A 56,721-nucleotide genomic window follows, 5' to 3' on the forward strand; every position below is an offset into this window, starting at 1 on the left:
ATGCATTGGCACTTCAAGAAGATGGGGTCATCATTGATCTTTTCGATGGTCTGGCAGATATCGACAATCAGATTTTACGAGCAGTGGGTCACCCGCAGGAACGTTTCCATGAGGATGCCCTACGAATGATGCGGGGGCTGCGTTTTGTCAGTCAATTGGGCTTTGTTTTAGAAACAGAAACATTGGCTGCTATCCATGCGAATCATGCCTTGTTGGGGAAAATCTCTGTTGAACGGATCATGATTGAATTCGTGAAATTGCTGTTAGGCAATCATCGGAACCAAGCACTACGAGCACTAGTAGAAACCGAATGCTATATCTATTGCCCAGGCTTACGGGAATACGGTGAGGCGTTACTGCGGATGGCAGACCTGCCAGCGATCCCATTAGAAAACGAAACGACGGCTTGGGTATTGCTCATTGACCAAATCGGTTTAGCTCCTGAGGCAGTCCGCAGCTTTTTAAAAGCTTGGAAATGTTCGAATGACTGCATCCGCCAAGTACAAACGGTCTATCAAGCACTGCTAATGCGTCGAAACGGCGAATGGAACGATCTGCTGTTGTATCAGTTCGGTTTAGAAGCAACCTGTTTAGCTGAAGGATTATTGCGTTATGACAAGCTGCCCAATGATCCTGCAAAAATCAGTCAGCGCTATCAGCAGCTACCGATCCATTCACTGAAGGAGCTGGCGATCAATGGACGTGATTTACTGCAGACAGTTGATCGTTCTTCTGGTCCGTGGCTCAAAGAAGTCTTGGCCGCTGCCGAAGCTGCAGTCATCACACGAAAAATCCCTAATGAAAAAGAAGCACTATTGGCGTTTGCCCAAGCATATTTAGCGAAGGAGGGATAACTGAAGAATGGAAAGCAAAAAAGACTTTCTCGTTGACCTTCAAGACACTGCGGCTGTTTTGGGTTCTGGCGGTTTAGCGGTTTTAGCAACCCCTCGACTAGTCGCAATGGTGGAAAACACCTGTTGGGAAGCACTTGAGCCTACTTTAGATAAAGGGTTTACCACCGTCGGTACAAAGTTTTCGATCGATCATTTGAAACCTTCACCAGTCGGAGCGACAATCACAGTTCTTATACAATGGGAAAAAGAACAAGGATTCCAGTTTGATTATCAGGTGACCGATGGGGCGCAACAACTCATTGCTAAAGGGACTCATCAACGAGCGGCGGTGGAAATCTCTCGGTTTATGAAAAAAGTCAACGAAAACCAAAGTTAATTTGTGTCCCAGTAGCGACTATGTGTTAGAATTAAAATGTATTATTAATAAAAAGGAGCGTTTTGTCATGGCTAGAGAAATGAAAGCTTTAAAATTTTATTTCCGTAATGGAGAAACATGGACGATCGAGCGCCGTTACATCGGTGACTTATGGATCAAACAAATCACGACCAGTTTTGGCCGTATCCACGGAAGCGAATTCGTTGAGATTCATCCATGTGCTGGGTTCAAAATTGAAATCTTTCAAGAAGGCGATCATGTGGCAACACATGACATCAACTTAGGCGGACTTGAATTAGGGATGTTTGCTCGTGCGTTGAAATATGAAGATATTGAACGGATGGAAATTCTTTACCGTAACGGTACACCGGATCTTGTTTATTTCCCATACAAGGACAAAGATACGGAAGGATTGGATAATGTATACCAATCAACAAAAATCAGTGAAAAAACGAAGAGTCTGTATATCGTGATCGACCCAAATCAAACGGTTGATGATGTTTATCAAGAACATTTCGAAGAATAAGAAAAACGCAGAACCAGTTGGTTCTGCGTTTTTTTTTAGAATGTTTCTTGGAACATATCCGTATACTTTTTTAATAAAAGATAATCTTCGGCATATTCATCCTTTAAAACGATTGTATCGCCAAAGAAACTCTTACGAGCATGTTGAATGATCCGATGCTGAATATCTTTTTCCAGAAGGTAATCGATCTCAGACTGTTTCAGGTTTTGTGCAGCAGTCGCCCGATTCTTTTCTAAATATTGCAGCAAATCGTACTCAAGGTGTCCCGCACCATTGATGACTCGTTTGTATTCGATTTTGTCAATTTTCATCTGCTCACACTCCTTGCTATTAAAGTACCTTAGAAAGAAGTAAAGGGGGAGATGGGGGCCTCGAAATTACATAAATCTTTAAAAAATGGATCGTTTGTTAATGTTATCTTAAGATTTGTCATCGAAAAGGAAAGAAAAACGAGTCAAGTGCCAGTATTTTTTGAACCATCAGCAAACGGTTCTTTTTCTTTTTGCTGATGGACAGGTCCTATGTTGGCGATCCCATCTAGACCACCAGCGTGACCACCGACTAATTTGCTGCGTGCAATGGCACGAGCGCCTTCCATTCGGCTTGTGGCATGAACGATCGAAGTGAAGCCGTATTTCTCACGAATCTTATCGATGATCAAATCTAATTTACGCTGGCGTAATTGCGTTTCTGCTTGCTCAAAAAGATCCAGCTGGACATTTTCTGTATAAACCAATTTTGAATAGGTGATACCGATGTGGCGAACGACTTGCCCGGTATAAAATTTTCGAAAGAGAAATAGGCAATGAGCAACAAGCTTACGTGTATTGTCAGTTGGCGGGATTTTCATTTGTCGGGAAAAGCCAGAGGCAGTTTCACCAAAGGCTACGCCGATGTAAACATTGATACAAGCGGTCTGACAATGATGGCGGCGAATTCGAGCGGCAACTTGCTCTGCCATTTCCTTGATGACGATCTCGATTTCTTCTTGTAAATAATAATTGCGATGTAGGACCTGACTATTGCCGTAGCTTTTTTCCATGACCTGCGGTGTCGGTTCGGCTAAAATGGTGCGGTCAATGCCGTGAGCGTGATGGTAGAGCTGCTCACCAATGATTCCCATGCGACTGCGCAAAAGATCAGGACTGGCATGAGCCAATTGTTCAATAGATTCAATCCCCATCAAGTGAAGTCGTTTTTCTGTGCGTCGACCGATTCCCCAAAACTCAGTCATGGGGCTGATTTGCCAAACTTTTGTCGGGACATCTTCGTAGGTCCATTCGGCAATCAAGGAACGGTTGTGTTTGGATTCGTTATCTAAAGCTAGTTTTGCTAACAAAGGATTGTCACCAATACCGATGGTGACATACAATTTCGTTGTTTCGTAAATGTCTTTTTGAATTTGCTGGGCAATCAGCCAACGTTTTTCTTCGCGAGAAATCGTGTTATCAGGAATGAAAAGATCCAGTGTACGGGTCAGATCCATCATCGTTTCGTCGATTGAATAGAGCAGCAAATCATCTTGTCCAACATATTTGCGAAAGACATCATTGACTTTGGTGTTTTCTTTGATATAAAAACTCATACGTGGCGATGCTTTGTACAAATCGGGATGCGTCGGCAGATTGTCATTGCGGGTCACATTTGAAATTCCTAAAGCCGATTTTGCCTTTGGGGAAGCCGCTAAGATTAAGCCGTTTCCAGTATTGTCAGAATGAGACATGACGACCAGCATCGCTTGGATAGGGTCTAAACCGCGCGAGATGCATTCGACAGAAGCATAAAAACTTTTGACATCGATAAATAAGATATCGCGTTTTGGCTCGAGCGCATAATTAAAACCACCCATTTTTATCACTCCTTACCGAGATTATACGAACGTTTGTTCTTTTTTGTCAAGCGAACAGGAGCGGATGGGTGGATTTGTTTTTTTATAGAGAGATTATTTTTGGCTTATAATGATGGGAAACGTTGTTTTATAAGGGATACATTCATTTCAGGTTATCAGAATCCGATTGGACATAAAAACGTGATTTTGTCTTTTTACCCGAAGGTGTGATTAAAAAAACAGCCGATCCATTGGACCGACTGTCGTAGCTTAAATCAATTTTCGGCAGGTAGCATTGCAAACAAACTTAAGAGATTGCCGTCTATATCTTTGACGATGGCATAGCGTTGCCCCCAAAAGGCACACCAAGGTTCTTTGAAAGACTGATACCCGGCAGCTACGACTTTTGCATGAAGGGCATCAACCTCTTCAGGGGAATCACATAAAAAGGCTAATTCAATTGTGTCACCAACAGTCATTGGTGCATGTCCGTAGATCCCGGCAACCATCTGGCGGCTATTCAAAGAGATGCGAACCCCGTCGTTTGCTAATTCCATATAATCTTCTGAGTGCTGACCTAATGGCGTGAAGCCAAGTACTTGATAAAAAGCCAGTGCCTGTTCCATGTTTTTTGTGATAATACCAACCATATCTAGTTTCATTGTTTTCTTCCTTTCTTGTGGGAATTCTTTCCATAACAGTCAATGCAGTTGCTAGCAATGAAGATTACCTCGTTTCTGTCAGACGGTAATGGTGCAACCGTTCAGCCAACGTACCAGTATGTAGTTCAAACAAATGGTTGTCATCGTCGTAAAAGTAAATGGAAGCACCTTCGCCTTTGATACGAGAACGATCTTTTTCGATCTTCAATCCTAGTCCTTGGATGCGCGTAATCAAGGAATCGATTTGAGTTTGATCGATTTTAAAGGCAATATGGTTATACGTTTTCGGCAGCTTCTGGGAGGCATCCTCCATAACAGCAAGCCATAAGCCATCGATCAAAAAGAATTTTTCTGGGAAGTAAGAATGGGGCTGGTCTCGGCTATCATAAATTTCCTCTGCTTCAAACAATGTTTCCAGCATCGTTGTCGTCTTTGCTAAATTCTGTACGATCAACGTGATATGGGAAATCTCCATCGCATCAACACTCCTTCGTTATGACGAAATAGGGGGAAGAGAAAAAATTAGTATCAAAATAAGCATTATGTTAGTGATTGTAAAATACCAATAGGAAGAGCAGAACATAAAACAGTGCATCAGTTGTGCAAGGAATAACTTTCTTCTTGTATTTTGTCCAAAAGAAGACATTTATTAAGAAGAGGATAATCACTGTCGGTAAGCTAAAGGTCCAAGCAGGGTGTTTAATGAAAATGAAAAGCATATTTCCAATAAGAGCAAAAAGAAAAGCGCCATAAAACAGACGATAGTTACTAGGTAGATACGTAAAATTGCCAAGCATGGGTTCACCTCCTATAGGCAGTATAGCATGAAAGGATCGACTGGCACTCAAAGTATATTGAAAGGACAGCTAGAAGAAAAAGCTAGTTCATGTTCTATGTGCCGCCTTTGTTGAACATTAGTTTCTTTTTTACATTATACATTAAAATTTATTTATACGTCGCTTCAAAGAAAAAGTTGGCTCAAAAGTTCAAAGCAAATAAGTGAAAATAGGGGAGTGGTTGTGTAAATAGGGAAATAAAAATGCAGCAGCTATCATTGCAAAATGTCTGAAAAAAAAGAAGTTCGCAAACGCCTTGGTTATCAGCGTTTGCGAACTTCTTAAATAGTATTATTTTGTTTCGCGGTGTAAAGTAACTTTTCTTTCACGTGGGCAATATTTTTTCTTTTCCAAACGATCAGGATTGTTACGTTTGTTTTTGTTTGATAAGTAGTTGCGTTCTTTACAAGAAGTGCACTCTAATGTGATGTTTACGCGCATGATTTTCCCCCCTAACGATACAAGAATCCTCTAAGAAATCTCTCAGACTAAAATATAATAGCATGTTTTGTGCGGGAATGCTAGCTTTTTCCTGAAATTTGTTAAGTAGTTTTACTTGACGAATTACTTGAAACGCATTAGTCCAATTTGCTCTGGATATCTTCGATCATTTTGGTATAGGCGATAGGACCGTTGTAGAGCCAGCTTGATTCAGGACCGAATTCCCATAAATGATTGTTTTTGACTGCATCAAGATTTTGCCAGACTTGTTCGCTGAAAAAATCAGCGCCTTTATCACTATTCACTAAAATCAAGTAATCGGCATCCAATTCTGCCAATTTTTCCAGAGAAACGGCAGACCAGTCAGCAGTGGCACTTTCACTGATTTCTGAAACAAGCGAGGGAACTTCAAAACCGAGTTCGTGATACAGCAGTTGACCACTTGATTTTGTTTCTGAAACCATGAAGACAGAATTATTGACCACCCATAAAACAGCAATTGACTTGCCTTGGATTTGATCAGCGTACGTTTCCTTGGTAGTAGCGACTAAGTCATCATAATCAGCTTCTACTTGGGCAGCTTCCTCTTCTTTGTGTAAGACCTTTGCGATATCTGTCAGACGTTCACGCCAGGTTACTTCCTCGCCATTTGTGACCACATAGGTCGGCGCGATCTTACTGTACTGATCATATTTGTCGCCTTCCACCATGGAATTGCTATCCATCAGCAGCAGGTCTGGCTCAAAGCTCAAGACATCTTCATAGGGCAGATCATAGTTGATTCTTGGCACATCTGCTAGTTTGTCTTGCAAGTATGCTTGATCACTGTCATTGCCGACTGTCCATTGAGCAACCGGGGTTACCCCTAAAGCGACCAAATAATCTTCCAAGTAACTACCGATCACCCGTTGTGGGTTTTCGGGAACAGTGACTTCATTTCCCATCGCATCGGTAAAGGTTGTTGCTATTTCTGAAGAAGTAGTGGCTGATCCACTGCTATCCGTTGAGTCATTATTCGTACCGCAAGCACCCAGTAGAGTAAGGGAGCAGGCTGCTAGCAGGGTAAGCCAAGTACTTCTTTTTGACCATTGTTTCATAGAAAAACTTCCTCCTTTGTTAAAAGATGAGCACTTATCATTTTAATTGAGAATAATTCTCATTTGCTGATTGCTATTATTACGGAGAAACGCTGATTTGTCAATCTTATTTTTTTATTTCCTTTTTTTAGAACTATTGACGAATAGTAGGATTACATTCATAATTGATAAGCATTATCAATCAATTATTTTGGGGACGAATATGGCGAAATTACGAACAGTTGACTTGAGTGTCGGCTATCAAAAACAAAAAATTGTGCAAAATCTAACAATTGAGATTCCAGAAGGGAAAATCATCGGCTTGATTGGTCCGAACGGCAGTGGAAAATCGACATTTTTAAAGGCACTCGCCCGAATTTTACAGCCTTTGTCTGGTGAGGTCCTATTAGATACACAAAACCTCCAGAACATCAAAACCAAAGAAGTGGCTAAAAAGATTGCGCTGCTTTCACAAGTTAGCGACTCATCGATTGGCTTGACGATTCGCGAAATTGTTTCTTACGGTCGTTTTCCCTATCAAAAAGGACTGAATAGTCTATCGGAACAAGATCTTGCAGCGATCGACTGGTCTTTGCAGGCAACTGGTTTGACGGCACTGGCAGAAGAAGTGATCAGTACGCTGTCAGGGGGACAAAAGCAGCGCGTTTGGATCGCCATGGCACTGGCGCAAGATACGGATATCGTGATTTTAGATGAACCAACAACCTTTTTAGATCCTGCGCATCAATTAGAAATTTTGCTCTTATTACAGCAAATCAATAAAACCTATGGGAAAACGATCATTATGTCGATTCATGACCTGAATCATGCGTCACGTTTTTCTGATTATATTTACGCATTAAAAGGTGGAGAGCTTTTGGTTTCCGGTACACCGGAAACGGTGCTGACCAAAGAATGGCTGCAGCGTTTGTTTGAGATCGATGCCGTGTTAGGTACCTTTCCTAATAGTACAAAGCCGCTGGTCTTGACCTATGAGTTAGGAGCGCAGATATGAAAAAGTTTCCTTGGCTGCTGCTGCTTTTTAGTGGCTGCTTTATTATCTGTTTCTTTTTAGCGATCACTCAAGGAGCAGCGGACCTTTCTTTTGAAACGATCTGGGATGCCGTCTTTGCTTTTGATTATGAGAATCAGCTGCATCAAGTCTTGCGCAATATTCGGTTGCCACGTGTTTTGGCTGCTTTTCTAGTAGGAAGTTGTTTTGCTGTTACAGGAGCCATCATGCAGGGGATTACGAGAAATCCCTTGGCAGATGGTGGTCTTTTAGGTGTCAATAGTGGGGCTGCCTTGGGACTAGCGATCGCATTTATCCTCTTTCCTAGTGTGCAACCGAGTCAAGCGGCGCTGTTTTCCTTTTTTGGTGCGTTTGCGGCAACTGGGCTGCTTTTTTTACTGACCAGATACGCCAAACTAGGCATGTCGCCCACGGGACTGATTTTGGCTGGTGTGGCATTAAGTTCTTTTTTCTCAGCCATTAGTCAAACTCTGTCATTGCAATTTGATTTAAACCAAGAGATAGCCTTTTGGTTTATCGGTGGTGCGGCGAATGTGACTTGGCAGCAACTGCGTTTTGTGGGCCCCATCTATCTGATCGCCATCGTTTTTGTGCTACGGCTAGGAAAAGCCCTCAATCTGTTAGCACTAGGAGATGACACCGTCATTTCATTAGGCAAGCACCCGCATCTGATTCGGGCATCTGCCTTACTGTTAGTCGTAGTTTTGGCGGGAATGGCGGTTTCGCTTGTAGGACCGGTCAGCTTTGTCGGCTTAATGGTTCCTCATGTCGTGCGGGGGATGGTGGGCAAAAACTATCAACTGATTTTGCCTTTGACGATCCTTGGAGGGGGAACACTGGTGATGGCCGCTGATCTGGCAGGTCGCTTGATCAATCCCCCTTTTGAGACACCCTTTGGGATACTGATGGCATTGATCGGTGTGCCTTTTCTATTGGTCAAGATACGGAGGGAAGACTGATGAAAAAAACACTCTTTGTTTTTTTTCTACTGGTGATGGCCGCTTTTTTAGGAAGTGTCATGGTGGGAAAAACAATCTTAACCTTTCAGACATTAGGGGCAATCTTTCAAGGTACGGCTTCTTCGAGTCAGGTACTGACGTTTACTGAGTTTCGACTACCACGGGCTTGTCTGGCGCTGATCGCCGGCGGTGCCTTTGGTTTTTCTGGTTTTGTCTTGCAGGGGGTGACGAGAAACGAGCTGGCTGATGCAAGTATCGTAGGAATCAACAATGGCGCGGGTCTCTTTGTAATGATCTACTTAGGGGTTTATACCCAAGGATCGCAGCTTTTACCTGTCGTTGGGATCTTCGGTGGCTTGTTGGCTGCTGTACTGGTCTATTTGATTGCCTATAAACACCGCCAATTGTTGTCGATGGAGCGAGTGCTGCTTGCGGGAATCGCCGTCAATGCAGGGTTGGCCGCGGCTACTTTACTTTTTACGGTGGAATTATCAAAAGACCGCTATCGCTTTGTAACAGCATGGCTTTCTGGATCTATCTGGGGAACCTCGTGGCAGCAAATTACCAGTCTGCTTCCTTGGGTCATCGTATTGTCTGTCGCAGCTTTCTGGACCGTACCTAAACTTAATCTGCTTGGTTTTGGTGAGGAACAGGCAATTAGCTTAGGGGTTTCTTTGACACGGTTGCGGACGTGGTTTTTAGTGATTGCGGTTGGTTTGGCTGCCAGTACGGTTGGCTATACCGGTAATTTAGCCTTTGTGGGCTTATTGGCGCCTCATATCGCCAAGGGACTCATCGGCAGAGAATCTCGCAGTGCCTTTTTCTTAGCGGGAATGATCGGCAGTCTGCTGGTCTTAGTAAGTGATACGATCGGTCGTTTACTATTGACAAGCGGTGAGATCCCAGCTGGTATCATCAGTTCTATCGTGGGGGCACCGTACTTTGTCTTTTTACTGATCCGGCGTAAAGAAGGATGAGCAGATAGTCATGATCTTGCCAAGAAATCTGCGATTCTAGTTTGCTATTTGGACACAGTTTTTGGTACTATTTCTGAGAGGAGTGATCCAATGGAAAAACCAGTCATTAGAGAGCACATGATCCAAACATTAAAAAAAATGCCGAGCAAACAAAAGCAGCAGAAAGAAACGGTGATTTTGCAGTTGCTGTTTTCTTCTCAGATTTGGCAAACGGCTAAGTCAGTAGGAGTGATCCGTTCGTTGCCATTTGAATTTGATACAGCGGCTATTTTTGCTAAAGGATTTGAACAAAACAAACGAATCGCAGTGCCGAAAGCACAACAAAAAAAATTGCAGTTTTATCATGTGGAGCCGGCAACGCGTTATGAAACGTCGGCATTTGGGGTTGAAGAGCCGATCAGTGAGCAAGAAGCCCATCACTTGGATTTACTCATTGTTCCCGGCTTGGCTTTTTCGAAAAAAGGCTATCGCATCGGCTTTGGCGGCGGCTATTATGATCGTTTCTTGTCAGCTTTTGATGGCAAGACCGTTTCTTTGGTCTTCGGAGAACAATTCAACGATCAATGGACACCAGATGTATTCGACATTCCAATCGATAAAATCTATACGGATTCGCTTATTCGCACGTAAAGGAGCACGTCAATGAATTCTCAAATGAAAAGATGGCTGAATCAGTCTATCTTCACGTATCTATTTTTAGCTATCCAAACTATTGTGTTTATCTTGGGTTATTTTAGTCCCTCTATTCAATCAGGCGGGGTGATGTTTGGTCCGTTTGTCGTCTATTTAAATGAATATTGGCGTTTCGTTACCCCAATCTTTCTGCATTTCGGGTTGGCACATTTTGCAATCAACTCTGTGATTCTCTATTATATGGGGCAACAAGTAGAAGCCATCTATGGTCATAGCCGTTTTTTTGCCTTGTATTTACTAAGCGGCATCATGGGCAATACCATGAGTTTTGCTTTCAACCAAATAGGGGTTCAATCAGCAGGCGCTAGTACTTCATTATTCGGGCTTTTCGGGGCATTTTTGATTTTAGGTTGGCATTTTAGAAATGATTACCGCATCCAAGCAATGGTACGGCAATTTGCCCTATTCGTTGGATTGAACCTGGTTTTTGGGGTGTTTGATCAAACGATTGATATGTGGGGACACATTGGCGGGATCCTCGGTGGGTTATTGTTAGGGAATCTTTTGGCATTGCCAAAGAACTATGGAAAATATTCGATCCACACCAGAATCCTCTCTGGCGGACTCTTTGTTTTCTTATTGGCTATTTTTGTGATATATGGTTTTAAAAAATATTAATTACTTGTATAATAAGCAGGAAGTGGTTAAATGGAAACGTTATATGACGTACAACAATTACTGAAACAATTTGGTGTTTACGTATATGTCGGCAAGCGGATCTACGATATAGAACTGATGCAAATCGAGTTGAAAAACTTTTATGACAGTCGCTTGATAGATCGGGATGTATATCTGACTGCCCGGCGAATTCTTACGCGGGAGCATCGAATTGAAGAAAGCCGGGAGGAAAACAAGTGATGGACAAAAAAATCATCGGAATTGATTTAGGCGGAACAACGGTGAAATTCGCTATTTTAACGAGCGAAGGCGAGATTCAGCAAAAATGGAGTATTGACACCAATATTCTTGATGAAGGCTCACATATCGTGCCAGAAATCGTGGCATCGATCAATCATCGCCTAGAATTATATGGCTTACAGCCGGAAGCATTTATCGGTATTGGTATGGGGACACCAGGAAGTGTCGACCGTGACAAAGGAACCGTCATAGGTGCCTACAATCTGAACTGGAAAACACTTCAGCCAGTCAAAGAACTGATTGAAAAAGGCACAAAAATCCCATTTGCCATCGATAACGATGCCAATGTAGCAGCTTTAGGTGAGCGTTGGAAAGGGGCAGGGGATAACAATCCTGATGTCATCTTTATCACACTAGGTACAGGTGTTGGCGGCGGTATCATCATGGAAGGGCAATTGCTTCATGGGGTTGCTGGTTGTGCCGGAGAAATCGGTCATATCACTGTTGATCCTGAAGGGTTCGAATGTACTTGCGGCAAACGTGGTTGTTTAGAAACGGTTTCTAGTGCGACGGGTGTTGTGCGAGTTGCTCGACAGTTGGCAGAAGAATATGCTGGCGACTCGGCATTGAAACAACAGCTGGACAATGGGGAAGATGTTTCAAGTAAAGATATTTTTGAAGCGGCTCAAGCAAACGATTCATTTGGCTTGATGGTCGTTGATAAAGTGTGCTTCTACCTTGGGTTGGCATGCGGAAACCTAGGAAACACATTAAATCCATCAAGTATCGTTTTAGGTGGAGGCGTATCGGCAGCCGGTGAATTTTTACGTGAACGGGTTGCTGCCTACTTTGCTCAATTTACCTTCCCACAGGTAACGGAAAGTACTGAAATCAAATTGGCCGAACTTGGGAATGATGCCGGTGTGATTGGGGCAGCATCATTAGCTTTGCAGTTTGCAGCAAAAGCATAGATGACAAGCTGCTAGGCAAGGATAGATTAAAGCAGCATAAATCAAAAAAGAATGTTTGTTACAATAGAGAGGAATAGAAGAAATGACACCAATTATGTGGCTAAACTTGGTTTTGGCATTAATAATCTTAGCAATCGCTTTGAACTGGGCGTATTTTCAAATTATGGGACGCCGTTCAGCAACGATCATCTCAGAAGATGAATTTAAAGCAGGAATGAAGAAAGCCCAAGTGATCGACGTTCGGGAAAAAAATGAATTTGACAGTGGGCATATTTTAGGGGCGCGTAATATTCCCTTTACTGTTTTAACCAATTCCTTCAGCGCATTTCGTAAAGATCAACCGATCTACTTATATGACACGCGTAAATCGTTGAGTATTCGCGCAGCAAATAAATTACGAAAAGAAGGCTTTACCAATGTCTATATCCTAAAAGAAGGTTATGAAGGCTGGAGTGGCAAGACGAAAAAGAAAAATAGTTTATAAAAGAGAGAACTTAAGGCAAAAGAACACAAGCAAATTTGAATGAGCGACGAAACACCAAACGGAGTGTTTCAAGTAAGTCATTGTTCAATTTACATTGTGGACTTTTGCCTTTATTTATAGAACTTAGGTCTATCGATAAGGAGAGTGTGCGTTGATCAAGCGAAAAAGAATTTATGAAGTGGCGGAAACGACAGATGGCTATCGGGTATTGGTGGATCGCATCTGGCCTAGAGGAATGAAAAAGGAGGCAGCCCAGATCGATCTATGGCTCAAAGCAGTCGCACCAAGTACTGAATTGCGCAAATGGTTTGGGCATGATCCTGAACGTTTTGATGCGTTTAAAGGCCGCTATCTACAAGAATTAGAGAAAGCGCCAGCTAAAGATGCCTTGGCACGGTTAAAAGCGTTGGTTGCTGAACAACAGACCGTGACCTTACTTTACGGAGCGAAAAATGAAGAACAAAATCAAGCCGTGATTTTGCAGGACTTACTGGAGAAGGCAGAATGATTACCTAAAAGAGCCGCCAGCCTATTGAAGGCTGACGGCTCTTTTGTAGCAAATGATTAGCGGGCAACGCTTTTACGCATCGCGCGTTTCCGTTTTTCATCATGATCTGCTTGTTGTTCGTCAATTGGATCAATCACTTGTTTCTTGACCGTCATAACAACACTTGCAGCTGCAGCAACCGTTGCGACTGTTCCTACTAAAAATCCTGAAAGAAATCGTTTCATCATTAAACACCTCGCCTTTAGTTATAGGTTCATTATGAATGAAAACGGAAAAAATATCAAAAAAAATCACTTTTGGGATTGAAAACGCTTGAAATAATTTAGTAAATAATTTACAATAAGTTTACTAAAAAGAAAGTGGGAGTGAGAAAAATGGAGCAATTGCAACAGATATTTATTGATAAATTTGGAACAGCAGGCACAGGCATGTATTTTGCGCCAGGGAGAATCAACTTGATCGGTGAACACACAGATTACAATGGCGGTTATGTTTTCCCGGCGGCAATCACATTAGGCACGTATGCAGTAGCACGAAAACGTGAAGACCAGTTGATCCAACTCTATTCAGAGAATTTTCCAGAAAAAGGCGTGATCTCCTTTCAGTTAGATGAACTAGATTACCGAAAAGAAGATGATTGGACAAACTATCCGAAAGGGGTCGTTCGTTTCCTAAAAGAAGCGGGGCAAGGGATCGATCGTGGCTTTGACATCGCTTTTTATGGCAACATTCCGAATGGCGCAGGTCTTTCTTCTTCTGCATCGATTGAATTGCTGACGGGGGTTTGTCTAAAAGATCTCTTTGATTTAACTTTGAAGACCTTGGACTTAGTTAAAATCGGCAAAAAAGTCGAAAATGAGTTTATTGGCGTTAACTCAGGGATCATGGATCAATTTGCGATCGGAATGGGTCAAAAAGACCATGCATTGCTTTTAGATACGAACACTTTAAATTATGAAGTCGTACCAGCGGCATTTGGTGATTATGTCGTAGCGATCATGAATACCAATAAGCGCCGCGAATTGGCTGATTCTAAATACAATGAACGACGTGCAGAATGTGAAGAAGCATTAGCTCGTTTGCAAAAATCATTAGCCGTTGATTCATTGGGTGCATTAGACGAAGCAACCTTTTTTGCAAATACAGCATTGATCGATGATCCACGCTTGATCAAACGGGCGAAACATGCAGTGACGGAAAACCAACGGACATTAAAAGCAAAAGCCGCTTTGACTGCTGGTGATCTTGAAGAATTCGGCCAGTTGTTAAATGCTTCGCATGCTTCATTGCGGGATGATTATGAAGTGACAGGGCGTGAACTAGATACATTAGTCGCAGCTGCTCAAGCGCATCCTGCTGTTTTAGGTGCGCGGATGACTGGTGCGGGCTTTGGCGGCTGCGGGATCGCATTGGTCAAAGCAAGTGAATGGGCTGATTTTGAAGCGTCCGTCAAAGCAACCTATTTAGCAGAAATCGGCTACGCAACCGACATTTATCAAGCAAGTATTGATGATGGTGCACGAAAACTGTAGAATAAGAAATGATGAAGGAATTTAGAAAGAAGGCTGAAAATATGGCGATTTTAGTATTAGGAGGAGCCGGCTATATCGGTTCTCATGCAGTCGATCAATTGATCGGACAAGGAAAACAAGTCGTTGTCGTTGACAATTTGCTGACAGGACATCGCCAAGCGATCCATCCAGCAGCAACCTTTTATGAAGGGGATATTCGCGACAAAGCATTTTTACAATCGGTTTTTGAAAAAGAAACGATCGATGGCGTGATTCACTTTGCTGCTAGCTCTTTGGTGGGTGAATCCGTAGAAAAACCATTGAAATATTTCAACAATAATGTGTATGGGATGCAGGTCCTCTTAGAAGTGATGAAGGAACATCAAGTGAAACATATTGTCTTTTCTTCTACAGCAGCAACCTATGGGGAACCTGATCATAGTCCAATCACGGAAGAAACCCCAACAAATCCTAAAAATCCTTATGGCGAAAGCAAGTTGATCATGGAAAAAATGATGCGTTGGTGCGATGAAGCCTATGGTATGAAGTATGTCGCATTGCGTTATTTCAATGTGGCTGGCGCGAAGTCGGATGCTTCGATCGGTGAAGACCATGATCCAGAAACACACTTAGTACCGATCATCTTACAAGCTGCTTTAGGACAACGAAAAGAAGTCGCGATTTTTGGGGAGGATTACGATACTCCAGATGGGACTTGTGTTCGTGATTATGTCCATGTCGAAGATCTGATCGCTGCTCACCTGTTGGCATTAGAATATTTACAAAAAGGCAATGAGAGCAATGTCTTCAATTTAGGCAGCAATCATGGGTACTCTGTGAAAGAAATGGTGGAAGCGGCCCGCAATGTAACGAAAAAAGAGATCCCAGCCAGAGTGGCGCCTCGCCGTGCCGGTGATCCAAGTACCTTAGTGGCATCGAGTGAAAAAGCACGAAAGGTTTTAGGCTGGAAACCAGTCTATACCGACGTCGAAGCAATCATCGAGACTGCTTGGAATTGGCATGTCAGCCATCCAAATGGGTATCAAGGGCAGGAGGAATAACCAATGACGATCAGCCAAACAATCAGCGATTTCGTCACTTTAGCAATCAAGGCTGGCGGCTGGATGGAAATGGATCGTATTTATTTGCAAAACCGAGTACTAGCTATGATCGGGGAAGCTGTTTTTGAGCCCAGCGAAATTCGTTCTGTTGCTCGTTCCTCGATTGAAATGATGGACGAACTGGTGGCATGTGCATTGAGCAATCAGCAAATTGGCGATTCTCACGCAGAAAGAGAAATCTTTGAAGCCCAGTTGATGGACTTTTTGACGCCACCACCTTCAGTAGTCAATGCTTTTTTTGCGCAACATTATGCCAATGATCCTAAAGAAGCGACGGATTATTTCTTTGAGCTGTGCCGTCAAAATGATTACATCAAGACTCGGGCCATCGCTAAAAATATCGTCTTTCCTGTTGATACGGAGTATGGGGAGATCGAGATCACGATCAATTTATCAAAACCTGAAAAAGATCCGAAGCAAATTGCCCAAGAAGGTACCGCTGCTTCTGTAGATTATCCGAAATGTATGTTGTGTTTGGAAAATGAAGGCTACCAAGGAAGGGTCAATTACCCAGCGCGGACCAATCATCGGATCATTCGTATGAATTTGGATAATGAAGCGTGGGGCTTCCAATATTCTCCTTACGCCTATTACAATGAGCATTCGATTTTTCTTTCTTTAGACCATCGGCCTATGAAAATCAATTTGCAAACCTTCGCTCGCTTGTTGCAGATCATTGAAGTGATGCCGCATTATTTTGTCGGGTCCAATGCCGATCTGCCGATCGTTGGGGGTTCGATCTTGTCCCATGACCATTACCAAGGAGGGCGGCATACGTTTGCCATGGCAAAAGCGCCAATCGAACAACACTTTTCTTTGACTGGGTTTCCTGATGTAGCTGCGGGGATCGTGAAGTGGCCAATGTCGGTGATACGATTACAAGCGAAAAACAAACAAAAATTAGCCGCCGCTTGCCAATATGTGTTAGCCCAATGGCAACAGTACTCAGATCCAAGTGTTTCGATCCTTGCTTTTTCAGAAGATGGGACGGCTCATCATACAGTGACACCGATCGCCCGCAAGCAAGGAGAGCTGTTTGAAATGGACTTAGTCTTGCGGGATAATAATGTTTCCAAAGAACATCCTGACGGCATTTTTCATCCACATCAAGAAGTGCAGCATATCAAAAAAGAAAATATCGGATTGATTGAAGTCATGGGTTTGGCAGTTCTCCCACCGCGTTTAGCTCCGGAACTAGAAGAAGTGACTGCTTATCTATTGGATCAGCCCAATCAGATCGCGGCTTACCATATACCGTGGGCAGATGCGATCAAAGCCCAGCACCCAGAATGCAATGCCGAAAACGTGTCGCAGATTTTGCGCAATGCATTAGGAGAAGTCTTTACACAAGTATTGACGCATGCAGGCGTCTTTAAACGAGACCAGACAGGGCAAGCGGCCTTTGCTCGCTTTATAGCTACTTTATAAAAAAGTTCCCCGCAAAAAAAGGAGGCTGGAAGATGGCAACGATTAAAGATATTGCACAACAGGCTGGCGTCTCGCCAGCCACTGTATCACGGGTGCTGAATTACGATTCAGAATTATCGGTCAGTTCTGAAACCAAAGAGAAAATTTTTAAAGCCGCAGAAGCACTCAATTACACAAAACATAAAAAAAAGAGTCAGCCAGAAACCAGTAGTATGCGCTTGATCCAATGGTTTGATACCGAGGAAGAATTAGCGGATCTTTACTATTTAGCGATCCGTATCGGGATTGAAAACAAAACCGAAGAATTAGGGATCCGTTTGCTGAAAGAACCCTATGAAGGATTGTCTGATACCGCCGTCGATGGAACGATCGCGCTAGGGAAATTCGATGATCACCAGATTCGTCAATTGAAAAAAAGCCAATCCAATTTGTTGATGGTCGATTTTGACGCATTGGCCCAGGGCGTCAATTCTCTGGTGGTGGACTTTCAACAAGCGGTCGATTTAGTGATCGATGACTTTATTGCAAAAGGCCACCAAAGGATCGGCTTGTTATCAGGCGTTGAGTTTACCAAGGACCATCACCAAGAAATCGATGACCCTCGGCGCCGGATTTTTGAGGAACGGCTTCGTCGGTTGAAGTTGCACCACCCGCAATATCATCTCAGCGCACCGTTTACAGTAGAGGGCGGTTATGAGGCGATGAAAGAGTATTTGCAGCAAAACAAAGAGTTGCCAAGTGCCTTATTTGCTTCCAGTGATGCCTTAGCGATTGGCGCTATGCGTGCTTTGCAAGAAAAAAACATCAAGATTCCAGATAAGATCGTAATTATCGGCTTCAATGATGTCAGTGTCGCAAAGTACGTCTTTCCGACTCTGTCAACCATCAAAGTTCATACGGAATGGCTGGGGGAGCTGGCAGTGACGACCTTGCTGGATATCATTACGAATGCAGCACCCGTTCCTCGAAAAGTTACGATCGCAACGGAGCTGATTACGCGCCAATCTTCTTAGCAACCAGTTGAATCATCGGAGGATACCGTTACACACGTCAACTGAGTTTTAATGAAATAACAAAAAAATGAATATCGCCTTACCCGAACCTTTAAACAGCCCCGCTGGTTTGCAACTGCAGCCGTGCTTGCTTTTTTCAAAGGTTCGGGTATTGTTGTCCTATTGCTTTTTTTCTAAACGCAGGCATCTTTTTGGAGACTTGGTTGGGCATTTGATTAGAATATGGTAGAATATGAGAGAGTTTTTTGAATGGGGAGAAGATAGATGAAAACATTAGCGATTGATACCTCAAACCAGACACTGGCGGTTGCGGTGGTCGATGGTCAAGAAGTGTTGGGACAAAGCCAGACGATGGCGATCAAAAACCACAGCACAGCATTGATGCCTGCCATTGATGGATTGATGCAGGCGGTGGGGATGGCCCCTAAAGAGCTGGAGCAAATCGTTGTTGCGAAAGGTCCTGGCTCGTATACGGGTTTGCGCATCGGTGTCACAACAGCAAAAACGCTGGCACAAACATTGAACATCCCGCTGATTGGTGTTTCTAGTTTGAAAGCAGTCGCTGCCAATTGCGTGGGCGTATCGCAAGTGATCGTCCCGTTGTTTGACGCTCGCCGTCAAAATGTCTACGCAGGTGCCTACCAATGGCATAATGGTACCTTAGAAACAAGGATCAAAGACCAGCATATCTCACTGTCTGAGTTATTGACCCAGCTAAAAGCAGTTGATGGTCAAGAAGTGCTATTTGTCGGCGCCGATACCGTCAAATTTAAAGACATGATCGAGGCGGAACTGCCGACAGCCCATATCAATCAAGTGTCGTTTTGGAATTACCCGAATGGCGTTGTTTTAGCTGCTATTGCGAAAGAAGAAGCGCCGGTGGCTTCGATCCATGATTTTGTACCGGACTATTTAAAATTAGTTGAAGCCGAAGAAAAATGGTTAGCCTCGCATGAACCGGGAGTGGATGCCTATGTTGAAAAAATTTAAAACGATGACGGGAAAGTTGGCTCTTTTCCGTCAGATTCAATATCCAGAGCGTAAAAAAGAGATACGAGGGGAAACGTATGTTGTTCGTGAATTAGTCGGTGATGACATTAAAGAGCTGCTGCAGGTGGAGCGTCTCGTGTATGCTGGGGAACTGCCTTGGACCAAGAGCGCCTTTTTGTCAGAACTTTATTCACGGGTCAAACATCTTTATTTGGGCATCTTGCATAATGAACGGATGATTGGGTTTATCGGGGTGCGGATTTTAGGCGCTGATGCCCATATCACTAATATCGCGATCATTCCTGATTATCAAGGAAAAGGGATCGGTTCTTTCTTGATAGGAGAGATGGAACGTTATGCAAGGAAAAACAAATGCGACCGTTTGACATTAGAAGTTCGCCTGGGCAATCGTGATGCGCAACGTTTGTATCGGACCCTCGGGTTTGTTTCACAGGCGATCAAAACGGCGTATTACACTGAAGGCAATGAAGACGCATTGGATATGGTGAAATTTTTAAATGACTAACGAACAAGCAGAACAAACGATCCCGACACCGCAAATGCTCTGGTCATTGGCGGATCAGAGCTATCCCTTTGGCTCGCCTTGGAATCTGCAGCAATTTCAGCAAGATTTGCAAAACAGCAACAGTCGCTATTTGTTTCGTTATGGAAAAACCAACCAAGAGCTGATTGGGTTTCTCTGTTTTCAGCAAGTGCTGGATGAAGCAGAGCTGTTTAATGTAGCGGTTTTACCAGCATATCAAGGGCATGGTTTGGCGAAAGAATTGTTGAAACAAATGGAATCGCTCGTGGAACAAACCGATGGTCGGCGGATCTATCTTGAAGTACGTGTGTCGAATTTACAAGCACAGGCCCTTTATTTGCGCATGGGCTATACGGTCATCGGTCGTAGAAAAAAATATTACAGTCATCCTGAAGAGGATGCGTTGATTATGGAAAAGAAAGTAGGCGGAAAAAAATCAAATGAATGAATTGATTTTAGCCATTGAAAGCAGTTGTGATGAAACCAGTGTGGCAGTGATTAAAAACGGCGACACCATTTTAAGTAACATTGTTGCTTCGCAGATCAAGAGCCACCAGCGCTTCGGCGGTGTCGTACCAGAAGTCGCTAGTCGTCACCATGTCGAACAGATTACTTTGTGCATCGACGAAGCATTGACCCAAGCCAACACACAACCAGAAGAATTATCAGCCGTGGCCGTCACCTATGGTCCAGGGTTGGTTGGGGCACTGTTGATTGGGCTTTCTGCAGCGAAAGCCTTTGCGTGGGCCCACAGCTTACCGCTGATTCCGGTCAATCACATGGCAGGACATATTTATGCAGCTCGCCTAGTGAAGCCATTGGTTTTTCCTTTAATGGCATTATTGGTCAGCGGCGGTCACACCGAATTGGTGTATATGGCAGAAGATGGCTCTTTTGAGATCATCGGAGAAACGAGAGATGATGCCGCTGGTGAAGCCTATGACAAAGTTGGTCGAGTTCTCGGTTTGCCTTATCCTAGTGGGAAAGAAATTGATCGCCTTGCACATCTAGGTAGTGATACGTATCACTTTCCTCGAGCAATGATGCAAGAAGATAATTTTGATTTTAGTTTCAGTGGCTTGAAGAGTTCCTTTATCAACTTTGTGCATAATGCACAGCAAAGAGAGGAAGCATTGTCAGTAGAAAATCTAGCAGCCAGTTTTCAAGCCAGCGTAGTCGAAGTATTGGTTCACAAAACAGTGCGGGCATGCCAAGCCTATCCGGTAAAACAACTGATCGTCGCTGGCGGGGTCGCCGCGAATCAAGGCTTGCGTGACGCTTTACAAAAAGCAATGCAGGAATTGCCGGAGGTAGAACTGTTGATTCCACCGTTGCGCCTTTGCGGAGATAATGCGGCCATGATTGGTGCCTATGCCCATGTTGCGTTGAAAAAGCAGCACCTAGCAGACCTTTCATTGAATGCTGATCCAAGTGTCAGCTTTGCCCATAGGATTTCTTAAGATGATTGCACCTAAGATCCGTTCTTAGGTGTTTTTTTTGTTTCATTTATGAGCAAACAGAAGATATAGTTGTATTATATTTCATTATTTGATATTCTGATGTATATTTATTAATTATTTGAGAGGCGGGTATGCAATGACATCAGTTTTTAAAGGACGCAGTTTTTTAGCAGAGAAAGATTTCACAAAAGAAGAACTGCAATATTTAATTGATTTTTCCCAGCACTTAAAAGGGATGAAAGCCAACAATCAACCACATCGCTACTTAGAAGGAAAAAATATTGCACTTTTGTTTGAAAAGAATTCGACACGGACGCGAGCAGCCTTTACGGTTGCAGCGGTGGATTTGGGGGCGCATCCGGAATTTTTAGGGGCCAATGATATTCAGTTGGGGTCTAAAGAATCCGTTGAAGATACCGCCAAAGTATTCGGCCGCATGTTTGACGGGATCGAGTTTCGCGGCTTTAGCCAACAGGTCGTCGAAGATCTGGGCAACTATTCAGGCGTGCCTGTTTGGAATGGCTTAACGGATGACTGGCATCCAACACAAATGATCGCTGACTTTTTAACCATTCAAGAAAACTTCGGTGAACTGACTGGCTTGACCATCGCATACTGTGGGGATGGGCGCAACAATGTCGCCAATTCTTTGTTAGTGACGAGTGCGATTTTAGGGGTCAATATTCATGTCGTCACCCCGAAGGCCTTGCAGCCAGAAGCAAACATTATCGAACAAGCAAAAGCCTATGCTCAGCACTCTGGCGCAAAGATCCTGGTGACGGATGACGTGGATCAAGGTGTTTTAGGCGCTGATGTCGTGTATACCGATGTTTGGGTTTCAATGGGCGAAGAAGAAAAATTTCAAGAGCGGATCGAACAGCTGCTGCCTTATCAAGTAAACCAATCGTTGATGGAAAAAACGCAAAATGACCAAGTGATTTTTATGCACTGTTTACCGGCTTTTCATGATGAACAAACTATTTATGGCAAAAAAGCAGCGCAGGCGTATGGGATTTCTGAGATGGAAGTCACTGACGAGGTCTTTCGTAGCAAGTATGCTCGTCAATTTGATCAAGCCGAAAATCGTTTGCACTCAATCAAAGCGATCATGGCAGTGACTGCCGGGGATCTATTTATTCCTAAAGTATAAAAATAAAATTTTTGAAAAATGCCAGAATCTCGCTAGCCAAACAAACATTTCTTTGCTATACTTTCTGGGAAGTAAATAGCCTTGATTTGATGAAACAAGAGAAGTAGCGATTCGAGTATCAGTTAGCGAGTTCGGGGTGGTGGAAGCCGAATTGATCAGATTGTGAAACGCACTTGTGAGAATTTGCTAAGCAAACGGAATTCTGCCGTTATCAGAAAAAAGTGGGTCCGAATAGGACAATCAGAGTGGTACCGCGGGAAATCTCGTCTCTAGTGCAAGTTATGCGCTAGAGGCTTTTTTGTTTTTATCAATCATTTCTTGCATGAAAAACATACAACTGTTTGCTTGCTTCAAACAACGTTTCATAAAAAAATGGGTTCAGTCATTATAGGAGGGATACTATGAATAACAAAGAAATCGTCGCACAAGCGATCCATCAAGTAGTAAAAGAAGATCTATCGATCGAACAAGTTCAGCAATTACTGGAAAATCCAAAGTCAGCCGACCATGGGGATGTGGCATTCCCAGCCTTCTCGCTAGCAAAAGTCTATCGGAAAGCGCCGCAGCAAATTGCCGCAGACTTAGCAGAAAAAATCGATCAAGCGTCTTTTGAAAAAATTGAAGTGGTCGGTCCGTATTTAAACTTCTTTATGGATAAAAAAGCAATCTCTGCCCATGTCTTAGAGCTGGTTCTCAAAGAAAAAAATCATTTTGGCGATCAAACCATCGGCAATCAGCAAGCAGTACCGATCGATATGTCTTCACCAAATATTGCCAAACCCATCTCAATGGGGCATTTGCGTTCCACTGTGATTGGTAACTCGATCGGCTTTATTTTAGAAAAAATCGGTTATCAGCCAATTCGCATCAACCATTTAGGCGACTGGGGCACACAATTTGGGAAATTGATCGTTGCCTATAAGAAGTGGGGGTCAGAAGAAGCGGTCAAAGCGGAACCAATCAACGAACTATTACGTTTGTATGTTGATTTTCATGAAGCAGCCGAGACAGATAAGCAATTAGAAGATGATGCGAGAGCTTGGTTCAAGAAACTAGAAGATGGTGACCAAGAAGCAATGGATTTGTGGCAATGGTTCCGTGATGAATCATTAAAAGAATTCAATAAAATCTATGATATGTTGGAAGTTTCCTTTGATTCATTGAATGGCGAAGCTTTCTATAATGATAAAATGACAGAAGTCGTGGCATTATTAGAAGAAAAACACTTGCTAAAAGAAGACCAAGGGGCAGAAATCGTTGATTTGGCTGCCTATGACTTAAATCCGGCGTTGATCCGTAAGTCCGATGGTGCGACCCTTTACATCACACGGGATATGGCTGCAGCGCTTTACCGCAAACGGACCTACAATTTTGCAAAATCATTGTACGTGGTAGGGAATGAACAAAGTTATCACTTCAAACAATTAAAAGCTGTTTTGAAGGAAATGGGCTTTGAGTGGGCAGATGATATGACCCACGTACCATTTGGGTTGATCACCAAAGATGGGAAAAAACTGTCTACAAGAAAAGGCAAGATTGTTCTTTTGGAAGAAGTATTGAATGAAGCGATCGATTCAGCGAAAGAACAAATCACTGAAAAGAACCCAACCCTTGAAAACAAAGAAGAAGTAGCAAAACAAGTCGGTGTCGGGGCAGTCGTTTTCCACGATTTGAAAAATGACCGTTTGAATAATTTCGACTTTACGCTAGAAGAAGTCGTCCGTTTTGAAGGAGAGACCGGACCATACGTGCAATACTCTCATGCCCGTGCCATGAGCATTCTTGAAAAAGCCAACTTTGATCCCGCTGCTGTCAGCAGTCTGGCGTTGGCAGACGCTGAGAGCTGGGAAGTTATCAAATTGATTCAGCGCTACCCAGAAACGGTCATGCAAGCGGCGGAAAAATATGAACCATCCGTCATTGCCAAACATGCCATCAAGTTGGCACAAGCCTTTAACAAGTATTATGCCAATGTCAAAATCTTAGCCGAAGATACGGAAAAAGACGCACGTCTAGCTCTTGTTTATGCAGTAACTACTCTATTGAAAGAAGATTTACGGTTGCTTGGTTTACACGCACCCGACAAAATGTAACAAAAAAAGCTGTGTCACTTGTTTCGACAAGGGCACAGCTTTTTTTGTAGTGAAGAATGCAGCTAGATCCTATAGCTGTTTTTGCGCTATAAGACCGCATGGTTTCTGATAAATTGATAAAAAGTTTCAGCGTCTTCGTCGCTGCGGGAAATCACCGCTACTGTATCAAAGCCCGCCAACGAGCAAACTTTTTCTGGCATGGTCACTTCATCGATCGCTGCCGAAAGCAAAGGCGCATTGTCCGCAACGGTATGGATCAAGGTCATGAATTGCACACGATCTACTTTAGTGACAACGTCTTCGATCATCTGTATCAAACGCTGCTCTTCTTCTTTTTCATCCTCAGAAGCTTGCATTCCTTGAAAAATGACAAACTTTGTCTGACCTGACTCATCGGGCACTTTCACGATTTTCAAATCACGAATATCGCGAGAAATAGTCGCTTGCGTGGCGGAGACGCCTTGGGCTTCCAATTGATGCAATAATTCTTCTTGCGTGCGTACAGTATGTTCAGTAATGATTTGTCTAATAAGTAAATGGCGATCAGCTTTTCGCATAGGTAAACTCCTTTAAGCATGATTGATTAAGTCAGCCTTATCATAGCAGATAACGCCGAAAAAACCTAGATATTATAAGAAAAGATTTAGAGTGTTAAAAAAAGCTGGATCGCGAATCGTAGTTTTTCATTTGAATCAGTTGCATTTCTTTTTTAGCTACTGTATACTGTTTAAGGCGTGAGTTTTTCACGTCAATCCCACATCTTGTTCCATCTGCGAAGCGGTGCTGATCGATTCAGTTCTTCAAGGAGTAAAAGAGCAAGAGAGGAAAACAAAAAACCAAATTGGAGGAAACACAACATGGCAGTAATCTCAATGAAACAATTACTAGAAGCCGGCGTACACTTTGGTCACCAAACTCGTCGCTGGAACCCAAAAATGAAGAAATATATCTTCACAGAAAGAAACGGCATCTACATCATTGATTTGCAAAAAACAGTGAAATTAGTAGACGCAGCTTACGACTACATGAAAAATGTTGCTGAAGAAGGCGGCGTTGCCTTGTTCGTAGGTACTAAAAAACAAGCACAAGAAGCAATCAAAGAAGAAGCAATCCGTTCAGGTCAATACTATGTTAACCATCGTTGGTTAGGTGGAACATTGACAAACTGGGAAACAATCCAAAAACGTGTTGCTCGTTTGAAACAAATCAACAAAATGGAAGAAGATGGTACATTTGCTGTTCTTCCTAAAAAAGAAGTCGTTGGCTTGAACAAAGAGCGCGAACGTCTTGAAAAATTCTTAGGCGGTATTGCTGATATGCCTAGAATTCCAGATGTAATGTACGTTGTTGACCCACGTAAAGAACGTATCGCGATCCAAGAAGCACGCAAATTAAATATCCCGATCGTAGCGATGGTCGATACAAACTGTGATCCAGACGAAATCGATGTTGTTATCCCATCAAATGATGACGCTATTCGTGCCGTTAAATTGATCACTGCGAAAATGGCAGATGCTTTCATCGAAGGTAACCAAGGCGAAGACCAAGTAGCAGAAGAAGATTTTGCTGCTGAATCAACAGAAAACGCAACTTCAATCGAAGAAATCGTTGATGTTGTCGAAGGCGACAACGCATCAGCTGAATAATAAATGATGGAGCTGTTTCAAAGGCTAGGCGCCAAGCCTCACTCTCCTTTGAAACAGCTTTTTTTAAAGACAAGCAATCTTGTTTAAAAACATTTAGGAGGAAACAAAAAATGGCAGAAGTAACAGCTAAATTAGTAAAAGAATTACGCGATATGACTGGTGTAGGAATGATGGACGCAAAACGTGCATTAGTTGAAGTAGAAGGCGACATCGAAAAAGCCGTTGACTTATTACGTGAAAAAGGTATGGCAAAAGCTGCGAAGAAAAACGACCGTATTGCTGCTGAAGGTTTAGCATCTGTAGCAATCAACGGCAACACAGCAGCAATCGTTGAAGTGAACTCAGAAACTGACTTCGTTTCTAAAAACGAAATGTTCCAAGACTTAGTAAAAGAAATCGCTGAAGTAATCGCAGCGAACAAACCAGCTGATATGGATGCTGCTTTAAAATTAGAAACCTCTAAAGGCACAATGGATGCTGCGTTGATCGAAGCAACACAAGTAATCGGAGAAAAAATCAGCTTCCGTCGTTTTGAAGTTGTTGAAAAAGATGACAATGCTGCTTTCGGCGGTTACCTACACATGGGCGGACGTATTGCGGTATTGACTGTTCTTGAAGGAACAACTGACGAATCAGTTGCGAAAGATGTTGCAATGCACGTTGCAGCGATCAACCCTCGCTACGTGAACGAAGCACAAATCTCTCAAGAAGAATTGGATCATGAAAAACAAGTCTTGACAGAACAAGCATTGAACGAAGGCAAACCAGCGAACATCGTTGAAAAAATGGTTGAAGGACGCTTGAAGAAATTTAAAGCAGAAATCGCTTTGGTTGACCAACCATTCGTTAAAGACCCAGATATGACAGTTGAAAAATATGTTGCATCAAAAGGCGCAACTGTGAAATCTTTTGTCCGCTTTGAAGTCGGCGAAGGTATCGAAAAACGCGAAGACAACTTCGTTGAAGAAGTAATGAGCCAAGTGAAAAAATAATTCTGTTCCTCGAACAGATGGGAACGCATGGAAGTGCGCTCCCTTTTTTTAAGCAAAAACGGTTTTTGAAGAAATAGTGTAGATAATTTTCAACGAAAGAGCACCAATATGCTACAATAGTATTGGAGAATGTACGGAGGAATCATGATGGGCAAACCAAAATATCAACGTGTTGTATTAAAATTAAGTGGTGAAGCATTAGCGGGTGACGAAGGCTTTGGGATCAAACCACCGACCATCCAGGAGATCGTTAAAGAGATCAAGGAAGTCCACGAATTAGGTGTACAGATGGCGATCGTGGTCGGCGGCGGAAACATTTGGCGTGGACAAATCGGTGCGCAAATGGGGATGGAAAGAGCCCAAGCTGATTACATGGGCATGCTAGCGACTGTGATGAATGCTTTAGCATTACAAGATACACTAGAAAACGCTGGTGTACCAACGCGTGTCCAAACTTCAATCGAGATGCGTCAAATCGCTGAGCCTTATATTCGTCGTAGAGCAGAACGCCACTTAGAAAAAGGACGGGTCGTCATTTTTGCTGGCGGAACCGGGAATCCTTATTTCTCAACTGATACGACCGCAGCCTTACGGGCAGCTGAAATCAACGCCGATGTCATTTTGATGGCAAAAAACAATGTTGATGGCGTCTACTCAGCAGATCCTAAAACGGATCAAAGTGCTGTGAAATTTGAAGAATTGACTCATTTAGAAGTCATTTCCAAAGGATTGCAAGTAATGGATTCAACCGCAAGTTCATTAAGTATGGACAACGATATTCCATTAGTCGTATTCAACTTGAATGAGCATGGAAACATTCGCCGCGCCATTTTAGGTGAACATATTGGAACGACAGTAAGGGGGAAATAACATGGCTGACAAAATTTTAACAGAAGCAAAAGACAAAATGAAAAAAGCAGCAGAAAACTTGCAGCGGGAACTAGGACAAATCCGTGCTGGCCGCGCGAACGCGAGCATCTTAGACCGCGTAATGGTTACTTACTATGGTGTACCAACACCCTTGAACCAAATGGCTTCAATTACGATTCCAGAAGCAAGAATTTTGATGATCACACCTTTTGACAAAACAATGATCCAAGAAGTTGAAAAAGCCATCATGCAAAGTGATATTGGTATCACGCCTGCCAATGACGGAACAGTGATTCGTTTGGTGATTCCTCAATTAACGGAAGAACGCCGTAAAGAATTAGCAAAAGACGTGAAAAAAGAAGCTGAAAATGCGAAAATCGCCGTCCGTAACATTCGTCGGGATGCCATGGAAGCTTACAAGAAACAAGAAAAAGCTGGCGACATCACAGAAGATGATTTGCGGGAATCTGAAAAAGAAGTGCAGACTGCTACAGATAACAGCATCAAAGAAATCGATGCCATCGCAGCTGAAAAAGAACAAGAATTACTTGAAGTTTAAAAGGAATGACGAAGAGTCGCTTCAGCGGCTCTTTTTTTATGGGCGAAACTATCTCATGTACTTGAATATGACAGCTGTTTTTTTGTTTTTTCTTAATATGGAAATCTTTTCTTGGTTTTCATAGGCAAGAAATCTGATTATTGTTATAATGTAAAAGATGAATTTCAAGAATTGGAAGAGGAGCGAATACGATGCTGCGTTTTTTTCCACAAAAAGACAAATATATCAAAGAAGCGGCTGAACATGAATTTGATCGATCACTGCCGATTCCCCAACACATCGCGATCATTATGGATGGTAACGGCAGATGGGCGCAAAATCGGCGCTTGCCAAGAGTAGCTGGCCACAAAGAAGGCATGGAGACGGTAAAGAAAATCACGAAACACGCTTCACACTTAGGTGTGAAGGTATTGACGCTTTATGCATTTTCGACAGAGAATTGGAAACGGCCGAACGAGGAAGTAGACTTTTTGATGCAACTACCAGTCGACTTTTTCGACACCTTTGTTCCTGAGCTAATCAAAGAAAATGTTCAAGTCAAAGTGATGGGGTTCACGGATTCTTTACCCCTACACACGCAAGAAGCGGTCAAGCGAGCGATCGACCAAACCAAAGACAATACGGGAATGATCTTGAATTTTGCTTTGAATTATGGCAGCCGCGCAGAAATTTTGACAGCTGTCCAAGCGCTTTATGAAGAACTCTCGGCTTCCGGCGAAGTCCTACCAGAGCTCACGGAAGACATGCTGGGGACGCATTTGATGACTGGTTTTTTACCAAGCCCTTTGCGGGATCCTGAATTGGTGATTCGAACGAGTGGTGAGGAACGTGTCAGTAATTTCTTGTTATGGCAGATTGCATACAGCGAGTTATTCTTTACGAAGGCGCTCTGGCCTGATTTCGATGCTGCGTTATTAGAGGACGCAATTGGGAGCTTTCAACAACGAAACCGGCGTTTTGGCGGTTTGAAAACAGAGGAGGAAGAAGAGTGAGACAACGTGTAATCACTGCGGTCGTCGCATTAGCCTTTTTCCTGCCAATTATTTATGTTGGCGGTATTGCCGTCGAATTGCTGGCAGCAGCAATGGCAGGAATTGGTGTTTATGAATTATTTCGGATGAAAGGACTAGCTATTTTCAGTTTTGAAGGAATTCTTTCAATCCTCGGGGCGGTGATCTTAGTTTTGCCTCAAGAACGCTGGTTTTTCTTTTTGCCAGAGGGGACAGATAAAAGTGCCTTGTACTATCTGATCGTTCTTTTGTTACTAGGGATCGCGGTTATTTCGAAAAATACGTATACCATCGATGAAGCTGGGTTTCCGGTGATCGTTAGCTTATATACCGGTGTCGGGTTTGAACGTTTCTTGACGGCACGGTCAGCAACGGATGGATTAGTTGTTTTAGTTTTCGGGCTGTTTATCGTGTGGGCAACGGATATTGGGGCTTACATGGTGGGACGGCGTTACGGCCAACGAAAATTATGGCCGGAGATTTCTCCTAATAAAACCATCGAAGGGGCCCTAGGCGGGATTGCTGCTGCGGTGGTCGTAGCTGGTTTGTATCTATTAGCATTTCCTGGGAAAGATTATTTTGGACACGGTAGTGCCATCATGATTTTATTGACGGTCCTCTTTTCGATCGCTGGGCAATTTGGTGATTTAGTGGAATCCGCGATCAAACGTCACTATGGCGTGAAGGATTCAGGGAATATCCTGCCAGGTCACGGAGGAATCTTAGATCGCTTCGACAGCATGTTGTTTGTGTTTCCAATCATGTATTTATTCGGTGTCTTTTAGAAAATTTTTAAGAAGTGCAGGCTTGGCTTGCGCTTCTTTTTTTAAATTCTTGTTACAACGGGAATGTGAGTTCCTCAACGGGAACCGGTGTGATAAAATAAGGAAAGGCTGCCCTGAATGAGAGGGATGCTGTGAAAGAGAGGAACGAGCATGAAAACGATACTTGTATTTATCATTATCTTTTCCGTGGTGGTAGTGATTCACGAATTTGGACACTACTTCTTTGCAAAACGGGCAGGTATTTTAGTAAGAGAGTTTGCCATCGGTATGGGGCCTAAATTGTTCGCGCATCAAGCGAAAGATGGGACGACCTACACGATTCGGATGCTGCCATTAGGCGGGTATGTCCAAATGGCAGGCTGGGGCGAAGATGAGACCGAATTAACGCCTGGCATGCCAGTCTCCTTGGTTCAAGATGCAACTGGTAAAGTCACCAAAATCAATACAAGCAAAAAGATCCAATTGCCGCAAGCGATCCCCATGGAAGTGACCGACTTTGACTTGGAGGAGAAGTTGACGATCACTGGCTTCATCAACGGCAATGAACAAGAAGCGGTTACGTACGCTGTGGATCATGACGCAACGATCATTCATGAAGATGGCGTTGAAGTTCGGATCGCACCAAAAGACGTTCAATTCCAGTCTGCAAAGCTGTGGCAACGAATGCTGACGAATTTTGCAGGACCGATGAATAACTTTATTTTATCCTTGGTTTTATTCACTGGGTTGGTGTTTGCGCAAGGTGGTGTCGCGAATCAAGATGCAACCGTCGTGACAGGAATCGAAGCAGGAACCCCGGCTGCTGAAGCCGGGCTGCAAAATGGCGACGAAATCCTAGCAGTTGAAGGCGTCGATGTTTCCAACTGGTCAGAATTGACGACAGAGATCCAAAAGTACCCAGCTACTCAGATTACTCTAGAAGTCAAACGAGGAGCGGAAACACTTGATTTGACAGCAACTCCTGCGAGTCAAGAATCAGGGGAGACCACGATCGGTTTCTTAGGGATCACGGCTTCGTTAAAAACTGGGATCGGAGACATCTTACTGGGTGGCTTACAAACGACCATTGACAATTCGCTGGTTATTTTTAGAGCAGTCGGCAACTTGATCGCCCAACCAGATATCAATAAATTGGGCGGACCGGTAGCGATTTTCCAACTGTCTTCTCAAGCCGCATCGCAAGGTGTCACAACGGTGATCGCCATGATGGCGATGATTTCCATCAATTTGGGGATCTTTAATTTATTGCCGATTCCTGGATTAGATGGTGGGAAACTGGTTTTAAATATTTTAGAAGGTGTGCGAGGCAAGCCAATCAGTCAAGAAAAAGAAGGCATCATTACCCTGATTGGGTTTGGGTTTTTGATGCTGCTGATGGTTCTCGTTACCTGGAATGATATCCAACGTTTCTTCTTTTAAAAATAAGACGCACAAGCAAATCAATTGTTGATCGGGTGAACATGATTTTTTGTAGCAAAGGAGAAAAAAATGAAACAGTCAAAATGTTTGATTCCGACATTGAGGGAAACCCCCAGCGATGCGGAGACGTTAAGTCATCAACTGTTAGTTAGGGCAGGGTATATTCGACAAGTGGCGGCAGGCATCTATGTCTACTTGCCATTAGCTCAAAGGGTGTTAGAAAAGATCAAACGGGTCATTCGTGAGGAGCTGGCAGAAATCGATGCTGTGGAGATGGCGATGCCTTCTTTGCTTCCGTATGAACCATGGAAGGAGTCTGGACGGGCCTCATTGTATGGTGAGTCTTTGTATCGGTTGACGGATCGAAACGAACGAGAGATCGTTTTAGGGCCCACTCACGAAGAGCCGTTCACGACATTGATCAAAAACGAGATCACGTCTTATAAGCGGCTGCCTTTGAGCTTATATCAGATCCAAACGAAATATCGGGACGAACAGCGGCCGCGTTTTGGATTGATTCGCAGCCGTGAATTTATCATGCAAGATGGCTATTCTTTTCACGCCGATGAAGCCAGCTTAGATCAAACCTATAATCGCTACGAAATGGCTTACCATGCCATATTGAAACGCTGTGGGATCGAGTATCGGGCAGTGGTCGGGGATAATGGCTTGATGGGTGGCCGAGATTCAAAAGAGTTTTTGGCATTGTCTGGAATCGGCGAAGAGCTGATCTGTTATTCGACTGAAAGCGACTATGTCGCCAATTGGAAACTAGCAACTAGTCAGTATATCGCTAAAAAATCTCATGAGACCTACTTAGAGTTACAAAAAGTCGTTCATAAAGAATCATTATCGTTAGAGGAACTGGCGAAAACATACGATACGGATTTGCAAAAAATCGTTCAAGTATTTTTGCTGCTCGTTGACGAGCAAGTCATTATGGTATTGCTTCGAGGTGATCACAGTCTCAATGAAACAAAAATCAAGCATTTTTTAGCGGCTGATCAAGTGAAGGTCCTGACTGCTGAAGAAGCCGAGTCCTATCTGACCAGTGACACACAACTTCGCAGCCCCATTGAGCTTGCTGATTCGATCCAATTGTATGCGGATCAGCATGTCCAAGATATGGCGAATCTGATCGTCCCAGCGGCAGAAAAACAGAGCTATTTTCTCAATGCAAATGTAGGCCGTGATTTTCAACCACTAGCCTTTGCCGATTTTCGCTTGGTTCAAGAAGGCGATCCTTCCCCAGATGGAAAAGGAACCTTAACCTTTACGCGAGGAATCGAAGTTGGGCATATCTTCAAGTTAGGAACCAAGTACAGCGAGGCCCAAGAAGCGACGGTTGTCGATGAAAATGGCGATGAACAACCAATCATCATGGGCTGTTATGGTCTGGGCGTTTCTCGGCTGCTTTCAACAATCGTCGAACAATACGGCAATGAGTTTGGGATCGATTGGCCCCAAGAAATTGCCCCATTTGATGTGCATATCATCCAAACGTCGATTGAAGATAGCTATCAAAATGCCTTAAGTGAAGAAGTAGAAGAAATGATGAACCAAGTCGGCTATCAAGTATTGGTGGATGACCGCAATGAACGTGCAGGGGTCAAATTTGCAGATGCCGATTTGATTGGTTGTCCGATTCGCTTGACCATCGGTAAAAAAGCCGTAGAAGGCATCGTGGAGATCAAAATCAAGCATACTGGCGCAACCGTTGAAGTGAGGAAAGAAGAAGTCGCTTCGACCTTGACGATTTTATTAGCCAACCAAGAATAAATCGGAACAAATGGTAGATCGAGAGAGGAAATCCTTTCTCGATTTTTTAATGAAAGTGAAGACAAAAAGAGGTATACTAGTGAGTACTGAGAAAAGGAGGATCTTCAATTGTCAAAAGAAAGAGAGACCTTTGAGATATTATTAGACCAAATTGCAGCTGCCCCAAATCTTCGGCAGCATCCGTTGATGCAGACTGCCCAAATCAGACAAGTAACCGTGCATCGACAATCAAAAGCGTGGACGTTTTATTTCCAATTTGAACGTTTATTACCGGTGATGGTGTATCAATCCTTTAAACAACACATTGAACTAGCGTTTAAAGAGATCGCGGAAGTTCGCATTGTCATTGAAGCTCAAGATGGTTCCTTCGATGAGCAGTTCATTCAAGAATACTGGCCATTAGCGTTAGCCAATCAAAATTGTGATCGGCCGTTAGTTCATCAAGTGATTAAAAATCAAATGCCTATGATTCAAGAGAACAAAGTGATTTTACCCGTCAACAATGATGCGGTCATCACGATTTTGCAGCAACAGTACTTACCGATCATTGAGGAAAATTATGGGACTTTCGGGTTTCAAAAATTTCGGATCTTGCCGCAGCTAGACAAAGAACAGGCTGAGGCAGCCTTGAAAGAACTTGAAGCACGAAAAGAAGAACAAACGGCAGCCTTCCAATTGCAAGCCGCTGAGAACTTAATGGCCCACGAGCAACGCAAAAAAGAAGTCAAAACAGTCGAATTTGACGGACCAATTGCCTTGGGACGTAATATTCCTGCCGATGAACCTGTGACACCGATGATCAATATCATTGAGGAAGAACGCAGAGTTACGATCCAAGGGTATGTCTTTGATAAAGAAGTTCGAGAATTGCGTTCAAAACGGAAGATTTTGATTTTGAAAATCACCGACTATACGTCGTCGTTTAGTGTGAAAAAATTCTCCAATAATGAAAAAGATGAACAAGTCTTTGATGCCATTGCTAAAGGTAGTTGGGTCAAAGTGCGTGGTAGTGTTCAAGAAGATACTTTTATGCGAGATCTCGTTATGAATGCACAAGATTTGCTGGAAGTCAAACACGAGGCCCGCAAAGATTATGCACCTGAAGGCGAAAAACGGGTCGAACTTCACCTGCATTCAAATATGAGTACGATGGATGCAACCAACAATGTGGCAGACTTTGTCGCTCAAGCTGGCAAGTGGGGCCATAAGGCGATTGCGATCACCGATCATGGTGGCGCACAAGGGTTTCCTGATGCCCATCACGCCGGAGAAAAAGCCGGGGTAAAAATTCTTTACGGTGTGGAAGCCAATATCGTGGATGACGGGGTAGCGGTTGCCTATAATCCGAAGCCTGTCCCACTGACTGATGCCACTTATATCGTGTTTGACGTGGAGACCACCGGATTGTCTGCAGTGTACGACACCATCATTGAATTGGCCGCTGTGCGGATGCATAAAGGCAACGTGGAAGGCTCCTTTGATGAATTCATCGATCCTGGCCATCCTTTATCACGAACGACCGTAGAATTGACGGGGATCACCGATGAAATGGTTCGGGGGTCAAAATCGGAAGAAGAAGTCTTACGTTTGTTCCGTGAGTTTTCTGAAGGAGCCATTCTAGTTGCCCACAATGCGTCATTTGATATGGGCTTCTTAAATACAAGTTATCGAAAATACGGTATTCCAGAAGCAGAAAATCCCGTCATTGATACATTGGAACTCGCTCGTTATTTGTATCCAGAGTTTAAGCGATTCGGTTTAGGTGTCCTTTCCAAAAAATTCGGCGTTAGTTTGGAGCAACATCACCGAGCGATCTACGATGCCGAGGCAACCGGTCATTTAGCGTGGATCTTTGTCAAAGAAGCGATGGAAAAACATGACATGCTGCTGCACGAAGATTTGAACCGACACGTTGGGGGCGAGAACTCCTATAAAGCAGCTCGGCCTTTCCATGCCACGATCTTAGCCCGAACACAGGCGGGATTGAAGAATTTATTCAAGCTGATCTCGATGTCGAATGTGAAGTACTTCCATGATAAAGTCCCGCGGATCCCGCGCTCAGAATTGGTGAAATTGCGGGAAGGATTGTTAGTCGGAACCGCTTGTGATAAAGGGGAAGTCTTTGTCGCAATGATGCAAAAAGGGGTTGATGCAGCGCGGGAACTTGCTAAGTTTTATGACTATATCGAAGTCATGCCCAAAGCAGTTTATGCCCATCTCCTAGAAACGGAGCTCGTGAAAAGCGAAAAAGACCTAGAAGACATTATTCGGAATTTGATCCAAATGGGTGAAGAGTTAGGAAAAATCGTTGTTGCTACTGGGAATGCCCACTACCTGAACGAAGAAGATGCCATTTATCGTAAGGTCTTGATCAATTCGATGGGGGGCGCCAATCCCTTGAATCGACATAGTTTACCGGATGTACACTTCCGAACAACCGATGAGATGCTGACCGCTTTTCAGTTTTTAGGTCCGGAAGTAGCGAAAGAAATTGTGGTGACGAACCCAAATAAAATCGCTGATCTCTGTGAAAAAGTCATTCCGGTAAAAGATGATCTGTATACACCAAAGATTCCCGGATCTGAACAAGAGATCACCGACTTGAGTTACAACCGTGCCAAAGAGCTATACGGTGATCCATTACCAGAAATTGTGGAAAAACGTTTGAAAAAAGAGCTTGATTCGATCATTGGGAATGGGTTTTCCGTGATCTATTTGATCTCACAAAAACTGGTTCATAAAAGCAATCAAGACGGCTACTTAGTAGGGTCACGGGGATCAGTCGGTTCTAGTTTCGTAGCAACGATGACTGGGATCACTGAGGTCAATCCATTAGCCCCTCATTATTATTGTCCCGATTGCCAGTATTCTGAGTTTTACGAAGACGGCTCGTATGGTTCTGGTTATGATATGCCAGAGAAAAAATGTCCAAAATGCGGCACACGTCTGAACAAAGATGGCCATGATATTCCTTTTGAAACCTTCCTTGGTTTCCATGGCGATAAAGTCCCCGATATCGATTTGAACTTCTCTGGGGAATATCAGCCAGAGGCCCATAACTATACGAAAGTGCTCTTCGGCGAAGAATATGTCTATCGTGCCGGAACGATCGGTACAGTAGCCGATAAAACAGCCTTCGGTTTCGTAAAAGGCTTTGAGCGCGATCATAATCTCCATTATCGAGCAGCTGAAGTCGATCGATTGGCTAAGGGTGCAACTGGCGTCAAACGGACAACTGGTCAGCATCCGGGGGGAATCATCGTTATTCCAGACTATATGGATGTCTATGATTTCACGCCGATTCAATACCCAGCAGATGATCAAAATTCAGAATGGAAAACGACCCACTTTGATTTCCATTCCATTCATGACAATATTTTAAAACTGGATATCCTGGGACACGATGACCCAACGGTGATTCGGATGCTGCAGGATTTATCAGGAATCGATCCTAAAACGATCCCCACGGATGATCCGGAAGTGATGCGTATTTTTGGTGGTACGGACGTGCTAGGTGTGACTGAAGAGCAGATCTACTCAAAAACAGGTACATTAGGCATCCCAGAATTTGGGACCCGATTTGTGCGGGGGATGTTGGATCAAACCCATCCATCGACGTTTGCAGAGCTCTTGCAGATCTCTGGTCTTTCCCATGGTACCGATGTATGGTTGGGCAATGCCGAAGAACTGATTCGTCGCGGAGATGCCAGTCTAGCAGAAGTAATCGGCTGTCGGGATGATATCATGGTGTACTTGATCCATGCTGGCCTAGATGACGGGATGGCCTTTAAAATCATGGAGACGGTTCGTAAAGGGCAATGGAACAAGATCCCTGACGACTTGCGGGACACTTACTTGCAAGCGATGCGGGAGAACAATGTCCCTGAATGGTATATCGATTCTTGTTCGAAGATCAAGTACATGTTCCCGAAAGCCCATGCAGCGGCGTATGTTTTGATGGCGTTGCGGGTGGCTTACTTTAAAGTGTACTTCCCAATTCTCTATTACTGTGCTTATTTCTCTGTCCGGGCGGATGATTTTGATTTGATTGCCATGTCAAAAGGAAAAGACGCCGTAAAAGAACGGATGCAAGAAATCACTGACAAAGGATTGGATGCGTCAACGAAAGAAAAGAATCTGTTAACCGTTCTGGAGTTAGCCAATGAAATGTTAGAGCGCGGTTATGAATTTGGGATGATCGATCTGTATAAATCGGATGCGGAAAACTTCGTGATCGACGGAAAAAAATTGATCGCACCATTTCGAGCAGTGCCGAGTTTGGGACTAAACGTAGCGAAACAAATCGTGGAAGCACGGAAAAATGGTCCTTTCTTATCGAAAGAAGATCTCGCCAATCGCGGGAAAGTTTCTAAGACTTTGATTGAATACATGACGGATAACGGTGTTCTAAAAGATTTACCTGATGAAAATCAGTTGTCTTTGTTTGATATGTTGTAAACCACCGGCTGTTCACTTAAGATAAAAAATAAGCACATCATCATAATGGCTAGTATAGCTAGTTTCTGCATGATGTGCTTTTTTGTCTTGTTTGTGAAATCGATCTAAGCAGCCACAATCTGACGAAAATCAGTAAGATCGTGGTCTATTGTGGGAAATCATAGGGGCCAGCCTTGGTAGCGAATCAATCGAACCTTTACCATACAAAGAGGAGAAAAATACTCGTTACCGAAAGAAGCGAATGCCTTTGGTAACGAGTATTTTTCGACAAAGTTCGTTAAATAGCTAAAAAAAGAAAAAAAGCAAAACAGGCAAATACACCATGTACAGTAAGACGGAATAGCCTAGACATGAAGTTGCAAATTCTTCATCCCCTTGGTAGTTTCGTACAAGGATCGGGACAGAGTTTTGGACGGGCATAGAGGCTTGAATAATAAACACAGAAAGCATCAATTCAGGAACAGGGATGATTCTGCTTAACAGCCACACAACGAGGGGCGAAAGAACGAAACGACCAAACAAGACACCGACAATGTCTTTCGTCATTCGCAAATTTTTGAGTCCCCCAAAGTAGACGATGATTCCGATAATAAACATTGATAAGGGTGTCGTCAAATCTGCTAGATAGCTTCCAAGGCCATCAACAAATGAGGGCAGTGGTAAGGTGAATAGCATCCAGATCAAACCGATGATGAAACCAATCAAGGCTGGTGAAAAAATCTTTTTTAGCATGACCAATGGATGAAAGGAAATCCGGGCTTCACCAAAATCAGGATTGTCTTTTGCTAAATCAAAAATACCGATGGTCCAAAATAATGTCGTATTTACAATATAGTACAACAACACATAAGGAACGGCTTTTTCACCAAAAATAGCTAAATTGATCGGTAAGCCGATGAAGATCGTATTGGAAAAGGTAAACATGGCGGAAAATGCGCCTTGGTGTTTGGCTTCAACTTGCGCGAAACGTCGCCATAAATAACCAGCGAAGTAAGTGATCATCATGGAAAGTAATGGGATGATCATCCCCGAAACCAATGAAAGAAATTCATCTTTCGTAAAATTTTTAATAATCGTTAAAAACATATTGGCTGGTAATGAGACATTTAATACCAATTTTGAAAACGTATCGGCGGTTCGATTAGAAAACCATTGTTTGTAAGACAACCAATAACCGATAAACATGAGACTGAAAATGACAAAAATATTGATATATGCTTGAAACATGTGCTCACCTCTCATTTACTATAGCGAAAGGCAGAAGAAGAAGCAACTGATTCCCATTTGAAAACAACAAAAAACCAAACCACTCATTGAGCGATTTGGTCAAGAATTACTAACGTTGCTGCTTGCCTGCGTTACGACCTTTTCCACTAGGCTTTGTCGTGTTCAACGCTTTTTTGACAGCTTCTGTTTTTTCAGGAGTTACATCTTTGCGAGGCGTAACCACCGTTTTTGGCGGATTGGCTTTCATTTCTGCTTCGACTTGGGCACGAATTTTTGGTTTCATGATGACATTCGTGATAAATGTTTGGATACAACTGAAGACCCCACCGACTACCCAATAAAGTGTCACACCAGCTGGTGCACTCATTGACATGAAAACGATCATCAATGGAGAAACGATCAACATGGTTTTCATCGTTTTTTTCTGTTCTTCTGGAATCCCAATGGTTGAGATGTATCCTTGTGCCAGGTAGGAAATACCAGCAATCGCCACAAAGAGGATGCTTGGGTCACCTAATGATACGCCAAAGAACTCAGAGTTTTGGATTCCTTGTGTGTAACGGGCGGTGAAGTAGAGGGCAGAGAAGATCGGCATCTGAATCAGTAAAGGCAAACAACCGATACCGCCAAACATACTGACGTTGTTTTCAGAATAGATTTTTTGCATCTCCGCTTGCGCTTGCATTTGTTCTTCCCGAGTGGTTGCTTTCTTCAAATTGGCTTGCGCAATATCCACTTGAGGTTTCAGAAACTGCATTTTTTCACTTTGAATCATCGTTTTTCGAGACTGATGGATCCCTAATGGTAAGATAATGACGCGGACAACGATCGTTACGGCGATGATCGCCCAGCCGTAAGACCAGTTGAAGTTTTCAACGAGCATCGTGATCATATCACCTAAAGGTTTCACCAAAAAGCGATAAATCATTCCTGTTTCTTTCGGCGTACCATCAGCATTGGTACTGACACAGCCTGATAATGCTAATAACAGGCCAAATAATCCTGATGAAAGCAGCCATTTATTCATTTTAGACATTCTATTCTTCCTCTTCACAATAAATTTAGACAAAAATAACTATACTAAAAAAGACCGACTATTTCAATGTACAAAGAGAAATTCATTGAAAAATCAATCTTTCGACTTAGAAAACATTCAATTATCAATAATAGACTACATCAAAGCTAGTACGTTCTTTAATGGTATCGTCTGGTTGGATGTCGATTTGGTTCACTTTTCCAGCGGGAGAAGGAGAATCTTTCACTCCGGCAACAAAGGCATCGATGATTTTTTCATCTCCCATCGCTTCAATCGAAACAGAACCATCTGCCTCATTTTTTACAGATCCTGTGACCCCTAATTGATCGGCAAGCATTTTCGTGGTATAACGAAAGCCGACACCTTGGACACGCCCTTGAACATGGATTCGTAGTTTCTTCATGGACAATCCCTCCTCTGCTTATAATGATAGCGTTTTTTCAGTAAAAGAACAAGTTAGATCGATTGACTCATGCTATAATAAATCGAGGTGACCACATGAAAGAAATTCAATCGAAAAAAAATACCTTTATCAAGGAAATCAAAAAACTAACACAAAAAAAACACCGTACACAGACCAATACGTATTTGATCGATGGCTGGCATTTAGTGCAAGAAGCGCTGCAGGCCAAAGTACCTATCAAAGCGTTGTTGGTGACACCGCGAGGGTTAAGCGAAGCCAACGGGCAGCTCGATGATTATCAGGAAGAAAGCTATTTGATCACAGAGGAGATCGCAGCGATGCTTTCTGATTTACCAACACCACAAGGAATTTTTGCCGTGGTGGAAAAGCAAGAGCAAAACTTACAGACACTGACGGGTAATTGGTTGATTTTAGATAATGTGCAAGATCCCGGGAACGTTGGTACCATGATTCGAACAGCGGATGCTGTTGGATTTAGCGGGGTGTTTCTCGGCGAAGGAACAGCAGATCTTTACAGCACAAAAGTCTTGCGCAGCATGCAAGGAAGCAACTATCATTTACCGATTTTAGAAGGAGCGATCCCGCCATTTCTAAAGCAGCTACGCTCAGCTGGCGTGACGATTTATGGCACCGAATTAAATAAAGAAGCCGTTCCTTATACCGAGCTTCCTAAAGAACAAACAGCTGCCTTCATTTTAGGTAACGAGGGACAAGGGGTTCACCCAGAACTGTTGGCTTTGACTGACAAAAATGTGTATATTCCCATCTATGGTCAGGCGGAATCATTGAACGTCGCCATTGCAGCCGGAATTTTGATGTATTTTTCTGTCAGTTAGATTTTTAAGGAACTGTTAAACTATTTGAATCTATTGCACCTCACCTAGAATCTTCGATGAATAGGTGCTATACTTTGTCTTGTAACAATCAAGCAGATCAAAAAAAGGTGGCAGACAAAAATTTATGACAGAAAAATGGCAAGAAGATAGCGAATATATGTCTTACGTGGCTGACCTGTTAGAAACAGAAGCTGTAAAAAAATTAGCCAACTTTGTGCAGCATATGAACTCCACACGTTTGGAACATTCGATCAGCGTCTCTTATTATAGTTACAAATTGGCCAAGAAATGGGGCGGCGATGCTCGTGCAACAGCTCGTGCAGGACTCCTTCATGATTTATTCTACTATGACTGGCGTACCACAAAGTTTGATGAAGGTACCCATGCGTATATGCATCCACGAATTGCAGTAAAAAATGCTGAAAAAATCACTGAACTAAGTGATCTAGAAAAAGATATCATCTTGAAACATATGTGGGGAGCAACGATTGCGCCGCCACGTTATAAAGAAAGCTATATTGTCACAATGGTTGACAAATATTGTGCGATCAAAGAAGCATCAGAACCACTTACAGAAAGTATGAAAGAAAAATGGCAACAACGTTTCTGGAAGAAACATCGTACGATTCAATAAGAAAAAAGTTCTTCGAACCAGCCGGTTCAAAGAACTTTTTTTGTTTGCTTAGCCAAAAATAAGTTGGAGGATCGCTGCGCCTACATAAAGGATCAGTAAGGTGATCAATACCGTTAAGTGTCGTCTTTTGTGCATAAAAAGGATCGCTACGAATTCTCGTAAGAAGGCATTTGGTAAATAGTAAAAGGCGGTGGGTGCTCCGATACCATCCGCTTTAAGTTGTGCTTGATCTGCATAGAGACCGGCACGAAAAATATGGTAATTGTTGGAGGAAAAAATAACTTTGTAGCCATTTGGCTTTAAGGAATCCATGATTTCTTTCGAAAACTTCATGTTTTCATAAGTAGTCGTGGAATTTGTTTCTACTAAAATCTCTCCTTCGGGCACTCCTTGCGCAACTGCATATTCTTTCATCGCGACAGCTTCTGGCAGCTTTTCATCGCTTCCTTGGCCGCCTGACATCAGTAACCGAGGAGCGGTTTTTTTCGCTTTAAATTGCGCTTCGTAGAACGAGATTGCTTTATTGATACGCTTGGCCAATAAAGGGGAGACCGTGGTGCCATTCAAAAGACCTGCTCCTAAGACGATGATAAAATCTTGATTGTAACGAGGATGATTGAACTGATAAATGACTGAAATCGATAAAAAGTTCAAAAAGACCACAAATAGATACATCAGACTTAGGGGAACAACGCCGAATAAGGTTCGGATCCAATCCGGGAAAAAGTGCAAAAGGGTATCTGAAAATAATAAAACGGTCAAAACCACTGCTAAGATCAGGGTCAATAGATTGGCGATTGATCGCGACTCTCTTCGTAAAACAATAATGGAATTCCAGTAAAGAAAGACCACGAGAATGGCTAAGCCGAATAATAATACAGCAAAGAAGATCGCTAGCAAAACAGCCAATAGACCACCTACAAGAATATCTTGTGTTCGGTATAGATTAATGACTAGGTAGCCACCAAATGCTAAGACAAACAAATTAAAGAGCAAGCCATTTACGAGTCGGTGCTTGTTGCGCCGATAAGAAAATAAAAAAAGGCCGGCGAAGGCGACTGGTATTAGAATAAAGAAACTGCCTGTCCGTAATTCTGAGACGGCTAAATAAATCAGCAGGGCTAAAATCGTCCAACAGCACTCAAAAAAGAAAATATCTGGCTCATCTTTACTCTTGCGCCACTTTTGAACGACGATCACACCCGTCAAATAGCTGATGGCAAAAATCAGCAATTGCGTAAAATCCATGTTTTTCACTCCTTTAACGATACACCTAGTATACCGAAAAATGACAAAAATTGCTTGTTGCTAAGGTCAAAGTTGCTGAATTTCTTGCAATTCGCTAAAATGAAGAAAAGAAGGAGGAAGGAACATGCAATTAGGTGAAGTGATTCGCGTTGAACGGCCCGCTTTTTATGTGATCGGAAAAGAAGGCAAGGGATTAGCGGAAGAAGGAGCTTCTTGGGTACCAGCGCTATGGGAACTTGCAACAAAGGATTTTGAAGAGATCGAATTTCTAGTGAGCGATCAAAAGGCAGAAGAACTGGAATTTTGGGGCTTAATGAGTGATGGCACTAATTGGTTAGAGCCTTGGCAAGAAACCGGCCGTTATTTGGCAGGCGTTCAAGTCCATACAGAAAATTTTCCTCCCGTCGGTTGGGTCCGTTGGGAAATGCCCGCAATGACCTATCTCGTTGTAAAAACGGATGAAAAAAACTTGACCATGATGACTGAAAAAATGTTGATCGAAGTTTTACCAGAAAATAACGTCCACTTGTCAGCAGCGATCCAAGAAAGATATCTTCCTCATTTTAAAGAAGGGGAAGTTGAATTGTTTTTCCCTGTTGAGCCTTTGGCAGCAGCAACGGTGGAAACGGTAGAATAAAAAAAATCTGTCCGAGAAGCAATCTTTGCTCAGGACAGATTTTTTCTTTGGTTTGGATTAAAAAAGATTCTCGAAAAAGGTAGACACACCGCGCCAAGCACGAACAAAGATGTTGGCTTTTTCTACCGTTTGTGTTGTGACCAATCCTGCAGTTTCGTCATGATCAGAAGCATCAATATAACCAAGCGTATCAGCTGGAATCGAAGCACTTACAGTACCGACTTCTGTGCCCTCAGTCAATGGCGCTTGCAGGGCAGAATCACGATAATGCTCATTAAAGTCAATGGTTGTTTCAAAGGCTGTTGCATCCATATCTCCACGTACCCATAAGGTCAAACCTTGATTTAAGGCAACGGGAACACTCAATTCTTTCCCATCTTTGACTGCCACCGTCTGTGTATCTTCTAACTGTGCATTTTCTGGTAGAATTTCTACTTGTTCCCAAGCATCGAAGGAGTAGTCCATCAACCGACCTGTTTCGATAAAACGTACGCTTGGATTTTCCGCATGACCATTAACGTTTAGCACGACGGTGATAATTCGTTGACCATCCTTGACGGCGGTTCCGACAAAGCAGGCGCCTGCCATATCTGTCGTACCAGTCTTAAGACCGTCAACACCATCTTTAGTATTCGTAAAACCTGGAAGCATCCAGTTCCAATTGACCATCTCGACAGGCGAATAGGAACCTTCGCCAAATTGTTTGGTGGAAAGACTTGTTACTTCTAAAACGTCTGGAAAGTCTTGCAGCAAATGGCGAGCAATCAGGGCGACATCTTTTGCGGATAGTTCGTTTTCGTCAGTGGAAGTTGACCCGGGATAGATATTGTCCCCTAAATAAGTATTGTTCAAGCCAGAAGCATTAACGATCTTTGCATCGGTAATGCCCCATGATTGCACTTTTTCTTGCATTTGATCAACAAAGGCACTTTCAGACCCAGCAATCAGCTCCGCGAGCGCTACGATTGCAGCATTTGCAGATTGGATATAACTGGCATCATACAAATCTTTTACTGTATAGGTAACGTCTTGATGCAAAGGGACATTCGATAAGTTTGGCGACACGCTGAGATTCGCGGCATAATCTGAAATAGGGACAGGATCATCCCAAGCGATGGTTCCTTGCTCTACTTGCTCAGCTACAAGGTAGAGACTGATGATCTTGGTGATGGAGGCGATGCCCATGGCGGTCTCACCATCTTGATCATACAACACTTTGCCTGTGTCAAAATCAATGGAGTAAGCGGCTTTTGCATCGACTGAAAAATCTTGGATCTCTTCGGCGCTCATAGCTGTATCATCAGCATACGAAACGACGGATAAGCCGGCAGCAGCAAAGAGGATTGCCAAAGCAGCAACGATGGAATACCCGAACTTGGTTATTTTCTGCATATATGTAGTAGCTCCTTTAAAGTTGTATCTAAGCAAAAATTTTAACAAAGAGTATCCACCGTTGCAATACTCTAAGAGAAAACTTAGCATTTAATTGCGTAAGACCGATCCCTCAGTAGACAAACTGAGACGTTACGTGACTAAGGTTGTTTACTGTAAATAATAGCTAACAAAAAAACTTACCTTCCTATAAAATAGAAGGCAAGTTTTTGTGAATTGACATAGGGTCAAACTGATTCACTTAGCGACGATTGGAATGGATTCTCGGGTTTTGGTTTTGGACTCTGACGGGAACTTTCACCGCCTTCGTTTCTTGTTGCATAGCCAATTTTGCTAAAAAGAATGTCCCAGCTAACAATGCAGCTAAAGCAAAGATGGAAAAGAGTGAAATAAAGGTCGTTAACATAAAAATCCCTTCTTTCTATTTAAAATAAATGTGGAAGGTAGGAATCGAACCTACACCTTAATCTATGAACGATCAAACATCACTCAACGGAACACCTTGTTCAACCACTTGTTAAGTTAATGATAGCATGGATTGCCAAGAAATGCTGATAAAAAGTCTGAGAATTGACCGAAGAAAATGTGAAGAAAACATGAACTTGTCTTTCTCAGCGATTTTAGATGATTTTTGTCAAAGAATAGTGGCAATCTTCAGCTTCATCATATAAAGTAATGACGGAGCCTTTTTGTTCAAGAACTAAATGATAGCCAAATGTGTCCAGTAAAACTAACCGCATCGGAGTCAATTCAACGATGGAAGCAGTCAAAGGCTTGCCTTCGATGGTCAACGAATAATCATTGGCTATTTCTATCGTGACATCTTCTTTTGTCTTGGAAGTAAAACGCCAATTACCAATGAAATTCTGGCGATTCTCATTTTTTTGTTTTTCTTTTCGCAACAGCAAGGAGCTGACCACGCCCGTTGCAAGAGATAAACCAATCAAAATAGACCTTTTCTTCATTTATACACGTCCTATCATTTACGATTCATCAAGTTGTGCCTTGTGGACAGGTGTCCACTTTTTCGCACTAGAAAATAATTGCCATAAGTATACCATGAGAAGGTAAAAAAGCATGGTACTTTAGTTTGAAGTTTAGAAGTTTTTATCAAAATATGCTATGATTCAAAAGAGCAGGTGAGAAAATGAATTATCCGAATACCCTTTTAGCCACGTTTCTCGTGCGAGACAACCGGTTCATTGCCCGATGTCTCGTTGACGGTCAAGAAGTAATCGTCCATGTAAAAAATACCGGACGAGGAAAAGAGCTCTTGCACAAAGGTGCGCTTGTTACCCTGCAATATTGGGACAATCCGAAACGCAAAACCAATTACGACTTGATCTCAGTCAAGAAACAAGACCAATGGATCAACATCGATAGTCAAGTACCGAATCGTTTAGGCTATGAAGGCCTCTTGGATGGCACGATCCAGTTGCCAAATATCAAAGGGAGAATCGCGCTTTTGCGAAGGGAAGTTGTCTATGGGACATCAAAATTCGACCTTTATTTTGAAACAGATGAACAAGAAAAAGGCTTTTTAGAAATCAAGGGAATGACCCTTGAAAACAAGCAAGTCGGTGCTTTTCCAGATGCACCAACCATTCGTGGCTTGAAACACGTCAATGAATTGATCCATGCCAAAGAAGCTGGCTATTATGCGGCGGTTTTGTTTATGATCCAATTTGAAGCGGTGCAAATCGCCACGATCCATCGACAGATGCAACCGGATCTGGCCACTAAAATCGCTGAAGCGCAAAGCAAGGGTGTCGAAGTGTTTGCCTATAATTGCCAAGTAAACCAAGGGATGATCACGGTCAAAGAACCAATCCCTTTTGATTTGAATGTCGTCTTTGACGACCCTAATCTATAGAAGAAAGAAGGAAAAAACATGATTCATTTAGGGATTATCGGCACAAATTGGATCACCGATCAATTTGTACAAGCAGCCCACGAAACCAAACGCTATCAATTGGTTGCCGTATACTCAAGAAAGTTAGCAACGGCACAACGTTTTGGAGAAAAATATGGGGATATCGAGTATGCGACCGATCTGGACACTTTTTTTGGCTTAGCTCATATGGACACGGTCTACATCGCGTCTCCGAATAGTTTGCACTTTGAACAAGCCAAGCAAGGTATTTTAGCAGGAAAAAATGTCATTGTGGAGAAGCCAGCCTTTTCAACGCCTGAGGAAATGGCGGAGATCATCGAATTGGCAAATCAGCAACAGGTATTATTCTTTGAAGCAGCTCGCAACATCCATGAAGCAAGTTTTTCTACTGTAGCCGAATTCTTACCGACACGCGGTGCCATTCTTGGGGCGAACTTTTCTTATATGAAATATTCGTCTCGTTATGACGCTGTACTAGCTGGGGAGGAACCAAATATTTTTTCTCCACATTTTTCTGGCGGTGCCTTAGCAGATTTGGGCGTCTATCCGATTTATGCGGCGATCGCTTGGTTTGGCAAACCGCAAGATGTTCATTATTTTGCCCGTAAATTACCGACTGGTGTAGATGGTATCGGGACTGCAGTGTTGCGCTATGCTGACTTTGATGTCACAATCCAAACAGGAAAAATCGCTGATTCAGAGTTGCGTTCAGAAATCTATTTTGAAGACGGTACATTAGACCTAAATGCCGTCAATGCCATCGAAGAAGCCGCATTTTATGAGCGAAAAACAAAACAAACCCAGGCATTAGCAGTAAGTGCTTTAGAAAACCCGATGATCGAAGAAGCACAAGACTTTGCAGACATCATCGAAAACAAAAATGATCCCCAACAAGGACAACGGTATGAGGAATGGGTGGAACTTGCTCGCAGTGTCAATGAAACCATCGCTCTTATGCGTAAACAAGCAGGCATCATTTTTGATGCAGATAAAAAATAAGGAATGGAACATTTATGACAGTATTTGAATTGACACAATTGCCAGACATCTGGCAGGAAAAATGGCAGGCGGCAGGGTATCACGCACCGTCCTTGATACAAGAGAAAACCTTTGGCCCTTTAAAAGATGGTGAGTCTGTCATTGGAGTCTCACCGACCGGTTCTGGTAAAACTTTGGCGTACCTCTTGCCACTGTTAACAAAAGTCGAGGCAAAGCAAGGTAATCAGTTGCTGATTTTGACTTCTTCACAAGAATTAGCGATGCAAGTCACAGAAGTGGCCCGGGAATGGGCCCAAGCCATTGGTTTGACCGTTCTGCCGCTAATTGGTGGCGCAAGTACAAAACGCCAAGTGGAAAGACTGAAAGACAAGCCCGAGGTCTTGATTGGCACCCCAGGCCGAGTGTTAGAATTGATCAAAGCAAAAAAAATCAAGACCCAGCAGTTGCAATCGTTGGTATTAGATGAGGTTGACCAATTATTGAAAGAAGGGGCCTTCACACTGGCTGCCAAGATCAATCAAACATTGCCAAAACAAATCCAGCGTAGTTTCTTTTCAGCAACCGCTAACGAAGTGATTGATGAGATTCGACCATTGGTGACAAAAGAGCCGCTGATCATTGATGTTACCCAAGAAGATCAGAGCAAAGGCGTGATCCATCACTACTATTTGAATTATCCGCAACGACGAATCGTGGATGCTTTAAGGCGCTTTGCTCATTTACCAAGCTTTCAAGCCTTGGTTTTCTTCAATGAATTAAGCGCAATGGGAAATGCAGAAGAAAAACTGCTGTTTCACGGCTTGCCGGTGGCATCATTAGCATCTGACCAAAACAAACTTGCCCGAAAAGGCGCACTGGAGAGCTTCCGTCAAGGAAAACTAGTAGAATTATTGACGACCGATGTCGCCTCTCGCGGCTTAGATGTGGTGGATTTGCCTTATGTCATCAATACGGAAGTCCCGTTAGAAAAAGAATCCTATCTGCACCGGGCAGGACGTGTTGGACGAATGGGCAAAGAAGGAACCGTCGTCACGATCGTTCAAGACCATTCGTTGAAGGATTTGAAAAAAATCGCGAATCAATTGTCCATAGAACTCAAGGAAGTCTATCTGCATGGGGGACAATTACACACAGAAGCACCTGTTATCGAAAAGGAAAGCAAGAAAGAAACGAAAATAGTAAGTGTGCAGAAAATTTCCAAGAAAACATCTGAAAAATTACACACTCCTGTTAAAAAGACCAAGAAAAAGACGAAAAAGCAAAAAGACAAAGGAAAAAGACGCCATTGAGCGTCTTTTTGTGTTACCATTAACGTTGTTTATTATTAGTGTGTAAAAAAATGAGGAGGCTATCGAATGAATTCGCGAAAAGAAGAGATTTTTCAAACGATCGAACTGCATAAGCAAGGGTTGACCGCAGTTGACGTCGCTAAAATCTTACAAATCGATCGCAGCAATGCAAGCCGTTATCTCAGTGAGCTTTATAAAGAAAAGAAAATCGGCAAACGTTCCGGCCGTCCGGTCGTTTATGAGCCATTAGAAGAAACGGTGCATGTGGATGTTTCCTCTGAAGTGAGTTTTGAAAGTCTTGTTGGGGTTCAAGCTTCTTTAAAAGTAAGTATCCAGCAAGCCAAAGCAGCAATTTTATATCCGCCTAGAGGACTCCATACCATTATTTTTGGAGAGACAGGTACCGGTAAATCCTTATTTGCCGAATGTATGTATCACTTTGCGGTTGAATCAAATATGTTAGAAAAAGATGCTCCTTTCGTATCGTTTAATTGTGCGGATTATGCACAAAATCCGCAGTTGTTGTTTGGTCACATCTTTGGCATCAAAAAAGGGGCCTACACAGGTGCTGCAGAAGATAGTCCAGGACTTATGGCAAAAGCCGATGGCGGCATATTGTTCTTGGATGAGATCCATCGACTGCCGCCAGAAGGCCAAGAAATGCTCTTTACCTTCATTGACAAAGGGATCTACCGCCCATTAGGGGAAAGCAACCAAGTTCATGAAGCCGCCGTGCAGATCATTGGTGCCACCACTGAATCATCAGAAACCTTTTTGACGACCTTCAATCGGCGAATTCCCATGGCTATTACTTTGCCAAATGTGGAAAGTCGTTCGCTAGATGAACGGTATGAAATCATTTCCTTGTTTATCAAGCAAGAGGCGACCCGTCTAAATCAGCGGATCGATGTCGAGCGAGATGCGATATTGGCCTTTATGCTCTATGATGCAGAAGGCAACATCGGTCAAATCAAGCGAGACCTGAAACTCGTCTGTGCGAAGGCATTCTTACATTATCGGACCTATGGGAAAAAACACCTCCTGATTCGAAAAGGCGATTGCTCACTGCAAGTTCAAAAAGGGCTGTTGAAGATCAAAGAAATGTCAGAACGCTTGGATCGGTTTTTAGATGGCAAAGGCGACTTTCTGAGTTTCGAACCCGGCGACCCAGATGTTGTCTGGTCTCGTGATCCGCAACGGAATATGCAGGTGTACAATGAGATCGAAGAAAAAGTCAGCACACTGATTGAAACCGGTGTAGCCAATGTTGATTTAGAAAACTTGATCTCTAAGGATGTGGATGCCTACTTTGAAAAATATGTCGAAGAATTGATCCAAAACCCTGTTCATAAAGAGTTGATTCCAGAAGACATTTGGAAACTGACCAATGTTCTTTATGACTTGGCAGGTCAGAGGTTAGATCGAACTTATAGTGAAAAAGCCCGTTTTGCCTTTGCGTTGCATTTGCAAAGTACGCTGGAACGTGTTAAAGAGGGACATATGATCGTTCATCCGGATTTGAACACGATTAGAAAAAACTTAAAATCCGAATTTCAAGTGGCAATGGATTTATCGACGATCATTGAAGAGGAACGTCATGTCGAGATCCCATTTGATGAAATCGGCTTTATCAGTATGTTTTTAGCGATTCAAGTCAAACAGCCTTCGCCATTGCCCCTTGAAAAAATCGAGATCATTGTCTTGATGCATGGCAAGGCAACTGCCAGCAGTATGCTGGAGACAGCCCAAGAGCTGCTGGAGACCGACCATGGCAAGGCAATGAATATGTCTTTGGATATGGAAGTCGGGCAAATGTATGACCAGCTGTTGAATTATATCAATGAAAACAAAGAGAAGATGAGCAATGGCTTATTGCTTTTAACCGATATGGGCTCCCTCAATTCATTTGCGAATTTGATTTCCGAAGAGACGGGGATTCGTACGAAAGCTATTTCGATGGTCAGCACGATGATTGTTTTAGAAGCTTTGCGGATGGCAGAGAGTGGGCGCAGTTTAGAAGATATCTACCAAAACATTCAGCGTTCTTTTGAAACCATCGTACAAGAACAGTTCCGTACGGTTCGTGAAGCAAAAGGAAATAAAAAGGCAGTCATCGTTACTTGCTTTACTGGGGAAGGTGTCGCTGCCAAACTTTATCAACGAATTTATCCCGTCGTCGATCAATCAAAAGTCGAGATCATCCAAATGCAATTTATTGAAAAAGAAACCTTCAAAAAACATATTGACGGCTTGCTAGAAGAATATGAGATCAAAGCTATTGCCGGCACCGTCGAGATCGATTATCAAAACATTCCGTTTTTCTCCGCCTATGATGTTTTTGATGACAATCGCTTGAATGTGCTAAAACGAATCGCTTCAGATGAAGTGCCGATCGAAAAGATCGTGCGTTCATTGGAAAATACGATAACTCATGTTGGGTCCGTCTATCATCTGATCGAAAGTCTGCAACGAATCGTTCATCAGATTCAAAATCAATTGCATGTGATTGTAGAACCAACCGTCGATGCAGGATTAGTCATTCATTTAGCCTTTTTGGTAGAAAGTTTATTGAAGAAGGAGCCTTCCCGTACTTTCGTCAACTTAGCTACTTTCCAAAAACGGTACCGAATTGAAATGGATGTTTTACGAACCCATTTATTACAAATTGAAAAAAATTATCAAATCAAATTTTCTGAAGATGAGATCGCCTATTTAACCCAAATGTTTTTAGAAAACAAAATCAAAAATTATGATGAATCCGCACACAATTTTAGTGTGTAATGAAAAAACTGCGAGTGTGTAAACGAGAAATTGGTTCAGACCATTGATAAATAAAGGTCTGAACTTATTTTTTTTTGGCACGCTTTTTGCTTTATAGTAAAGTGTAACTTACAACAGAAAGGAGCAGATGCGCGATGGCGAAAAAAACGATTATGCTGGTTTGTTCAGCAGGAATGAGTACCAGTCTATTGGTGACAAAAATGCAAAAAGCAGCCGAAGCTAAAGGAATGGAAGCAGATATCTTTGCTGTTTCAGCTTCAGAAGCCGACCAACATTTGGAGTCAAAACCAGTCGATGTTCTATTGTTAGGACCACAAGTACGTTTCATGAAATCACAATTTGAACAAAAATTAGCACCAAAAGGCATTCCTTTGGACGTGATCAACATGGCAGACTATGGCATGATGAACGGCGAAAAAGTATTGCAACAAGCAGAAACATTAATGAACTAAGATTTTTTAGGATCGAAGTGTAAGGAGGATTTTTAAAGATGGATGAGCAAAATTTGGAAGCCATTATGGGATTGATCATGTATGGTGGTAATGCAAAAAGTGACGCAATGGAAGCAATCGCGGCAGCAAAAGAAGGGAACTTCGAATTAGCTGACCAAAAAATCAAAGATGCTGAAGCATCTCTTGTGGAAGCGCATCATTCGCAAACAGGATTGTTGACACAAGAAGCGCAAGGCAATCATATGACCGTGACATTGTTGACCGTGCATTCACAAGATCACCTAATGACATCAATCGCATTTACCGATTTAGCGAAAGAAATCATTGATGTCTATCGACGTCTAAATAACGAATAATCTTTGAACGGATAGAAGTAGTTATTGTCGATGAATCAAAAAATCTTCTTTGACGAATAGAACTTATAGGAGGAATTAAGAATGGATGGATTAACAAGTTGGATGGAGAGACACATTCTCCCGGTTGCAGCTAAGATTGGTGCGCAAAAGCATTTGGTTGCCTTGCGGGATGCTTTTATCGGAATGATGCCAGCAACGATGGCTGGGGCAATTGCAGTATTATTGAACGCCTTCATGCGTGATTTTCCAAACACTTATCTTGGTGCGGACAATGCAATCACGAAATTTTTCACGCCAGTGATCGCAGTCAATGGTTTAGTTTGGACAGGTACCTTAGCAATTATGGCGGTTATCTTCTCAGCTTCATTCGGTTATAATTTAGCGAAGGCTTACAATGTTGATGCACTATCAGGTGCGTTGGTCTCTTTAGCAGCATTTATTATGGGTATTCCACAATCTGCTTCTCTTTCTTTAGCGTTAGAAGAAGCACTACCAGCAAACGTGGTAGACATGATCAACAGTACAAGTGCTACATCAGGATTTGCAGCAGATGGTTCAACGATCAGCGCTGCAGGCTGGGGCTACTTCCCATTTAGCGCCTATATGGGTGGCTCTGGATTGTTCACGGCAATCATCTTTGGTTTCGTTTCAGTTATTATCTTTGCAAAATTGATGCAAAAAAATATTATTATCAAAATGCCAGATTCAGTGCCACCAGCAGTTTCCCGTGCCTTTGCAGCGATTATCCCTGGGATTGCCGGACTATATGCTTCAGGTTTGATTTACTATTTATTTGAACGCTTTGTCGGTATGCCGATAATTGACTGGATCTCCGAATCGATCCAAAAACCATTATTGGGTCTCTCTCAAGGGTACTTTGCCGTATTTATCATTGTTTTACTGGTCCATGTCTTGTGGTTCTTTGGATTACATGGAACAAATATCATGGGACCTGTTCTACAATCGATCTACGGTGTGGCAATGGTTGAAAATACTAATGCTTATCAATTAGGGGAAGCTGTTCCTTATAAATGGGTAGCAGGTTCATTCGAAGCATTTGTTTGGCCTGGTGGAGCAGGTGTGACTTTAATGCTCTTGATCGCAATTTTGCTATTCTCTAAACGTGCCGACTATAAGACAGTTGGTAAACTAGGGATTGGACCTGGGTTGTTCAATATCAATGAACCAGTAATGTTTGGTCTACCAATCGTGTTAAACCCATTGTTTATCATTCCATTTATTGTTGCACCGTTAGTTACAGCAACGATTGCTTACTTTGCAACAACTTTAGGGTTAGTTGCACCAGTTGTGGTAAATGTGATTTGGGTAATGCCAACGATCCTAAGCGGCTTCTTAGCTACCGGTGGAGACTGGCGTGCGATCATCTTGACAATTATTAATTTGGCTGTAGCTTTATTGATCTGGGCACCATTTATTATTGCTGCCAACAAAATCAATCCAGCAGACCAAGAGAACTAATCAAATAAACTAGATGGGTGGCTTCACCCATCTAGCTATCTTTTTTAGGAGGAGAAAAAATGATTATTGTAAATTCCGCGATGCAACAAGACAACATCAAAGCATTACTTGAGTCTTTGACAGAAGGTGAGATCAAGTATACCTTTAAAGAAAAAAAAGGGATTCAGTTGATTTTTGAAACAACGGCAGAAGACAAAGAAAAAGCAGCGAAACTTGCCAAAGACGCAATCAAAAATACTGATTGGGGTCGAGTGCTATACTTTAACGTCGTTAGTCAATAGTGAGGTGATATCATGTTTAAAAATGGATTGTTTTTTATAAGTATCGGTAGTATGTTATTTATATACAGCGCTAACGCGCAGTCAGGTGAATACCACTGGGTGAATCTCATCACGTCAGTCATTCTAATGGCTATTGGAGGAATCATGGCTTCAATTGGACACAAACGCAACAAGAAAGACAAGGAGGCGCAAGATGGAAATCACTAAAAAAATGAATGTACCCGCTGACTTTTTATATAAGACGATCATCGATTCCGTTTTACATGATATTAAACAAGCGACAGATCAAACACTTACTGAAGAGCAATTAGAAGGATACAGCTATCTTAAACAGTTTTATAAAGATAGTAATGCCACCATAACAATCGAAACGGTCAAGAAGAATCAAGCCTATGCGTTCCAAACGGCGACGAAAAAAAATACCTTCCGTGTACACTATCAGATCGAAGCGATAGACGAGTCGCACTGCAACTTGCATTATGAAGAAAAAATGACTTCTGAAGGCATGATTCAGCAATTAAATGACATGCTCTTAGGTACGATTCTAGGATATTTCAAACGCAAGCAATTTAAAAAAATGTTGAGTATGATGGAAGAAGCATATTAAGGGGTCGACTGACGCCTTTTTTGCGTTTCTTGCGTGTTTTCAAGTAGAGGAGATGAAGGAATGACAGATGTCAAAAAAATGACCGAATTTGGTTCGCAAGAAGTACTGGACTTGGTTTCTTATGCCTTTCAGTGGGAATTGAATGAAACAAATATCAAGCGCTATCGCAAGCTTGCGGAAAATTCTTGGAATTATGGTTCCTACGATGGGAATGGAAAATTGGCGAGCCAAATCATGGCAACGATTTTTGATGTGAACTTTCATGGAACGAGTTATCCGATGGCAGGGATCGGTTTTGTGGCTTCGTATCCAGAGTATCGCAGCCAAGGTCGGATCGATCGGATCATGAAACAAATCATTAAGGACTGCTATGAACAAAAAATCGTTCTTTCCTATCTGGCACCTTTCTCCTTTGCGTTTTATCGCAGATATGGGTATGAGTATACTTTTGAACGGACGGTTTATGAAGTCGATGCGCATCAATGGCCCGATGGCAAGAAAGTGAATGGAACGATTCAACGCATGAATTGGGAGGAAGCACAGCCGATCATTCACGAGATTTATCATCAATTGCCGCGCCATCAAAAGGGCGGACTGATTCGCCAACCCTGGTGGGAAGAAATCAAGTTTGTTTTGCGCCGACCGTATACGTTTGCGATTTATCGCAATGAAGCAGGGGTCCCTGAAGGCTACTTGATTTACTTTATCGAGGGAGGACGTTTCGATATTCAAGAGTGGGGCTATTTGACTGCGAATGCTTACCAAGGATTTAATCGGTTTATCGTCTCCCATGCAGATTCAGTAGCACAGATTAACTATCGACCAGGGTTTGATGGGGAAGTCCTACAAGCAAACGCGGCCAAACCATTGTCTCACTACCAAGTGCGCCCGGACATGATGGCGCGCGTCATCGATGTGGAAGGGTTTCTAAAAAGTTATCCATTTACGATGAAAAAAGCTGGTCGTTTTGCCATAGAAATTCAAGGGGATGAATATGCCCCATGGAATAATGGGTGTTATGAAGTGACAATCGAAAACGCTCAGCATCAGGTCACGAAAACGACGGCCACCAAGCTGCCAAAAGCAACCTTGTCGATTCAGCGTTTTGTGCAGCTGTTCATGCAGGCACAATCCCTCGATTCTCTGGTCTTTTTCCAGCAAATGGAAACGGAGAAGGAAGCTGCAATGATGATTCAGGAAAACTTACCAGACGGAAAGCCGATTCTGGAAGATTATTTC

60 protein-coding genes and 1 other annotated feature (2 of these 61 only partly in view) are annotated in these 56,721 nt (G+C 42.8%); of the genes, 45 read left to right on the forward strand and 15 right to left on the reverse strand.

The genetic code is table 11. The features are described 5' to 3' along the window. The 3 genes from IGI94_RS05370 to IGI94_RS05380 form a co-directional block, all read left to right on the forward strand. A protein-coding gene (locus IGI94_RS05370) for a CCA tRNA nucleotidyltransferase (RefSeq protein WP_086299632.1) crosses the window boundary here: on the forward strand, positions 1-854 show its 3' portion. 361 nt of this gene lie to the left of the window's left edge; only the last 854 of its 1,215 coding nucleotides appear in the window; its start codon lies beyond the left edge, outside the window; its stop codon occupies positions 852-854. A 7-nt stretch (positions 855-861) separates the two neighbouring features. Beyond that, complete coding sequence (locus tag IGI94_RS05375; RefSeq protein WP_008381059.1) at positions 862-1,230, forward strand: thioesterase family protein; 369 nt, start codon at positions 862-864, stop codon at positions 1,228-1,230. A gap of 67 nt (positions 1,231-1,297) precedes the next feature. After that, entirely contained in the window at positions 1,298-1,756 is a 459-nt protein-coding gene (locus IGI94_RS05380) for a hypothetical protein (protein WP_008381061.1), read from the forward strand. 35 nt (positions 1,757-1,791) lie between these two features. Here IGI94_RS05380 and IGI94_RS05385 read toward each other — a convergent pair whose 3' ends face one another. The 6 genes from IGI94_RS05385 to IGI94_RS05410 all read right to left on the reverse strand — a co-directional run bounded on the left by IGI94_RS05385 (position 1,792) and on the right by IGI94_RS05410 (position 6,620). Next, on the reverse strand, positions 1,792-2,067 hold the full coding sequence (locus tag IGI94_RS05385; RefSeq protein ID WP_008381063.1) for a hypothetical protein: 276 nt from the start codon (positions 2,065-2,067) through the stop codon (positions 1,792-1,794). Between the two features lie 143 nt (positions 2,068-2,210). Next, positions 2,211-3,605: a Y-family DNA polymerase gene (locus tag IGI94_RS05390; protein WP_016613094.1), complete on the reverse strand. Its 1,395-nt coding sequence runs from the start codon at positions 3,603-3,605 to the stop codon at positions 2,211-2,213. 254 nt (positions 3,606-3,859) lie between these two features. Then, entirely contained in the window at positions 3,860-4,246 is a 387-nt protein-coding gene (locus IGI94_RS05395; protein ID WP_061053912.1) for a VOC family protein, read from the reverse strand. A 64-nt stretch (positions 4,247-4,310) separates the two neighbouring features. Next, a complete protein-coding gene (fosX, locus tag IGI94_RS05400; protein WP_008381069.1) occupies positions 4,311-4,721 on the reverse strand; it encodes a FosX/FosE/FosI family fosfomycin resistance hydrolase in 411 nt (136 codons plus the stop codon). A gap of 652 nt (positions 4,722-5,373) precedes the next feature. Further along, a complete protein-coding gene (gene rpmG, locus IGI94_RS05405) occupies positions 5,374-5,523 on the reverse strand; it encodes a 50S ribosomal protein L33 (protein WP_005229384.1) in 150 nt (49 codons plus the stop codon). A gap of 137 nt (positions 5,524-5,660) precedes the next feature. Then, positions 5,661-6,620 (reverse strand): ABC transporter substrate-binding protein, encoded by a 960-nt coding sequence (locus IGI94_RS05410; protein WP_016621235.1) that lies wholly within the window; start codon positions 6,618-6,620, stop codon positions 5,661-5,663. Positions 6,621-6,822: 202 nt separating this feature from the next. Between IGI94_RS05410 and IGI94_RS05415 the strand changes: the two genes are divergently transcribed. The 9 genes from IGI94_RS05415 (at position 6,823) to IGI94_RS05455 (ending at position 13,082) form a co-directional block, all read left to right on the forward strand. Next, entirely contained in the window at positions 6,823-7,614 is a 792-nt protein-coding gene (locus IGI94_RS05415; RefSeq protein WP_061053916.1) for an ABC transporter ATP-binding protein, read from the forward strand. After that, complete coding sequence (locus IGI94_RS05420) at positions 7,611-8,591, forward strand: FecCD family ABC transporter permease (RefSeq protein WP_086332200.1); 981 nt, start codon at positions 7,611-7,613, stop codon at positions 8,589-8,591. Before IGI94_RS05415 ends, IGI94_RS05420 begins: the two co-directional genes overlap by 4 nt. Next, entirely contained in the window at positions 8,591-9,568 is a 978-nt protein-coding gene (locus tag IGI94_RS05425; RefSeq protein WP_438899519.1) for a FecCD family ABC transporter permease, read from the forward strand. The genes IGI94_RS05420 and IGI94_RS05425 overlap by 1 nt, the downstream gene beginning before the upstream one ends. A gap of 90 nt (positions 9,569-9,658) precedes the next feature. Continuing rightward, positions 9,659-10,198, forward strand: coding sequence for a 5-formyltetrahydrofolate cyclo-ligase (locus IGI94_RS05430; RefSeq protein ID WP_086299630.1), 540 nt, complete (start codon positions 9,659-9,661; stop codon positions 10,196-10,198). A 12-nt stretch (positions 10,199-10,210) separates the two neighbouring features. Further along, complete coding sequence (locus tag IGI94_RS05435) at positions 10,211-10,879, forward strand: rhomboid family intramembrane serine protease (protein ID WP_086332201.1); 669 nt, start codon at positions 10,211-10,213, stop codon at positions 10,877-10,879. 30 nt (positions 10,880-10,909) lie between these two features. Then, a complete protein-coding gene (locus IGI94_RS05440) occupies positions 10,910-11,119 on the forward strand; it encodes a YqgQ family protein (RefSeq protein WP_005229394.1) in 210 nt (69 codons plus the stop codon). After that, positions 11,119-12,090, forward strand: a complete 972-nt coding sequence (locus tag IGI94_RS05445) for an ROK family glucokinase (protein ID WP_008381084.1) — start codon at positions 11,119-11,121, stop codon at positions 12,088-12,090. Before IGI94_RS05440 ends, IGI94_RS05445 begins: the two co-directional genes overlap by 1 nt. 82 nt (positions 12,091-12,172) lie before the next feature. Further along, the gene (locus IGI94_RS05450; protein ID WP_016613157.1) at positions 12,173-12,574 is read left to right on the forward strand and encodes a rhodanese-like domain-containing protein; all 402 of its coding nucleotides are present in this window, start codon (positions 12,173-12,175) and stop codon (positions 12,572-12,574) included. Positions 12,575-12,725: 151 nt separating this feature from the next. Beyond that, positions 12,726-13,082 (forward strand): DUF488 domain-containing protein, encoded by a 357-nt coding sequence (locus IGI94_RS05455; protein WP_016613158.1) that lies wholly within the window; start codon positions 12,726-12,728, stop codon positions 13,080-13,082. A gap of 56 nt (positions 13,083-13,138) precedes the next feature. Here the strand turns inward: IGI94_RS05455 and IGI94_RS05460 are convergent, their stop codons facing one another. Beyond that, complete coding sequence (locus IGI94_RS05460) at positions 13,139-13,306, reverse strand: DUF3042 family protein (protein ID WP_017144401.1); 168 nt, start codon at positions 13,304-13,306, stop codon at positions 13,139-13,141. A 150-nt stretch (positions 13,307-13,456) separates the two neighbouring features. Here IGI94_RS05460 and IGI94_RS05465 point away from each other — a divergent pair, with 150 nt between their 5' ends. From IGI94_RS05465 to argS, 10 genes are all read left to right on the forward strand, one after another. Then, complete coding sequence (locus tag IGI94_RS05465; RefSeq protein ID WP_008381089.1) at positions 13,457-14,614, forward strand: galactokinase; 1,158 nt, start codon at positions 13,457-13,459, stop codon at positions 14,612-14,614. 41 nt (positions 14,615-14,655) lie between these two features. Next, entirely contained in the window at positions 14,656-15,654 is a 999-nt protein-coding gene (gene galE, locus IGI94_RS05470) for a UDP-glucose 4-epimerase GalE (protein ID WP_081118772.1), read from the forward strand. 3 nt (positions 15,655-15,657) lie between these two features. Then, entirely contained in the window at positions 15,658-17,142 is a 1,485-nt protein-coding gene (gene galT, locus IGI94_RS05475; protein WP_086332202.1) for a UDP-glucose--hexose-1-phosphate uridylyltransferase, read from the forward strand. Positions 17,143-17,174: 32 nt separating this feature from the next. After that, positions 17,175-18,155, forward strand: coding sequence for a LacI family DNA-binding transcriptional regulator (locus IGI94_RS05480; RefSeq protein WP_438899520.1), 981 nt, complete (start codon positions 17,175-17,177; stop codon positions 18,153-18,155). Between the two features lie 264 nt (positions 18,156-18,419). Then, positions 18,420-19,145: a tRNA (adenosine(37)-N6)-threonylcarbamoyltransferase complex dimerization subunit type 1 TsaB gene (gene tsaB / locus IGI94_RS05485; RefSeq protein ID WP_005237009.1), complete on the forward strand. Its 726-nt coding sequence runs from the start codon at positions 18,420-18,422 to the stop codon at positions 19,143-19,145. Beyond that, positions 19,129-19,671 (forward strand): ribosomal protein S18-alanine N-acetyltransferase, encoded by a 543-nt coding sequence (rimI, locus tag IGI94_RS05490; RefSeq protein WP_008381099.1) that lies wholly within the window; start codon positions 19,129-19,131, stop codon positions 19,669-19,671. Before tsaB ends, rimI (IGI94_RS05490) begins: the two co-directional genes overlap by 17 nt. Beyond that, a complete protein-coding gene (gene rimI, locus IGI94_RS05495) occupies positions 19,664-20,137 on the forward strand; it encodes a ribosomal protein S18-alanine N-acetyltransferase (protein WP_086316999.1) in 474 nt (157 codons plus the stop codon). Before rimI (IGI94_RS05490) ends, rimI (IGI94_RS05495) begins: the two co-directional genes overlap by 8 nt. Beyond that, entirely contained in the window at positions 20,130-21,149 is a 1,020-nt protein-coding gene (tsaD, locus tag IGI94_RS05500) for a tRNA (adenosine(37)-N6)-threonylcarbamoyltransferase complex transferase subunit TsaD (RefSeq protein WP_016621244.1), read from the forward strand. The genes rimI (IGI94_RS05495) and tsaD overlap by 8 nt, the downstream gene beginning before the upstream one ends. A 136-nt stretch (positions 21,150-21,285) precedes the next feature. Beyond that, the gene (gene argF, locus IGI94_RS05505; RefSeq protein ID WP_086317002.1) at positions 21,286-22,299 is read left to right on the forward strand and encodes an ornithine carbamoyltransferase; all 1,014 of its coding nucleotides are present in this window, start codon (positions 21,286-21,288) and stop codon (positions 22,297-22,299) included. 80 nt (positions 22,300-22,379) lie between these two features. Then, positions 22,380-22,573 (forward strand) — a binding site (T-box leader). A 127-nt stretch (positions 22,574-22,700) separates the two neighbouring features. Next, positions 22,701-24,392: an arginine--tRNA ligase gene (gene argS, locus IGI94_RS05510; RefSeq protein ID WP_438899521.1), complete on the forward strand. Its 1,692-nt coding sequence runs from the start codon at positions 22,701-22,703 to the stop codon at positions 24,390-24,392. 86 nt (positions 24,393-24,478) lie between these two features. On the opposite strand, the gene IGI94_RS05515 is transcribed toward argS, so the two are convergent. Continuing rightward, positions 24,479-24,949, reverse strand: coding sequence for an arginine repressor (locus IGI94_RS05515; protein WP_016613165.1), 471 nt, complete (start codon positions 24,947-24,949; stop codon positions 24,479-24,481). A gap of 300 nt (positions 24,950-25,249) precedes the next feature. On the opposite strand from IGI94_RS05515, the gene rpsB reads away from it, so the two are divergent. The 9 genes from rpsB to IGI94_RS05560 all read left to right on the forward strand — a co-directional run bounded on the left by rpsB (position 25,250) and on the right by IGI94_RS05560 (position 37,910). After that, positions 25,250-26,038, forward strand: coding sequence for a 30S ribosomal protein S2 (gene rpsB / locus IGI94_RS05520; RefSeq protein WP_005229426.1), 789 nt, complete (start codon positions 25,250-25,252; stop codon positions 26,036-26,038). A gap of 110 nt (positions 26,039-26,148) precedes the next feature. Then, positions 26,149-27,030 carry a translation elongation factor Ts gene (gene tsf / locus IGI94_RS05525; RefSeq protein WP_005229432.1) on the forward strand — a complete coding sequence of 294 codons (882 nt, stop codon included), beginning with the start codon at positions 26,149-26,151 and terminating at the stop codon, positions 27,028-27,030. Between the two features lie 147 nt (positions 27,031-27,177). Continuing rightward, positions 27,178-27,900, forward strand: coding sequence for a UMP kinase (gene pyrH, locus IGI94_RS05530; protein WP_005229433.1), 723 nt, complete (start codon positions 27,178-27,180; stop codon positions 27,898-27,900). 1 nt (position 27,901) lies between these two features. Next, a complete protein-coding gene (frr, locus tag IGI94_RS05535; RefSeq protein WP_005229434.1) occupies positions 27,902-28,459 on the forward strand; it encodes a ribosome recycling factor in 558 nt (185 codons plus the stop codon). 191 nt (positions 28,460-28,650) lie between these two features. Further along, positions 28,651-29,451: an isoprenyl transferase gene (locus tag IGI94_RS05540; RefSeq protein ID WP_438899522.1), complete on the forward strand. Its 801-nt coding sequence runs from the start codon at positions 28,651-28,653 to the stop codon at positions 29,449-29,451. Beyond that, entirely contained in the window at positions 29,448-30,254 is an 807-nt protein-coding gene (locus tag IGI94_RS05545) for a phosphatidate cytidylyltransferase (RefSeq protein WP_005236992.1), read from the forward strand. Before IGI94_RS05540 ends, IGI94_RS05545 begins: the two co-directional genes overlap by 4 nt. 150 nt (positions 30,255-30,404) lie before the next feature. Then, on the forward strand, positions 30,405-31,673 hold the full coding sequence (gene rseP, locus IGI94_RS05550; protein ID WP_005236991.1) for an RIP metalloprotease RseP: 1,269 nt from the start codon (positions 30,405-30,407) through the stop codon (positions 31,671-31,673). 69 nt (positions 31,674-31,742) lie between these two features. Beyond that, entirely contained in the window at positions 31,743-33,452 is a 1,710-nt protein-coding gene (locus tag IGI94_RS05555; protein ID WP_400451217.1) for a proline--tRNA ligase, read from the forward strand. Between the two features lie 108 nt (positions 33,453-33,560). Further along, positions 33,561-37,910: a PolC-type DNA polymerase III gene (locus IGI94_RS05560; protein ID WP_005236975.1), complete on the forward strand. Its 4,350-nt coding sequence runs from the start codon at positions 33,561-33,563 to the stop codon at positions 37,908-37,910. Between the two features lie 285 nt (positions 37,911-38,195). On the opposite strand, the gene IGI94_RS05565 is transcribed toward IGI94_RS05560, so the two are convergent. The 3 genes from IGI94_RS05565 to IGI94_RS05575 form a co-directional block, all read right to left on the reverse strand. Continuing rightward, the gene (locus IGI94_RS05565) at positions 38,196-39,137 is read right to left on the reverse strand and encodes an AEC family transporter (protein ID WP_086299626.1); all 942 of its coding nucleotides are present in this window, start codon (positions 39,135-39,137) and stop codon (positions 38,196-38,198) included. 109 nt (positions 39,138-39,246) lie between these two features. Further along, positions 39,247-40,173 carry a membrane protein insertase YidC gene (gene yidC / locus IGI94_RS05570; protein ID WP_086299625.1) on the reverse strand — a complete coding sequence of 309 codons (927 nt, stop codon included), beginning with the start codon at positions 40,171-40,173 and terminating at the stop codon, positions 39,247-39,249. Positions 40,174-40,297: 124 nt separating this feature from the next. After that, the gene (locus tag IGI94_RS05575) at positions 40,298-40,576 is read right to left on the reverse strand and encodes an acylphosphatase (protein ID WP_005236969.1); all 279 of its coding nucleotides are present in this window, start codon (positions 40,574-40,576) and stop codon (positions 40,298-40,300) included. 95 nt (positions 40,577-40,671) lie between these two features. On the opposite strand from IGI94_RS05575, the gene IGI94_RS05580 reads away from it, so the two are divergent. Together IGI94_RS05580 and IGI94_RS05585 are read left to right on the forward strand one after the other, a co-directional pair. Then, positions 40,672-41,433 carry a TrmH family RNA methyltransferase gene (locus tag IGI94_RS05580; RefSeq protein ID WP_086299624.1) on the forward strand — a complete coding sequence of 254 codons (762 nt, stop codon included), beginning with the start codon at positions 40,672-40,674 and terminating at the stop codon, positions 41,431-41,433. 124 nt (positions 41,434-41,557) lie between these two features. Continuing rightward, on the forward strand, positions 41,558-42,067 hold the full coding sequence (locus IGI94_RS05585; protein WP_005236965.1) for an HD domain-containing protein: 510 nt from the start codon (positions 41,558-41,560) through the stop codon (positions 42,065-42,067). 48 nt (positions 42,068-42,115) lie between these two features. Here IGI94_RS05585 and IGI94_RS05590 read toward each other — a convergent pair whose 3' ends face one another. After that, positions 42,116-43,315 (reverse strand): YdcF family protein, encoded by a 1,200-nt coding sequence (locus IGI94_RS05590; protein ID WP_086332208.1) that lies wholly within the window; start codon positions 43,313-43,315, stop codon positions 42,116-42,118. A gap of 124 nt (positions 43,316-43,439) precedes the next feature. Between IGI94_RS05590 and IGI94_RS05595 the strand changes: the two genes are divergently transcribed. Next, entirely contained in the window at positions 43,440-43,952 is a 513-nt protein-coding gene (locus IGI94_RS05595; protein WP_086317016.1) for a GyrI-like domain-containing protein, read from the forward strand. A 57-nt stretch (positions 43,953-44,009) separates the two neighbouring features. On the opposite strand, the gene IGI94_RS05600 is transcribed toward IGI94_RS05595, so the two are convergent. From IGI94_RS05600 to IGI94_RS05610, 3 genes are all read right to left on the reverse strand, one after another. Next, positions 44,010-45,344 (reverse strand): serine hydrolase, encoded by a 1,335-nt coding sequence (locus tag IGI94_RS05600; protein ID WP_144330403.1) that lies wholly within the window; start codon positions 45,342-45,344, stop codon positions 44,010-44,012. A gap of 241 nt (positions 45,345-45,585) precedes the next feature. Beyond that, positions 45,586-45,750 (reverse strand): hypothetical protein, encoded by a 165-nt coding sequence (locus tag IGI94_RS05605; protein WP_008381128.1) that lies wholly within the window; start codon positions 45,748-45,750, stop codon positions 45,586-45,588. Positions 45,751-45,964: 214 nt separating this feature from the next. Further along, entirely contained in the window at positions 45,965-46,309 is a 345-nt protein-coding gene (locus tag IGI94_RS05610) for a DUF4828 domain-containing protein (RefSeq protein ID WP_008381130.1), read from the reverse strand. 182 nt (positions 46,310-46,491) lie between these two features. Here IGI94_RS05610 and sfsA point away from each other — a divergent pair, with 182 nt between their 5' ends. From sfsA to IGI94_RS05665, 11 genes are all read left to right on the forward strand, one after another. Then, positions 46,492-47,217: a DNA/RNA nuclease SfsA gene (sfsA, locus tag IGI94_RS05615; protein ID WP_016613175.1), complete on the forward strand. Its 726-nt coding sequence runs from the start codon at positions 46,492-46,494 to the stop codon at positions 47,215-47,217. Between the two features lie 18 nt (positions 47,218-47,235). Further along, positions 47,236-48,237, forward strand: coding sequence for a Gfo/Idh/MocA family protein (locus IGI94_RS05620; protein ID WP_438899523.1), 1,002 nt, complete (start codon positions 47,236-47,238; stop codon positions 48,235-48,237). A gap of 14 nt (positions 48,238-48,251) precedes the next feature. Further along, positions 48,252-49,526, forward strand: coding sequence for a DEAD/DEAH box helicase (locus tag IGI94_RS05625; RefSeq protein ID WP_086299621.1), 1,275 nt, complete (start codon positions 48,252-48,254; stop codon positions 49,524-49,526). 66 nt (positions 49,527-49,592) lie between these two features. Continuing rightward, positions 49,593-52,307, forward strand: a complete 2,715-nt coding sequence (locus IGI94_RS05630) for a sigma 54-interacting transcriptional regulator (RefSeq protein ID WP_016613177.1) — start codon at positions 49,593-49,595, stop codon at positions 52,305-52,307. 134 nt (positions 52,308-52,441) lie between these two features. Beyond that, a complete protein-coding gene (locus IGI94_RS05635; RefSeq protein WP_005229471.1) occupies positions 52,442-52,759 on the forward strand; it encodes a PTS sugar transporter subunit IIB in 318 nt (105 codons plus the stop codon). Positions 52,760-52,797: 38 nt separating this feature from the next. Further along, the gene (locus IGI94_RS05640) at positions 52,798-53,115 is read left to right on the forward strand and encodes a PTS lactose/cellobiose transporter subunit IIA (protein WP_005236949.1); all 318 of its coding nucleotides are present in this window, start codon (positions 52,798-52,800) and stop codon (positions 53,113-53,115) included. A gap of 81 nt (positions 53,116-53,196) precedes the next feature. Beyond that, a complete protein-coding gene (locus tag IGI94_RS05645; RefSeq protein WP_005236948.1) occupies positions 53,197-54,594 on the forward strand; it encodes a PTS sugar transporter subunit IIC in 1,398 nt (465 codons plus the stop codon). Between the two features lie 59 nt (positions 54,595-54,653). Continuing rightward, positions 54,654-54,875 carry a hypothetical protein gene (locus IGI94_RS05650; RefSeq protein WP_005236947.1) on the forward strand — a complete coding sequence of 74 codons (222 nt, stop codon included), beginning with the start codon at positions 54,654-54,656 and terminating at the stop codon, positions 54,873-54,875. 12 nt (positions 54,876-54,887) lie between these two features. Further along, on the forward strand, positions 54,888-55,082 hold the full coding sequence (locus IGI94_RS05655; RefSeq protein WP_005236946.1) for a hypothetical protein: 195 nt from the start codon (positions 54,888-54,890) through the stop codon (positions 55,080-55,082). Beyond that, positions 55,069-55,482, forward strand: a complete 414-nt coding sequence (locus tag IGI94_RS05660) for a DUF3284 domain-containing protein (protein ID WP_016613180.1) — start codon at positions 55,069-55,071, stop codon at positions 55,480-55,482. The genes IGI94_RS05655 and IGI94_RS05660 overlap by 14 nt, the downstream gene beginning before the upstream one ends. 60 nt (positions 55,483-55,542) lie before the next feature. Then, a protein-coding gene (locus tag IGI94_RS05665; protein ID WP_438899524.1) for a GNAT family N-acetyltransferase crosses the window boundary here: on the forward strand, positions 55,543-56,721 show its 5' portion. It continues 3 nt past the right edge of the window; 1,179 of the gene's 1,182 nt are visible here — the first part of the coding sequence; its start codon is at positions 55,543-55,545; its stop codon lies beyond the right edge, outside the window.

The organism is Enterococcus sp. AZ149 (genome assembly GCF_051714285.1).
Taxonomy (GTDB): Bacteria; Bacillota; Bacilli; order Lactobacillales; family Enterococcaceae; genus Enterococcus_D; species Enterococcus_D entomosocium.

Excerpts from the sequence above, each read along its gene's own strand:
- tsf (WP_005229432.1), top strand. The coding sequence starts at position 26,149 with ATGGCAGAAGTAACAGCTAAATTAGTAAAAGAATTACGCGATATGACT.
- IGI94_RS05445 (WP_008381084.1), top strand. The coding sequence starts at position 11,119 with ATGGACAAAAAAATCATCGGAATTGATTTAGGCGGAACAACGGTGAAA.
- rpsB (WP_005229426.1), top strand. The coding sequence starts at position 25,250 with ATGGCAGTAATCTCAATGAAACAATTACTAGAAGCCGGCGTACACTTT.
- IGI94_RS05645 (WP_005236948.1), top strand. The coding sequence starts at position 53,197 with ATGGATGGATTAACAAGTTGGATGGAGAGACACATTCTCCCGGTTGCA.
- IGI94_RS05450 (WP_016613157.1), top strand. The coding sequence starts at position 12,173 with ATGACACCAATTATGTGGCTAAACTTGGTTTTGGCATTAATAATCTTA.
- IGI94_RS05580 (WP_086299624.1), top strand. The coding sequence starts at position 40,672 with ATGAAAGAAATTCAATCGAAAAAAAATACCTTTATCAAGGAAATCAAA.
- tsaB (WP_005237009.1), top strand. The coding sequence starts at position 18,420 with ATGAAAACATTAGCGATTGATACCTCAAACCAGACACTGGCGGTTGCG.
- IGI94_RS05410 (WP_016621235.1), bottom strand. The coding sequence starts at position 6,620 with ATGAAACAATGGTCAAAAAGAAGTACTTGGCTTACCCTGCTAGCAGCC.
- IGI94_RS05430 (WP_086299630.1), top strand. The coding sequence starts at position 9,659 with ATGGAAAAACCAGTCATTAGAGAGCACATGATCCAAACATTAAAAAAA.
- sfsA (WP_016613175.1), top strand. The coding sequence starts at position 46,492 with ATGAATTATCCGAATACCCTTTTAGCCACGTTTCTCGTGCGAGACAAC.
- IGI94_RS05375 (WP_008381059.1), top strand. The coding sequence starts at position 862 with ATGGAAAGCAAAAAAGACTTTCTCGTTGACCTTCAAGACACTGCGGCT.
- IGI94_RS05600 (WP_144330403.1), bottom strand. The coding sequence starts at position 45,344 with ATGCAGAAAATAACCAAGTTCGGGTATTCCATCGTTGCTGCTTTGGCA.
- tsaD (WP_016621244.1), top strand. The coding sequence starts at position 20,130 with ATGAATGAATTGATTTTAGCCATTGAAAGCAGTTGTGATGAAACCAGT.
- IGI94_RS05625 (WP_086299621.1), top strand. The coding sequence starts at position 48,252 with ATGACAGTATTTGAATTGACACAATTGCCAGACATCTGGCAGGAAAAA.
- IGI94_RS05605 (WP_008381128.1), bottom strand. The coding sequence starts at position 45,750 with ATGTTAACGACCTTTATTTCACTCTTTTCCATCTTTGCTTTAGCTGCA.
- IGI94_RS05385 (WP_008381063.1), bottom strand. The coding sequence starts at position 2,067 with ATGAAAATTGACAAAATCGAATACAAACGAGTCATCAATGGTGCGGGA.
- fosX (WP_008381069.1), bottom strand. The coding sequence starts at position 4,721 with ATGGAGATTTCCCATATCACGTTGATCGTACAGAATTTAGCAAAGACG.
- IGI94_RS05655 (WP_005236946.1), top strand. The coding sequence starts at position 54,888 with ATGTTTAAAAATGGATTGTTTTTTATAAGTATCGGTAGTATGTTATTT.
- IGI94_RS05595 (WP_086317016.1), top strand. The coding sequence starts at position 43,440 with ATGCAATTAGGTGAAGTGATTCGCGTTGAACGGCCCGCTTTTTATGTG.
- IGI94_RS05640 (WP_005236949.1), top strand. The coding sequence starts at position 52,798 with ATGGATGAGCAAAATTTGGAAGCCATTATGGGATTGATCATGTATGGT.
- frr (WP_005229434.1), top strand. The coding sequence starts at position 27,902 with ATGGCTGACAAAATTTTAACAGAAGCAAAAGACAAAATGAAAAAAGCA.
- IGI94_RS05660 (WP_016613180.1), top strand. The coding sequence starts at position 55,069 with ATGGAAATCACTAAAAAAATGAATGTACCCGCTGACTTTTTATATAAG.
- IGI94_RS05610 (WP_008381130.1), bottom strand. The coding sequence starts at position 46,309 with ATGAAGAAAAGGTCTATTTTGATTGGTTTATCTCTTGCAACGGGCGTG.
- rpmG (WP_005229384.1), bottom strand. The coding sequence starts at position 5,523 with ATGCGCGTAAACATCACATTAGAGTGCACTTCTTGTAAAGAACGCAAC.
- pyrH (WP_005229433.1), top strand. The coding sequence starts at position 27,178 with ATGGGCAAACCAAAATATCAACGTGTTGTATTAAAATTAAGTGGTGAA.
- IGI94_RS05380 (WP_008381061.1), top strand. The coding sequence starts at position 1,298 with ATGGCTAGAGAAATGAAAGCTTTAAAATTTTATTTCCGTAATGGAGAA.
- IGI94_RS05395 (WP_061053912.1), bottom strand. The coding sequence starts at position 4,246 with ATGAAACTAGATATGGTTGGTATTATCACAAAAAACATGGAACAGGCA.
- IGI94_RS05590 (WP_086332208.1), bottom strand. The coding sequence starts at position 43,315 with ATGGATTTTACGCAATTGCTGATTTTTGCCATCAGCTATTTGACGGGT.
- IGI94_RS05515 (WP_016613165.1), bottom strand. The coding sequence starts at position 24,949 with ATGCGAAAAGCTGATCGCCATTTACTTATTAGACAAATCATTACTGAA.
- rseP (WP_005236991.1), top strand. The coding sequence starts at position 30,405 with ATGAAAACGATACTTGTATTTATCATTATCTTTTCCGTGGTGGTAGTG.
- IGI94_RS05480 (WP_438899520.1), top strand. The coding sequence starts at position 17,175 with ATGGCAACGATTAAAGATATTGCACAACAGGCTGGCGTCTCGCCAGCC.
- rimI (WP_086316999.1), top strand. The coding sequence starts at position 19,664 with ATGACTAACGAACAAGCAGAACAAACGATCCCGACACCGCAAATGCTC.
- IGI94_RS05565 (WP_086299626.1), bottom strand. The coding sequence starts at position 39,137 with ATGTTTCAAGCATATATCAATATTTTTGTCATTTTCAGTCTCATGTTT.
- IGI94_RS05620 (WP_438899523.1), top strand. The coding sequence starts at position 47,236 with ATGATTCATTTAGGGATTATCGGCACAAATTGGATCACCGATCAATTT.
- IGI94_RS05465 (WP_008381089.1), top strand. The coding sequence starts at position 13,457 with ATGGAGCAATTGCAACAGATATTTATTGATAAATTTGGAACAGCAGGC.
- IGI94_RS05555 (WP_400451217.1), top strand. The coding sequence starts at position 31,743 with ATGAAACAGTCAAAATGTTTGATTCCGACATTGAGGGAAACCCCCAGC.
- galT (WP_086332202.1), top strand. The coding sequence starts at position 15,658 with ATGACGATCAGCCAAACAATCAGCGATTTCGTCACTTTAGCAATCAAG.
- IGI94_RS05420 (WP_086332200.1), top strand. The coding sequence starts at position 7,611 with ATGAAAAAGTTTCCTTGGCTGCTGCTGCTTTTTAGTGGCTGCTTTATT.
- IGI94_RS05585 (WP_005236965.1), top strand. The coding sequence starts at position 41,558 with ATGACAGAAAAATGGCAAGAAGATAGCGAATATATGTCTTACGTGGCT.
- argF (WP_086317002.1), top strand. The coding sequence starts at position 21,286 with ATGACATCAGTTTTTAAAGGACGCAGTTTTTTAGCAGAGAAAGATTTC.
- IGI94_RS05575 (WP_005236969.1), bottom strand. The coding sequence starts at position 40,576 with ATGAAGAAACTACGAATCCATGTTCAAGGGCGTGTCCAAGGTGTCGGC.
- IGI94_RS05425 (WP_438899519.1), top strand. The coding sequence starts at position 8,591 with ATGAAAAAAACACTCTTTGTTTTTTTTCTACTGGTGATGGCCGCTTTT.
- IGI94_RS05415 (WP_061053916.1), top strand. The coding sequence starts at position 6,823 with ATGGCGAAATTACGAACAGTTGACTTGAGTGTCGGCTATCAAAAACAA.
- argS (WP_438899521.1), top strand. The coding sequence starts at position 22,701 with ATGAATAACAAAGAAATCGTCGCACAAGCGATCCATCAAGTAGTAAAA.
- galE (WP_081118772.1), top strand. The coding sequence starts at position 14,656 with ATGGCGATTTTAGTATTAGGAGGAGCCGGCTATATCGGTTCTCATGCA.
- IGI94_RS05435 (WP_086332201.1), top strand. The coding sequence starts at position 10,211 with ATGAATTCTCAAATGAAAAGATGGCTGAATCAGTCTATCTTCACGTAT.
- IGI94_RS05460 (WP_017144401.1), bottom strand. The coding sequence starts at position 13,306 with ATGAAACGATTTCTTTCAGGATTTTTAGTAGGAACAGTCGCAACGGTT.
- IGI94_RS05540 (WP_438899522.1), top strand. The coding sequence starts at position 28,651 with ATGCTGCGTTTTTTTCCACAAAAAGACAAATATATCAAAGAAGCGGCT.
- IGI94_RS05650 (WP_005236947.1), top strand. The coding sequence starts at position 54,654 with ATGATTATTGTAAATTCCGCGATGCAACAAGACAACATCAAAGCATTA.
- IGI94_RS05440 (WP_005229394.1), top strand. The coding sequence starts at position 10,910 with ATGGAAACGTTATATGACGTACAACAATTACTGAAACAATTTGGTGTT.
- IGI94_RS05635 (WP_005229471.1), top strand. The coding sequence starts at position 52,442 with ATGGCGAAAAAAACGATTATGCTGGTTTGTTCAGCAGGAATGAGTACC.
- rimI (WP_008381099.1), top strand. The coding sequence starts at position 19,129 with ATGTTGAAAAAATTTAAAACGATGACGGGAAAGTTGGCTCTTTTCCGT.
- yidC (WP_086299625.1), bottom strand. The coding sequence starts at position 40,173 with ATGTCTAAAATGAATAAATGGCTGCTTTCATCAGGATTATTTGGCCTG.
- IGI94_RS05390 (WP_016613094.1), bottom strand. The coding sequence starts at position 3,605 with ATGGGTGGTTTTAATTATGCGCTCGAGCCAAAACGCGATATCTTATTT.
- IGI94_RS05630 (WP_016613177.1), top strand. The coding sequence starts at position 49,593 with ATGAATTCGCGAAAAGAAGAGATTTTTCAAACGATCGAACTGCATAAG.